This is a genomic window from Vibrio agarilyticus, from assembly GCF_012641465.1.
GTDB classification, from domain to species: domain Bacteria; phylum Pseudomonadota; class Gammaproteobacteria; order Enterobacterales; family Vibrionaceae; genus Vibrio; species Vibrio agarilyticus.
In genome coordinates this window covers 1-57,671 of the sequence record NZ_JABAIK010000010.1, presented here as the reverse complement: position 1 = coordinate 57,671, position 57,671 = coordinate 1, and the positions used below count along the sequence as shown (strand labels likewise).

50 protein-coding genes, 1 rRNA gene and 1 pseudogene (1 of these 52 running past the window's edge) are annotated in these 57,671 nt (G+C 48.8%); 34 read left to right on the top strand and 18 right to left on the bottom strand.

Annotation, left to right across the window (positions count from 1 at the left end):
* Positions 1–690, bottom strand: partial view of a class II fructose-bisphosphatase gene (glpX, locus tag HGP28_RS11455; protein ID WP_168836605.1) — the 5' portion only. The gene continues 318 nt to the left of window position 1, outside the view; 690 of the gene's 1,008 nt are visible here — the first part of the coding sequence; its start codon is at positions 688–690; the stop codon falls past the left edge of the window.
* Between the two features lie 333 nt (positions 691–1,023).
* On the opposite strand from glpX, the gene zapB reads away from it, so the two are divergent.
* Positions 1,024–1,266, top strand: a complete 243-nt coding sequence (gene zapB / locus HGP28_RS11450; protein ID WP_168836604.1) for a cell division protein ZapB — start codon at positions 1,024–1,026, stop codon at positions 1,264–1,266.
* 103 nt (positions 1,267–1,369) lie between these two features.
* Here the strand turns inward: zapB and rraA are convergent, their stop codons facing one another.
* The 7 genes from rraA to priA all read right to left on the bottom strand — a co-directional run bounded on the left by rraA (position 1,370) and on the right by priA (position 9,752).
* Positions 1,370–1,918 carry a ribonuclease E activity regulator RraA gene (rraA, locus tag HGP28_RS11445; protein WP_168836603.1) on the bottom strand — a complete coding sequence of 183 codons (549 nt, stop codon included), beginning with the start codon at positions 1,916–1,918 and terminating at the stop codon, positions 1,370–1,372.
* Between the two features lie 198 nt (positions 1,919–2,116).
* The gene (gene menA, locus HGP28_RS11440) at positions 2,117–3,109 is read right to left on the bottom strand and encodes a 1,4-dihydroxy-2-naphthoate octaprenyltransferase (RefSeq protein WP_168836602.1); all 993 of its coding nucleotides are present in this window, start codon (positions 3,107–3,109) and stop codon (positions 2,117–2,119) included.
* Between the two features lie 241 nt (positions 3,110–3,350).
* Positions 3,351–4,682: an ATP-dependent protease ATPase subunit HslU gene (gene hslU / locus HGP28_RS11435; protein WP_168836601.1), complete on the bottom strand. Its 1,332-nt coding sequence runs from the start codon at positions 4,680–4,682 to the stop codon at positions 3,351–3,353.
* 25 nt (positions 4,683–4,707) lie between these two features.
* On the bottom strand, positions 4,708–5,268 hold the full coding sequence (gene hslV, locus HGP28_RS11430; RefSeq protein WP_168836600.1) for an ATP-dependent protease subunit HslV: 561 nt from the start codon (positions 5,266–5,268) through the stop codon (positions 4,708–4,710).
* Between the two features lie 262 nt (positions 5,269–5,530).
* Positions 5,531–6,106 carry an SPOR domain-containing protein gene (locus tag HGP28_RS11425; protein WP_168836599.1) on the bottom strand — a complete coding sequence of 192 codons (576 nt, stop codon included), beginning with the start codon at positions 6,104–6,106 and terminating at the stop codon, positions 5,531–5,533.
* 152 nt (positions 6,107–6,258) lie between these two features.
* On the bottom strand, positions 6,259–7,323 hold the full coding sequence (gene cytR / locus HGP28_RS11420; protein WP_343033871.1) for a DNA-binding transcriptional regulator CytR: 1,065 nt from the start codon (positions 7,321–7,323) through the stop codon (positions 6,259–6,261).
* A gap of 215 nt (positions 7,324–7,538) precedes the next feature.
* The gene (gene priA / locus HGP28_RS11415) at positions 7,539–9,752 is read right to left on the bottom strand and encodes a primosomal protein N' (RefSeq protein WP_168836714.1); all 2,214 of its coding nucleotides are present in this window, start codon (positions 9,750–9,752) and stop codon (positions 7,539–7,541) included.
* Positions 9,753–10,010: 258 nt separating this feature from the next.
* On the opposite strand from priA, the gene rpmE reads away from it, so the two are divergent.
* Entirely contained in the window at positions 10,011–10,229 is a 219-nt protein-coding gene (gene rpmE / locus HGP28_RS11410) for a 50S ribosomal protein L31 (protein ID WP_168836597.1), read from the top strand.
* 83 nt (positions 10,230–10,312) lie between these two features.
* Here the strand turns inward: rpmE and metJ are convergent, their stop codons facing one another.
* A complete protein-coding gene (metJ, locus tag HGP28_RS11405) occupies positions 10,313–10,630 on the bottom strand; it encodes a met regulon transcriptional regulator MetJ (protein ID WP_168836596.1) in 318 nt (105 codons plus the stop codon).
* Between the two features lie 196 nt (positions 10,631–10,826).
* On the opposite strand from metJ, the gene HGP28_RS11400 reads away from it, so the two are divergent.
* From HGP28_RS11400 to metF, 3 genes are all read left to right on the top strand, one after another.
* The gene (locus tag HGP28_RS11400; protein WP_168836595.1) at positions 10,827–11,993 is read left to right on the top strand and encodes an O-succinylhomoserine (thiol)-lyase; all 1,167 of its coding nucleotides are present in this window, start codon (positions 10,827–10,829) and stop codon (positions 11,991–11,993) included.
* Positions 11,993–14,413, top strand: a complete 2,421-nt coding sequence (locus HGP28_RS11395; protein ID WP_168836594.1) for a bifunctional aspartate kinase/homoserine dehydrogenase II — start codon at positions 11,993–11,995, stop codon at positions 14,411–14,413. Before HGP28_RS11400 ends, HGP28_RS11395 begins: the two co-directional genes overlap by 1 nt.
* Positions 14,414–14,647: 234 nt before the next feature.
* Positions 14,648–15,550 (top strand): methylenetetrahydrofolate reductase, encoded by a 903-nt coding sequence (metF, locus tag HGP28_RS11390; protein WP_168836593.1) that lies wholly within the window; start codon positions 14,648–14,650, stop codon positions 15,548–15,550.
* A 92-nt stretch (positions 15,551–15,642) separates the two neighbouring features.
* On the opposite strand, the gene HGP28_RS11385 is transcribed toward metF, so the two are convergent.
* The 3 genes from HGP28_RS11385 to argE form a co-directional block, all read right to left on the bottom strand.
* Positions 15,643–16,182, bottom strand: coding sequence for a PadR family transcriptional regulator (locus HGP28_RS11385; protein WP_168836592.1), 540 nt, complete (start codon positions 16,180–16,182; stop codon positions 15,643–15,645).
* 654 nt (positions 16,183–16,836) lie between these two features.
* Complete coding sequence (ppc, locus tag HGP28_RS11380; RefSeq protein WP_168836591.1) at positions 16,837–19,470, bottom strand: phosphoenolpyruvate carboxylase; 2,634 nt, start codon at positions 19,468–19,470, stop codon at positions 16,837–16,839.
* A gap of 264 nt (positions 19,471–19,734) precedes the next feature.
* Positions 19,735–20,871: an acetylornithine deacetylase gene (argE, locus tag HGP28_RS11375; protein ID WP_168836590.1), complete on the bottom strand. Its 1,137-nt coding sequence runs from the start codon at positions 20,869–20,871 to the stop codon at positions 19,735–19,737.
* A gap of 146 nt (positions 20,872–21,017) precedes the next feature.
* Between argE and argC the strand changes: the two genes are divergently transcribed.
* The 4 genes and pseudogenes from argC to argH all read left to right on the top strand — a co-directional run.
* Complete coding sequence (gene argC / locus HGP28_RS11370) at positions 21,018–22,022, top strand: N-acetyl-gamma-glutamyl-phosphate reductase (protein ID WP_168836589.1); 1,005 nt, start codon at positions 21,018–21,020, stop codon at positions 22,020–22,022.
* Between the two features lie 36 nt (positions 22,023–22,058).
* The gene (gene argB, locus HGP28_RS11365) at positions 22,059–22,850 is read left to right on the top strand and encodes an acetylglutamate kinase (protein WP_168836588.1); all 792 of its coding nucleotides are present in this window, start codon (positions 22,059–22,061) and stop codon (positions 22,848–22,850) included.
* 227 nt (positions 22,851–23,077) lie between these two features.
* On the top strand, positions 23,078–24,289 hold the full coding sequence (locus HGP28_RS11360) for an argininosuccinate synthase (protein ID WP_168836587.1): 1,212 nt from the start codon (positions 23,078–23,080) through the stop codon (positions 24,287–24,289).
* A 271-nt stretch (positions 24,290–24,560) separates the two neighbouring features.
* Positions 24,561–25,964 (top strand): annotated as a pseudogene (gene argH / locus HGP28_RS11355) (argininosuccinate lyase); the annotation flags it as partial.
* 305 nt (positions 25,965–26,269) lie between these two features.
* Here the strand turns inward: argH and HGP28_RS11350 are convergent.
* Complete coding sequence (locus HGP28_RS11350; protein ID WP_168836586.1) at positions 26,270–26,533, bottom strand: DUF3624 domain-containing protein; 264 nt, start codon at positions 26,531–26,533, stop codon at positions 26,270–26,272.
* Between the two features lie 8 nt (positions 26,534–26,541).
* Positions 26,542–27,270, bottom strand: a complete 729-nt coding sequence (locus tag HGP28_RS11345; RefSeq protein ID WP_168836585.1) for a glutathione peroxidase — start codon at positions 27,268–27,270, stop codon at positions 26,542–26,544.
* Positions 27,271–27,561: 291 nt separating this feature from the next.
* Here HGP28_RS11345 and oxyR point away from each other — a divergent pair, with 291 nt between their 5' ends.
* The gene (gene oxyR / locus HGP28_RS11340) at positions 27,562–28,464 is read left to right on the top strand and encodes a DNA-binding transcriptional regulator OxyR (protein ID WP_168836584.1); all 903 of its coding nucleotides are present in this window, start codon (positions 27,562–27,564) and stop codon (positions 28,462–28,464) included.
* 128 nt (positions 28,465–28,592) lie between these two features.
* Here the strand turns inward: oxyR and HGP28_RS11335 are convergent, their stop codons facing one another.
* The gene (locus HGP28_RS11335) at positions 28,593–31,088 is read right to left on the bottom strand and encodes a PBP1A family penicillin-binding protein (protein ID WP_168836583.1); all 2,496 of its coding nucleotides are present in this window, start codon (positions 31,086–31,088) and stop codon (positions 28,593–28,595) included.
* Between the two features lie 137 nt (positions 31,089–31,225).
* On the opposite strand from HGP28_RS11335, the gene pilM reads away from it, so the two are divergent.
* The 14 genes from pilM (at position 31,226) to rplI (ending at position 42,668) form a co-directional block, all read left to right on the top strand.
* Positions 31,226–32,206 carry a pilus assembly protein PilM gene (gene pilM, locus HGP28_RS11330; RefSeq protein ID WP_168836582.1) on the top strand — a complete coding sequence of 327 codons (981 nt, stop codon included), beginning with the start codon at positions 31,226–31,228 and terminating at the stop codon, positions 32,204–32,206.
* Positions 32,196–32,885, top strand: coding sequence for a PilN domain-containing protein (locus HGP28_RS11325; protein WP_168836581.1), 690 nt, complete (start codon positions 32,196–32,198; stop codon positions 32,883–32,885). Before pilM ends, HGP28_RS11325 begins: the two co-directional genes overlap by 11 nt.
* On the top strand, positions 32,878–33,531 hold the full coding sequence (locus HGP28_RS11320; RefSeq protein ID WP_168836580.1) for a type IV pilus inner membrane component PilO: 654 nt from the start codon (positions 32,878–32,880) through the stop codon (positions 33,529–33,531). Before HGP28_RS11325 ends, HGP28_RS11320 begins: the two co-directional genes overlap by 8 nt.
* Positions 33,528–34,088: a pilus assembly protein PilP gene (locus tag HGP28_RS11315; RefSeq protein WP_168836579.1), complete on the top strand. Its 561-nt coding sequence runs from the start codon at positions 33,528–33,530 to the stop codon at positions 34,086–34,088. Before HGP28_RS11320 ends, HGP28_RS11315 begins: the two co-directional genes overlap by 4 nt.
* A 70-nt stretch (positions 34,089–34,158) precedes the next feature.
* Positions 34,159–35,865: a type IV pilus secretin PilQ gene (locus HGP28_RS11310; protein ID WP_439333854.1), complete on the top strand. Its 1,707-nt coding sequence runs from the start codon at positions 34,159–34,161 to the stop codon at positions 35,863–35,865.
* Between the two features lie 207 nt (positions 35,866–36,072).
* Entirely contained in the window at positions 36,073–36,591 is a 519-nt protein-coding gene (aroK, locus tag HGP28_RS11305) for a shikimate kinase AroK (RefSeq protein WP_168836577.1), read from the top strand.
* Positions 36,592–36,617: 26 nt separating this feature from the next.
* A complete protein-coding gene (aroB, locus tag HGP28_RS11300) occupies positions 36,618–37,709 on the top strand; it encodes a 3-dehydroquinate synthase (protein WP_168836576.1) in 1,092 nt (363 codons plus the stop codon).
* Between the two features lie 40 nt (positions 37,710–37,749).
* Positions 37,750–39,297, top strand: coding sequence for an AAA family ATPase (locus tag HGP28_RS11295; RefSeq protein ID WP_168836575.1), 1,548 nt, complete (start codon positions 37,750–37,752; stop codon positions 39,295–39,297).
* Positions 39,298–39,366: 69 nt separating this feature from the next.
* Positions 39,367–40,200, top strand: a complete 834-nt coding sequence (locus HGP28_RS11290) for a Dam family site-specific DNA-(adenine-N6)-methyltransferase (protein ID WP_168836574.1) — start codon at positions 39,367–39,369, stop codon at positions 40,198–40,200.
* A gap of 153 nt (positions 40,201–40,353) precedes the next feature.
* The gene (gene rpe, locus HGP28_RS11285) at positions 40,354–41,022 is read left to right on the top strand and encodes a ribulose-phosphate 3-epimerase (protein WP_168836573.1); all 669 of its coding nucleotides are present in this window, start codon (positions 40,354–40,356) and stop codon (positions 41,020–41,022) included.
* Between the two features lie 242 nt (positions 41,023–41,264).
* Positions 41,265–41,630, top strand: a complete 366-nt coding sequence (gene rpsF, locus HGP28_RS11280; protein ID WP_168836572.1) for a 30S ribosomal protein S6 — start codon at positions 41,265–41,267, stop codon at positions 41,628–41,630.
* Between the two features lie 8 nt (positions 41,631–41,638).
* Positions 41,639–41,941, top strand: a complete 303-nt coding sequence (gene priB, locus HGP28_RS11275) for a primosomal replication protein N (RefSeq protein ID WP_168836571.1) — start codon at positions 41,639–41,641, stop codon at positions 41,939–41,941.
* 16 nt (positions 41,942–41,957) lie between these two features.
* On the top strand, positions 41,958–42,185 hold the full coding sequence (rpsR, locus tag HGP28_RS11270) for a 30S ribosomal protein S18 (protein WP_168836570.1): 228 nt from the start codon (positions 41,958–41,960) through the stop codon (positions 42,183–42,185).
* A gap of 33 nt (positions 42,186–42,218) precedes the next feature.
* Positions 42,219–42,668 carry a 50S ribosomal protein L9 gene (gene rplI / locus HGP28_RS11265; protein ID WP_168836569.1) on the top strand — a complete coding sequence of 150 codons (450 nt, stop codon included), beginning with the start codon at positions 42,219–42,221 and terminating at the stop codon, positions 42,666–42,668.
* Between the two features lie 86 nt (positions 42,669–42,754).
* On the opposite strand, the gene HGP28_RS11260 is transcribed toward rplI, so the two are convergent.
* Complete coding sequence (locus tag HGP28_RS11260; RefSeq protein WP_168836713.1) at positions 42,755–43,426, bottom strand: DUF481 domain-containing protein; 672 nt, start codon at positions 43,424–43,426, stop codon at positions 42,755–42,757.
* 311 nt (positions 43,427–43,737) lie between these two features.
* Here HGP28_RS11260 and HGP28_RS11255 point away from each other — a divergent pair, with 311 nt between their 5' ends.
* From HGP28_RS11255 to pgi, 3 genes are all read left to right on the top strand, one after another.
* Positions 43,738–45,135, top strand: a complete 1,398-nt coding sequence (locus HGP28_RS11255; RefSeq protein ID WP_168836568.1) for a replicative DNA helicase — start codon at positions 43,738–43,740, stop codon at positions 45,133–45,135.
* Positions 45,136–45,140: 5 nt separating this feature from the next.
* The gene (gene alr, locus HGP28_RS11250; RefSeq protein ID WP_168836567.1) at positions 45,141–46,238 is read left to right on the top strand and encodes an alanine racemase; all 1,098 of its coding nucleotides are present in this window, start codon (positions 45,141–45,143) and stop codon (positions 46,236–46,238) included.
* A gap of 411 nt (positions 46,239–46,649) precedes the next feature.
* Positions 46,650–48,302 (top strand): glucose-6-phosphate isomerase, encoded by a 1,653-nt coding sequence (gene pgi, locus HGP28_RS11245; RefSeq protein ID WP_168836566.1) that lies wholly within the window; start codon positions 46,650–46,652, stop codon positions 48,300–48,302.
* Positions 48,303–48,369: 67 nt separating this feature from the next.
* Here the strand turns inward: pgi and HGP28_RS11240 are convergent, their stop codons facing one another.
* Positions 48,370–48,831 carry a chemotaxis protein CheX gene (locus HGP28_RS11240; protein WP_168836565.1) on the bottom strand — a complete coding sequence of 154 codons (462 nt, stop codon included), beginning with the start codon at positions 48,829–48,831 and terminating at the stop codon, positions 48,370–48,372.
* 22 nt (positions 48,832–48,853) lie between these two features.
* Positions 48,854–49,324 carry a zinc uptake transcriptional repressor Zur gene (zur, locus tag HGP28_RS11235; RefSeq protein WP_168836712.1) on the bottom strand — a complete coding sequence of 157 codons (471 nt, stop codon included), beginning with the start codon at positions 49,322–49,324 and terminating at the stop codon, positions 48,854–48,856.
* Positions 49,325–49,803: 479 nt separating this feature from the next.
* Here zur and dusA point away from each other — a divergent pair, with 479 nt between their 5' ends.
* From dusA to HGP28_RS11200, 7 genes are all read left to right on the top strand, one after another.
* Entirely contained in the window at positions 49,804–50,841 is a 1,038-nt protein-coding gene (gene dusA, locus HGP28_RS11230; protein WP_168836564.1) for a tRNA dihydrouridine(20/20a) synthase DusA, read from the top strand.
* 283 nt (positions 50,842–51,124) lie between these two features.
* Positions 51,125–51,817, top strand: coding sequence for a TIGR04219 family outer membrane beta-barrel protein (locus tag HGP28_RS11225; RefSeq protein WP_168836563.1), 693 nt, complete (start codon positions 51,125–51,127; stop codon positions 51,815–51,817).
* Positions 51,818–52,075: 258 nt separating this feature from the next.
* Complete coding sequence (locus HGP28_RS11220) at positions 52,076–52,315, top strand: hypothetical protein (RefSeq protein WP_168836562.1); 240 nt, start codon at positions 52,076–52,078, stop codon at positions 52,313–52,315.
* A 107-nt stretch (positions 52,316–52,422) separates the two neighbouring features.
* The gene (locus tag HGP28_RS11215; protein WP_168836561.1) at positions 52,423–54,327 is read left to right on the top strand and encodes an assimilatory sulfite reductase (NADPH) flavoprotein subunit; all 1,905 of its coding nucleotides are present in this window, start codon (positions 52,423–52,425) and stop codon (positions 54,325–54,327) included.
* Positions 54,327–56,063 carry an assimilatory sulfite reductase (NADPH) hemoprotein subunit gene (gene cysI, locus HGP28_RS11210; RefSeq protein WP_168836560.1) on the top strand — a complete coding sequence of 579 codons (1,737 nt, stop codon included), beginning with the start codon at positions 54,327–54,329 and terminating at the stop codon, positions 56,061–56,063. Before HGP28_RS11215 ends, cysI begins: the two co-directional genes overlap by 1 nt.
* Positions 56,056–56,844 carry a phosphoadenylyl-sulfate reductase gene (locus HGP28_RS11205; protein WP_168836559.1) on the top strand — a complete coding sequence of 263 codons (789 nt, stop codon included), beginning with the start codon at positions 56,056–56,058 and terminating at the stop codon, positions 56,842–56,844. Before cysI ends, HGP28_RS11205 begins: the two co-directional genes overlap by 8 nt.
* Before the next feature lie 765 nt (positions 56,845–57,609).
* Positions 57,610–57,671, top strand: a 16S ribosomal RNA gene (locus HGP28_RS11200); the annotation flags it as partial.

Genomic DNA, 57,671 nt, shown 5'->3' with positions numbered 1-57,671 from the left:
GCGGCCTTGCATGTCGCCGTCAAGCGCGCGGATCACCGCAGCAGAGACAACCCCTTCAGGCGCGCCACCAATGCAGTACATCACATCCACTTCGCTGTCTGGCATACAGGTTAAAATCGACGCTGCAACATCGCCATCGGGCACGGCGTAGACGCGCACGCCCATTTGCTGCATTTCAGCGATGATGGCATCGTGGCGCGGTTTGGCGAGTGTTATTACAACCAGAGTATCGAGAGATTTTTCTAGCGCATTTGCGATGTTAACCAAGTTCTCTTTGAGAGGCTTATTGAGGTCAATCACGCCTTTCGCTTGTGGCCCTACAACCAATTTCTCCATGTACATATCAGGGGCTTTTAAAAAGCTGCCTTTTTCACCCGCAGCCAACACCGCCAGTGCATTGGATTGTCCCATTGCGGTCATTCGCGTGCCTTCGATTGGGTCGACAGCAATATCAACACTATCGCCGCCACAGCCAACTTGCTCGCCGATGTAGAGCATTGGCGCATCATCAATTTCGCCTTCACCAATGACAATCTCGCCACTGATTTCCGTTTTATTTAGCAAGGTGCGCATCACTTCAACCGCTGCGCCATCGGCGGCATTTTTATCGCCACGGCCAAGCCATTTGTAACCGGCGAGCGCCGCGCCTTCGGTAACTCGTGAAAAAGCCATTGCTAGATCGCGTTTCATGGGATCTCCCGTTTGGATCTGTATATTAGAGTGGTGTTGAGCGATGATGCTCTTAATTTGCGCGGATTCTATCACAGCTCAGACAAACGTTTGCTAATTTGCATCAAAGAGCGTGAGGATAATTTGGTCGTGCTATTTTTAACGCTATGAGTCGTTTTGCATCATGATGCAGCGCAACGATTGTTATTTTTTGGTTAGATATGGTTGCTTTTTCATCAATTAATGACTGAGATTGAATATAGTGGGTGTTTCTCTTGGCATGGCTAAGTAGAATGGAATCAAAATAGAGAGCGCGATGGTTGCTCTGTCGAGTCGAATAGAAGGTAGGCCGAGATGTCTTTTGAAGTACTAGAAAAATTAGAAGCCAAGATCCAAACAGCAGTAGACACAATTGCACTATTGCAAATGGAAGTGGAAGAGTTAAAAGAAGATAAAGCGCGTTTGCAAACCGAAGCAAACGAAATGCGTCAAGCGCGTGAAGAGCTTGAGCAAAAAGCGCAAGTGGCGCAGCAAGAGCATGTGCAGTGGCAAGAGCGTATTCGCGCCTTGATTGGTAAGATGGACGAAGTGGAATAACGCTACGTTATCCTCTTATTCACTGGCTTCGATATTGATTGATGCAATTGAAAACACCCGCCTTGGCGGGTGTTTTTGTTGTAGAGCGAGTTAACACGCAGAATTAGTGACGAACTTCTTCTTCCAATTCGTCTTCCAGCAATTCTTCGAGCTCTTCTTCGGCTTCTAAGTCCAGCTCGAGTGGCTCTTGGGATAAAATTACGCCGGTGGTGTCAGCGTAAAGGTAATCTTCGGGTAAAAACGTCACGCCACCAAAGTTGACGGCAACATCAACTTCACCAATGCTCTGAGCTGCCGCGCCGACAGGAATGGATGCCAATGCTTGAATGCCGAGATTCATATCTTCTAAATCGTCCACCTCGCGCACGCAGCCATAAACGACGATACCTTCCCATTCGTTCTCTTCAGCGAGTGAGGCAATTTCAGAATCGACCAAGGCTTTGCGTAACGAGCCACCACCGTCAATCAGCAATACGCGACCGACGCCATCTTGCTCTAACGTTTCACGGATAAGGCCGTTATCTTCAAAACACTTAATGGTGGTGATTTGACCGGCAAAAGAGGCGCGTCCACCGAAGTTGCTGAACATCGGCTCGACCACATCCACTTGTTCTAGGTAGATATCACATAGGGCTGAAGTGTTGTATTCCATAACATACCTTTTGCTTTAAATGATGTGCTTTAAATAGTGGCGTTACCCGTCACACTGAACTTGCAGATCCACTGTCTGCAATCCCAATCATATTGGGTACAAAAACAATGCGTTGAAATAAGGGCAGACCTTATTTTATACCGCATCGCAATCATTTGAGTATATCGACGCATTAAGTCATTGCAATGAGATTCTTATTTAACCTAGCAGAGTTTGAGCTATCACAACTGTCGCAAAGATAAGGTTATTGATAAGGGCCACTTTAACCACTTGTGGCATCAAAGGTGCAATGGCGTTGGGCGTTTGGCTCTGCCAGACCGCGCGCGCGTGTTTGATGAGCGCAACGAGGCCGAGCAGCATTAAACTTGCCAGCCCAAACGCGGCGTGGTTTAAGCCAAGATACGCAACAAAGGCCAGCCAGCCAGTCAATAAAACCGCTAAGTGATACTGTTTCGCGCGAGCAAAGCCTAAGCGCACCGCAAGGGTGCGTTTACCACAGGCCGCGTCATTTTCGATGTCACGCATATTGTTGACATTAAGTACCGCGACGGCCAGTAGACCACAGCCAATAGCGGGCAAAAGCAGTAAAGGTAGCGCGTTAAAATGAACACCTTGATGACCTGTCTGATGACTCAAAGCAGCATCAAGCGCTGGGTTTAATATCGATGTGTGGCTTTCAGTGTGCAAAAAGTAGGTGCCGCATACGCCCAAAAGACCAAAGAAAATGAACACTGAGATATCGCCAAGGCCAAAGTAGCCATAGGGTTTATTGCCTACGGTATAAGCAATCGCGGCGATTATCGCCAGCGCGCCAAAGCCGATAAACAGTGCAATGGTCTGCCAAGAGTGAATGGCGTGCAGCACCAGCCAAAGGCCACATACTATGGTCAGCAATATATTGAGTGCAATTGCGGTGCGCATGGCTTGGGCTGTGATAGCGCCCGATTGCAGCGCGCGAGTGGGGCCAAGGCGCGCTTGGTTATCCGTCCCCTTAACCGCATCGCCATAATCGTTAGCAAGGTTAGATAAAATTTGCAGCAAAGTGGCCGTCGCAATGGCTAAGAGCGCGGTAGACCAAGAAAAGGTGCCGTGAGCAAACGCCAGAGCACTGCCAGTCATGATAGAAACGAGTGCCAGTGGCAAGGTTTTTGGCCGCGCAGCGTCAATCCAAACTTGTAACGAGGAGTTCATAGAAGGTGTTGTTTAATTAAGGGATCTTTAGGTCAACAGACCCTAGTATATACTCTTTCCCTGTGAAGTTGCAGCGTTGTTGGTAGGCAAAAGAATTAAGGCTTGCAAACAAAAAAGAGCAACCGGTGGCGGAACCATGGCTGCTCTTTTACATCAATGTGTTCTTTAATGGCTTGGCACACCGTCCTTTTATGTGCCGCCTTTATACCCAAACAACGTTAAGTAGGACGGGTATAGCGTATTAAAGAATGAAGCGGCTTAGATCTTCATCGGCGACGAAGCTGCCAAGGCGCGCTTTCACGTACTCAGCATCAATCACAAAGGTTTCACCGGCTTTTTCCGTCGCATCAAATGAGATCTCATCCATCAATCGTTCCATAACGGTATGAAGACGGCGAGCACCAATGTTTTCCGTGGTTTCATTCACTGTCCATGCCGCTTCCGCAATTTGATGAATGCCATCTTCGCTAAATGTGACGGTGACATTTTCCGTTTGCATTAGCGCGCTGTACTGTTCGGTCAAAGACGCTTTTGGCTCGGTCAAAATGCGTTTGAAATCATGGCTGGAAAGCGCTTCAAGCTCAACGCGAATTGGCAAGCGACCTTGTAATTCTGGGATCAAATCAGACGGTTTGGCCACTTGGAAAGCGCCAGAGGCAATAAACAGAATGTGGTCAGTTTTGACCATGCCATGTTTGGTTGACACTGTGCTGCCTTCAATCAGTGGCAGCAAATCGCGTTGTACCCCTTCTCGAGACACATCTGGGCCTGAACTTTCACCGCGCTTACAAATCTTATCAATCTCATCAATGAAGACGATGCCGTGGTTTTCCACGTTGTAAATGGCTTGCTCTTTAAGCTCTTCTTGATTAACCAGCTTGGCAGCTTCTTCTTCCACCACCGCTTTGAGCGCTTCTTTGATTTTCATCTTGCGCTTTTTCGAGGTATTACCTGCCAGACTTTGGAACATGCCTTGAAGCTGATTGGTCATCTCTTCCATGCCAGGAGGCGCCATGATCTCTACGCCCATTTGCGGCGCAGCAACATCGATTTCAATCTCTTTGTCGTCCAATTGACCTTCACGTAATTTTTTACGGAAGATTTGGCGCGTGTTGGACTGTTCGTTGTTGGCTTCGTTTTGACCCCATGCGTCGCGAGCCGGAGGCAAAAGGGCATCCAAAATACGTTCTTCTGCTTGCTCTTGAGCGCGAAAGCGCACTTTGTCCATCGCTTGCTGGTGGGTCAATTTCACGGCAACGTCGGTCAAATCGCGAATGATGGTTTCGACCTCTTTGCCGACATAACCCACTTCGGTAAATTTGGTGGCTTCAACTTTAATGAAAGGCGCGTTAGCCAATTTGGCCAAACGACGCGCAATCTCAGTTTTGCCGACCCCAGTTGGGCCGATCATTAAAATGTTTTTCGGCGTGACTTCGGCGCGTAAGCTTTCATCAAGCTGCATGCGACGCCAGCGATTGCGCAGGGCAATCGCCACAGAGCGTTTGGCGTTGTCTTGGCCGATGATATGGCGATTTAATTCATGAACAATTTCACGAGGTGTCATTTCAGACATACAATTTCCTTTCCAGTCGGCACAATTAAGCGTCGCTTAATGCGAGTGCATCAGCGCCATTTTCGCTATCAAGCTCTTCAATGGTGTGATGATGGTTGGTGAATACGCAGATGTCACCTGCAATGTTTAGGGCTTTTTCGGCAATTGTGCGCGCGTCTAACTCGGTATTTTCAAGTAACGCAGTTGCTGCAGCTTGCGCGTAGGTGCCACCAGAGCCGATGGCGATTAAGTCATGCTCTGGCTGAATCACATCACCGTTACCAGTAATGATCAGTGAGGCGGTTTCATCTGCCACTGCCAATAAAGCTTCTAGCTTACGCAGCGCGCGGTCACTGCGCCAATCTTTCGCCAGTTCAACGGCGGCGCGTGTTAAATGGCCTTGGTGCATCTGCAATTTACTTTCAAAACGCTCAAACAGCGTGAATGCATCAGCCGTGCCGCCAGCAAACCCGGCCAGTACTTTATTATTGTAGAGGCGACGAACTTTGCGGGCGTTGCCTTTCATTACGGTGTTGCCCAGTGATACTTGCCCATCACCGGCGATCACCACTTTATTATTACGACGAACAGAAACAATGGTAGTCACAAGTCAGCCCCTTGGTTGGTTGTTCTTTTTGATTATCGTACCACTTGCAGTTATCGCCTTATGGCAGTATCAAGTTTCTTGAGTCTGGTGGGTACGTCATTATTGGTATATATCGGGGCGCTCAGACGCTTTTCAAGGGGCAATAAGAGCGAAGTCGGAAGAGGAAGGGGATGGAGTATGACGCTCATGGTTGGTCTTTACTATGAGCGTCATGATACTTAATGCATCTTGAGGTGACTTGGGTATCGTTGTGCTCTGAGTGCTACAGCGCTTCCTTCCAAATCGCACACGGCTGAATGTCAACGCGTTGCAATTTACGCTGGTCGCTTTCTGCCGCGCGTTTGGTGGCGTATGGGCCAAGCACCACGCGATACCAACCGGATCCTTCGCTGGGGAGGATTATCTGACTGGCCAAGCCTTGAAACGCAATATCTAACTTACGCGCTTCGGCATCGCCAGGCCGTTTAAACGCGCCACATTGCAAAATGTATGGAATTTTGGAGACTTCAAGCTCTTTGGCTTCCACCACAATTTCACGCTCGGGCAGTGTCTTGGGGTATTCCCATTTTTCTTCCGGCGGTGGAGGCAACGTCTCTGTTTTGGCAGGTTTGCTTGGTGCGGTCGGCTGAGTCACAACTTCTGGCGTTTGTGGGGCAGGGCTGCTATTGAGCCAATAAAGAAAAGAACCAAAACCGCCGACGAGCACGATAGCCGCCACTAAGCTGCGCCAATGCTTACGACGAGGAGTATTTTTTGTGCTGGTTTTGCTTTTCGCAGAGCGAGCTGAAGAGGGTTTTGCTGCGCCTTTTCCGCGTCTTACATAATCTCGGTTTGCCACTGGGTCATGCTTGGATTAACAAAGGTAGTAGCATGTTAAAACAAAGCGGTGAGGGAAAATAGTACCCTCACCGCATTTCGTTTTCGTTAGGCCGCAACTTTCCAAATATCGAACGGCAATTCGCTTTAAAGGAACATTCGTTTTAAAGGAACTTAGCGCAGTGGCGGTGGCGCGGTGCTGCCGCGCACCATCAGTTTGGTGTCCAGCAGTCGCGAGCCAGAATGAATATCATGGCCTTTGAGCAGCTCAAGCATCATTAGCATCGCTTGGCGACCAATTTCATAGCGTGGCTGAGCGATGGTGGTCAATGGTGGATCGCAATATTGGGCAAATTGAATATTATCAAAGCCAATGACGGAGAGATCCCCAGGCACGCGAAACCCAAGTTTCTTGGCTTCTTGAATCGCGCCAATGGCCATCGCATCATTATGACAAAAGATGGCGGTGGGCGGCTCAGGCTGTGTCAGTAGGGTTCGCACGGCATTGGCGCCACCATCAAAACTGAAATCGGCTTCAATCGCGTAGCTTGGCGTCATAGTAATGCCCGCGCGGCGCAGCGCTTGCTGATAGCCTTGCTGACGAAATTGGCATAAAGGCGCATGCGATGGTCCCGAGATTTGACCAATGCGTTTATGCCCTAGTTGAGTCAGATAGTTTACCGCTTCAAACGCCGATGTCAGGTTATCAATGTGGACCGTTGGCAATTCAAGCTCGGGTGCAAACTCACACGCCATCACCATAGGCGGCAGGTTTTTCTGCTCAGATTTACTGATATCAAAAGGAATATCGGTGCCAAGCAGTAATAAGCCATCTGCTTGCTTAGTGAAGACTAAATTAATAAACGAGTTTTCACGTTGGCTTTGCTGAGCGCCGTCGCCAAGTAGCACCAAATAGCCATTTTCCATTGCAGCGTCTTCGATGCCGCGAATGATCTCGCTAAAATACGGATCGCAGATGTCTGGGACCATAGTGACAATGGTTTTTGACTCGTTGCGGCGCAAGTTACGAGCGAGCGAATTGGGTGAATAGCCCGCCTCTAAAACTGCGTCCTCAACGCGTTTGCGTGTCGATGCTGAAACTTTCTCAGGATTCATCAGCGCCCGTGATACGGTTGCCGTCGAAACCCCTGCCAGTTGGGCAACATCTTTCATTGTCGCCATACTCTTCCCCTTCTTGAGTTGCCGATGTGAACGTGGTGAAACCCAAACTGTTACCACCTTGGCGATCAGTAAGGAGAATCAATTTAGCGATCAATCATCCATCTAAATGATTGTTGGTTACTTTTTGACTGCTTTTAATAGTCTATTGATTTCGTATACAAATGTTACGGGTTATTTAACAAAATTCACATATTTATCGTGATCTACTGCACATTGCGAAGCCATGCTGTGAAAATGATTATCTTAATCTTGGCGCGCTCTGATCACACGCTTTAACTTAAATCTTGTGGCTCAATATCCAATCCCCAGCGGACTTTGTTGGCTTGAGGCAGCAGTTCAATGGCCGGTTTTGCACTGGCGAGCAGCTTTTGCAGCGTACTGCGACTTTGGCTTTGAAGTAGCAATTGCCAGCGAAACTTGCCCGCCCGTTTGGCTAACGGCGCAGGTGTCGGCCCAAGCACTAAACAGCTGTTATCAAACAGTGGGTTAGCTTCTAAGGTAGCACGGACCTGGCGCAAAAACTGCTCCGCGCTGTCACTGTGATTGGCTTCAGCGCGAATGAGGGTCAAAAAGCTAAACGGCGGCAGTTGGGCGATTTTTCGCTCCATCAGCGCACCACGAGCAAAGTCATCGTAACCTTTGGTTAACAAGGCTTGTAGCAGCGTGTGCTCAGGATGGTGAGTCTGCAAAATGACCTCGCCCGGCTTACTGGCGCGCCCTGCGCGACCAGCAACTTGAATGAATAACTGAGCAAGGCGCTCTTGAGCGCGAAAGTCACTGCTGTAGAGCGAGCCATCGACATCGAGCAGCGCCACCAGTGTGACATCGGGAAAATGGTGGCCCTTGGCCAGCATCTGAGTGCCGATTAATATTTTATACTGCCCTTGGCGAATCGCTCCGAGCGCTTGCTCTAGGCTGCCTTTGCGGCGAGTGCTATCACGGTCAATGCGAATCGAGGGGTACTCAGGAAATAGCGAGGCAAGTTGCAACTCTAGCTGTTCCGTGCCAACGCCGACGGTGACCAATTGTGTTGAGCCACACCCTTGGCACTGATGAATAATCGGGTATTGCGAGCCACAGTGGTGACAGCGCATTTCACTGCTGTGCTGGTGGAAAGTGTAATAGGCATCGCAGCGCTTGCATTCGGCAATCCAACCACATTCGTGGCACATCAAGGCGGGGGAAAATCCACGACGGTTTAAAAACAGCATCACTTGATTGCCCGCCGTTAAGTGGCGGCGCATTTCCGCAATCAGCGGCGCGGAAAGTCCACCTTCAAGATAAAGGCCTTTGATATCCAGTACGCGGTTGGTCGTTGGACGCGCATTGCCCGCACGGGCGGTTAAATGCAGATGATGATATTTACCCGTCTGTGCGTTGTGCAGCGTTTCCAGCGCAGGGGTGGCAGAGCCCAGCACAATCGGAATGTTCTCTTTGTTGGCGCGCATCACCGCCACATCGCGTGCGTGATAACGTAGACTGTCTTGCTGCTTGTAGGAGCTGTCGTGCTCTTCATCCACAATAATGATGCCAAGGTTGGCAAATGGCGTTAGGAGCGCCGAGCGCGTTCCAATCACAATCCCTGCCGCATTATCGCGCGCACTGAGCCACGCATTCAGTCGCTCGGTATCGTTTAGCCCAGAGTGAATTACCGTTACCGGCACATTAAAGCGGCGCGTAAATCGGTTGATGGTTTGCGGCGTTAAGCCAATTTCAGGCACTAAGATCAGCGCTTGGCGCCCTTTGGCTAAAATCGGTGTTAATAGGTTGAGATAGACTTCGGTTTTTCCCGAGCCGGTAACCCCTTCCAGCAAATAGCAGCCAAATTCAGGCTTGGCATTGACAGTGGCAATCGCCACCGCTTGCTCGGCGTTAATTTTGAGTTTGTCATCGCCGTTTTCTAAGTCCTCAGGCGTTGCTGCCCAATCGCAAGGCGCGGCCTTTTTGTCTTGTGCTTCAATCCAGCCTTTGTCACTTAGCGCATTTAATACCGAACTGCTGATGTCATGCTCGAGCAGCATTTGATGGGGCAGAGCACCATTAGCCAGCAGGTGCATCACTTTGGCCTGTTTTACCGCGCGCTTATCAAAGCCCGCCATAAGTTGATTGCGTCCCGCTTCCGTCAATTGCCATTCGCGCAGGGTGGAAAAGTCTGCTGGCTTGCCTTTGCGTAGCGCACTTGGTAGCGCGCCATGCAGAGTTTCACCAAGGGGATAATGGTAAAAACGCGCGCACCACTGCAGCAGTTCATACAGGGGCGTTGGCCAGAGCGGAGAATCATCAAGTACCGCTTTTAACGGTTTGAGCTGATGTGATTGCAGCTCACTTTTGGCACTTAGCGCGGTGATGATCCCCACCAAGGTTTGGCGACCAAAAGGAACCGAAACACGCGCGCCAATCACTGGAAAGCAGCCGTTTGGGATCAGGTAATCAAACTGTTTATCCAGCGGCACGGGCAGTGCCACGCGAGCAATCGTCGGGCGCATAATAAAAGTAAGGTCAATGAAACGAATCACAGTCTAACCGCAACCACAGGCACAAGGCTAGCGTGTCGCAGCAGTGGCGAAAAAAGTATCAGTTTTTTGCGCAAATGGCTTGCGTCAAGCTAAGGGATTCTTTATTATTCGCCGCCTTGAGATAGGGTTTAGCTGAAAAGTTAAACGGTATCACAATCTTATTATTCATTACGTGTGGTGTGCGGCATCGATTCGTATAGCGACACGGCCTACTATTGAGGTAATCCCATGAAAACTGGTATCCATCCAGAATACAAAGCAGTAACTGCAACTTGTTCTTGCGGTAACACATTCGAATTCCGTTCTACTCTAGGTAAAGAGTCAATCCACCTAGACGTATGTGACAAGTGCCACCCATTCTACACTGGTAAGCAACGTATCGTTGATACTGGCGGCCGTGTTGATCGCTTCAACAAGCGCTTCGGTGCACTTTCAAGCAAGAAATAATTTTTGCTTAAAGTTAAAAAGGATGCTTCGGCATCCTTTTTTGCGTTTGGGCTATTTCATTGTTAGCCAAAGGCGTTGATTAGTCACTCATCGAACGCTTCAAACTCAATGCCCATCGCCGTCATCAAGGCTTTTGCTTCGGTTGGTATATCGTCGGGACGGTCTTTACGCAGATCTTCGTCGGTAGGCAGCGGTTGCCCCGTATAAGCATGCAAAAATGCTTCGCACAGTAGCTCGCTGTTAGTTGCATGGCGTAGGTTATTTATTTGACGACGGGTACGTTCATCGGTCAACACTTTTAGCACCTTGAGTGGAATTGATACGGTGATCTTTTTTACTTGCTCGCTTTTTTTTCCATGCTCTGCGTACGGACTAATGTAGTCGCCATTCCAGTCAGCCATTGCGCACCTTTAAAATACGGATTAAGAATTGAAATTGAATTGGGCTAATTTTAGCTGGATTTACCGCCATAAGCAAAGACATGTAGACGTCTAGATTTCTTGACGGCCTGTTTTTCAATCGGTAAAGTGGGTGGCAACGCACTGCGCATCAGGATGATGTTGTCAGACAGTGACACCGAATGAGAAGGATACGCTTATGAGCACTCGCAAGCCAGTAACGATTGCCGTTAGAACCGGCATTGAATCTGACACTCAATATCAAGCCGTTGTTCCCCCTATTTACCTTTCGACCAATTATGGCTTTGCCAAGTTTGGCGAAGTGCCGCAATTTGATTACACCCGCTCGGGCAATCCTAATCGTTCTTTATTGGAGTCAGCGTTGGCTGAGCTGGAAGGCGGCGCAGGCGCGGTAGTCACCAATTGTGGTACCTCGGCAATCAACTTATGGGCAAGTGCGTTTTTATCGCCGAATGATTGGCTGGTTGCCCCACACGATTGCTATGGCGGTACATATCGCCTGTTCAATAGCCGAGCGCAAAAAGGGGATTTTAAGGTTCGTTTTGTCGATCAAAGTGATGAAGCCGCGTGGCAAGATGCGCTGGCGTTAAAACCGAAATTGGTGCTACTTGAAACGCCATCAAACCCGCTAGTGCGCGTGGTGGATATTGAAAAAGCGTGCCGTCAGGCTCATGAAGCGGGCGCCTTGGTGGCGGTTGATAACACTTTCTTGACCCCTATCTACCAGCAGCCACTGGCGTTAGGCGCTGATTTTGTCATTCATTCCACCACCAAATATCTCAATGGTCACTCTGATGTGATAGGCGGCGTGGTGATATGCCAAGATCCGCAACATCATGAGAGCCTAGCGTGGTGGGGCAACTGTCTTGGCGCGACGGGCACTCCTTTTGATAGCTATTTAACCTTGCGCGGCCTACGCACTCTTGGCGCGAGAATGCGCGCCCATGAAGAGAGCGCGAATGTGATATTGCACTATCTTGAGCAGCAGCCTCGCGTTGGCACGATTTATCACCCGAGCTTACCAAGCCACCCAGGTCATGAGATTGCTCTGCGCCAGCAGCAAGGGTTTGGCGCCATGCTCAGTTTTGAATTTAATGGCAGCTTTGAGGCGCTAAAAGCATTCGTGAATCACTTGACGCTCTTTTCTTTGGCAGAATCACTCGGCGGCGTCGAAAGTCTGATTTGTCATCCTGCCTCAATGACTCACCGCGCTATGGGTGAAGAGGCCTTAGCGAAGGCTGGGGTGAGTAATCAATTGGTAAGGCTGTCGATTGGTCTTGAAGACAGCGCCGATCTGCTGGCTGATTTAACGCATGCGTTTCATCAAGTTGAGGGGATTGCCTAATGCCTCGGCCAAAACAGTTACACAAATTTGGTGGCTCTTTGCTGGCAACGCCGGAATGTTACCGTCATGCGGTGCAAATTTTGGCTCAATATTCAAAACCAGGCGATCTAGTGGTGGTGTCAGCTGCGGGAAAAACCACCAATCAGCTCATCACGTTTTTGCACGGTTTAACCAAAGATGGCCGTTTAGCGCATGAAGCGCTGATGACGTTACGCCAATTTCAACTCGAACTGTTGGAATCGCTGCTCGATGGTGAACGATTGACTCGGCTGCGAGGCTTGCTCACCGATGAATTTAGCACGCTTGCCAGCCTTACCGCGCCACTGAGCGACGCAGAAAAAGCGGCGGTGATGGGGCATGGTGAACTTTGGTCGGCACGTTTGCTTGCCGAGCTGTTATCGCAGCGTGACATGGCGGCGGTTGCGCAGGACGCGCGTCAGTTTTTACGCGCGCAGGCTGGAACGCTGCCACAAGTCAATCAAGCGCTCTCTTACCCATTGCTGCACAGTGTGTTGCAGCATCATCAAAACAAACGGTTGGTGATCACCGGCTTTATGGCGCAAGGTGATAACGGTGAAACCGTGCTGCTTGGCCGCAATGGCTCGGATTATTCTGCAACCGTGATTGGCGCGCTCGCTGGGGTTGAACGCGTCACCATTTGGGGCGATGTTGCTGGCGTGTACAGTGCCGATCCTCATTGGGTTGAAGAGGCGTGCTTGTTACCACTACTGCGTCTTGATGAAGCGAGCGAGTTAGCCCGTTTAGCCGCGCCTGTTTTGCATAACCGAACCTTACAACCAGTGGCGCAAAGCGCGATTGAGTTAAGACTGCGCAGCGTGGCTCAGCCAGAATCTGGCTCGACACGGATTGAGCGGATTTTAGCCTCGGGGCGCGGCGCCAAAATTGTCACCTCACTTGATGAGGTGCAACTGATCCAATTGACGTTTGGCTCTGAGCAGAATTATGCACGCCAAGAGCATGAGGTGCTGACACTGCTTGAGCGTGCTCAGCTCTCACCATTGGCGTTTGACCCTCATCCTGATCAGTCGCGTTTGCGACTGGCCTACACCAGTGAATTAGCCGCCGGCGTGTTCCGTTACTTGCAAGAGCTAGGCTTGACGGCAGAGCTGCGTTTGCAGCAGGGCTACAGTTTGGTGGCAGCGGTTGGCTCTGGCGTGACGGACAATGCGCACCACTGCCATGCGTTTTATCAGCAGTTGAAATCGTCGCCGGTGGAATTTATTGCCCCTAGTGGCTCAGGTCTTAGTGTGGTGGCGATTTTGCGTCAAACGCCACTGCCAGCGCTGATGGAACGGCTGCATACTCAGCTGTTTCGCGCGCAAAAACGCATTGCGATAGCGCTATGTGGTAAGGGCAATATTGGTTCGGCGTGGCTAACGCTGTTTGATGAGCAAAAAGCCGAGCTGGAAAAGCGCCACGGTTTGGCGTTTGAGCTGGTGATGGTGGTTGATAGCGAAAAGCGCTGGTTTGATCCTTCGGGTATCGACCCTAAAGTGGTCGCGAGTCAATTTGAGCGGCAAAGCCAAAATAAAGAGGGTTACCGCTGGCTTGATACATTGGCCAGTTTGGACGAGTTTGATGAAACCGTGGTGCTTGATCTTACCGCAAGCAAAACGCTCACCGATCACTATGTCACGATTGCCGACTTAGGCATGCACTTAATTTCGGCCAATAAAATCGCAGGTTCAGCCAGCTCACAGCAATATGAGCGAGTGCAGTCTGCCTTTGCCAAAGTCGGTGGGGAGTGGCTCTATAATGCGACGGTGGGCGCAGGATTGCCAATCAACCATACGTTGCGCGATTTGCGTCAAAGTGGCGATGAGGTGGTGGCCATTTCAGGCATTTTCTCCGGCACGTTATCCTGGCTGTTTCAGCAGTTTGATGGTCAAGTACCGTTTCATGAATTGATTGATTTGGCGTGGCAGCAAGGACTGACCGAGCCGGATCCGCGTAATGATCTTGATGGCTCCGATGTGATGCGTAAGCTGGTGATTTTGGCCCGCGAAGCGGGGCTAAAGCTTGAACCTCATCAGGTCAAAATCGAGTCCTTGGTGCCTGAGGCATTGAGCGCCTTGTCGCTCGATGATTTCTTCGATAATGCCTCGCAGCTCAGTCAGGCGCTGCAAGAACGGCTCGAACATGCCAAAAAACGCGGTTTGGTGCTGCGTTATGTCGCGCGTCTCGACAAATCCGGCAGTGCGACAGTGGGAATTGAGGCGCTCTCACCTCATCATGCGCTCGCCAACTTACTGCCGTGCGATAACATTTTTGCAGTTGAAAGCCGCTGGTATAAAGAAAATCCGTTGGTGATCCGCGGGCCGGGGGCGGGTCGTGTGGTGACCGCAGGCGCGATTTTATCTGATCTAAATCGAATTGGTGCGCGATTAAGTCGCAGTTAAAACCTTTTAATACAACGATATGGCGTTATCTGGCTTCGCGCGAGATGACGCCATTGCCCTCAGCAAAAAGAAAGCAACATATTAGGGTTTGTTGAATCTCTTTCATTATCAACTTGAAAATAATTCATCTTCACTTGGTTGACATTTAAGCTTATTCACGACATTCTTTGGACATATAGACGTCCAAACGCCGAATCAAACGACGCTTTCGGTAAGAATTCAAGGAGCGAAATCATGGGCTATAGTCACGCCAGTCATATCGACGCACTCAATCAAAGTATCGCCGAGCTTTCCAACGATATTAATGTCTCATTTGAGTTCTTTCCGCCAAGCAACGAAAAAATGGAACAAACGCTGTGGAATTCGGTGCACCGACTCAAAACACTCAAGCCTAAATTTGTCTCTGTGACTTATGGCGCCAATTCCGGTGAGCGTGATCGCACTCATTCGATCATCAAAGAGATCAAATCGGCGACAGGTTTGGTTGCCGCGCCACATTTAACTTGTATTGACGCCTCTCGCGCTGAACTTATCGCGATTGCAGAAGATTATTGGCAAAACGGGATCAAGAATATTGTGGCGCTGCGTGGCGACATTCCTCCTCACGGTGGCGCGCCTGAGATGTACGCCTCGGATTTGGTTGAGCTGTTAAAATCGCGTCACGACTTTGACATTTCGGTGGCGGCGTTTCCCGAAGTGCACCCTGAGGCCAAAAGCGCGCAAGCGGACTTGTTGAATTTAAAACGCAAAGTGGAAGCCGGAGCAAACCGCGCGATCACCCAGTTCTTTTTTGATGTTGAGTCCTACCTACGTTTTCGCGATCGCTGTGTGGCCGCGGGCATTGAGGTTGAGATTGTCCCGGGCATTTTACCGGTGTCGAACTTCAAACAGGCTTCGCGTTTTGCGGCGCAAAACCAAGTTAAAGTGCCCGGCTGGATGAGCAAGCAGTTTGCGGGTTTGGATGAAGATCCAGTAACACGTCAGTTAGTCGGCGCCAGCCATGCGATTGATATGGTTCGCGTACTAAGTCGAGAAGGGGTGAAAGATTTCCACTTTTATACCCTAAACCGCGCTGAAATGACTTACGCGCTGTGCCACACCCTCGGTGTGCGGCCAGAAGTGGGCGTGTTGAGCTGAGATTGAAAACAAAAAGGTCTGGTAATAAAACCAGACCTTTTTTGATCAAGGTTGCGCAGTTTCAAGCGCGTGATTTTCGCACGCGCTGGGCGCTAGCGCATTTGATTAAGTTCGCTCACAACCTCTTCGGCCCACTCAACCCATGCCTGACGCATAGCGAGGTTACGGCGCAGAGTGAGTCTCTCCAGGCGCGCTTGTTTGTTCAGGCTGCTTGGATTGGGGTAATACTCTGCTTCAATCTCTTTATAGTGTGCGACGAGCTTACGCGATTCCACAATCAAGTCGGCCAGTTGGTCATGAAACGGCGTACTCGGGAGTACTGCGCACGCCATCAACTTCGCAGAGAATTCGTCACGCACCGTTGGGTGGGCTGTTGGCTGTTCAAACCATTCACCCAATGCGCTACGGCCAGCGTCAGTGATGGAATAAACCTTACGATCCGGTTTGCCCTCTTGTGGCTCTAACACACAAGTTACCAGTGCATTTTCCGCCATTTTATTGAGCTCGCGGTAAACTTGCTGATGGCTCGCTTTCCAAAAATAGCCAATACTGGCAGAGAACTCTTTGGTTATGTCGTAGCCGGTCGCATCGCGAGTGCTAAGTACCGTTAAAATTACGTGTGGTAGTGACATGTCTTTAATCCAAAATTTGGTCAATAACTTAATTGGCAGCGAACATAAAACAGGTGCTCTTTTTGGCACTTTTTTATTGGTAAAGTTCAAAGCTGGGCTTATCACTTTGCTCGTCATTCTCCGAACTTGACTGCCAGAACGGTAAACCGACGAGTGCTTAAAACGGCAATGGCGCATTCTCCTTGCAAGGCGCAAATGGTTTGTCACATCACTTTGCGGTTGCTCGTTTTAAGCGAGTTTGACCGACTGACGCAAAAATAGCGCTCCAGTGCTGGTCGTTGTGTTTTCACTGCCACCCCATTAGGGGCTGTCACCTTATAAAGCCGTGTATCACCTATCGATGAGGGGGACCCCTCGAGCTATAAGTTTGATAATTGTTGGAGTGCAACTTATAGCAGATTTTTCACTTTAAAAGAATAAGCACAGCATCGAATAGTAGTGTGCGAATACTTGATAAAACTCATAAAAAACTCAGCAATGAGATTACTCTATGTTCAATTTTCAAGAAAGTGAAAAAAATGTCTTATCTTAGAGTAAAACGATGATTAATCCATAGATTAAATGTGCGGTTGATGTGACTTTTGATTGATTTTGAAAATAAAAGGCACTGAATCCTCAGTGCCTTAAGTGTGGTTATGTCGATTTTAAATCGAGTTAGCCTGTATTACGCATTCCCGCAGCAATCCCTGCGATAGTTACCATCAGTGCTTCTTCAAGCTCTTCAGCACTTTCGTCGTTTTGACGAGTACGATAAAGCAATTCCGCTTGCAGCATGTTGAGTGGCTCAACATAGATGTTACGCATGCTAATTGACTCAAAGCCCCAAGGGTCGCTTTGCATCAAGTTTTCGTTATTTTCCACGGTCAGCACGACTTTGATGTCTTTGAGTAGTTGCTCGCGCAGTTCATCACCAAGGTGAATCAGCGATGGCTCAACCAGACGTTCATCGTAGTAACGAGAGATCTCGATATTGCACTTGAGGTAAACCATCTCCAGCATCCCCAAACGTGTCGAGAAGAAAGGCCATTCACGGCACATCTCTTCCAAAAGCGCCTGGTTGCCTTGGTCAAGTGAGCGCTGAATCGCTTCGCCTGCGCCTAGCCAAGCGGGGAGGACAAGACGGTTCTGACTCCACGAAAAAATCCATGGAATAGCGCGAAGGCTTTCAACGCCGCCGTTCGGGTTACGTTTGGCAGGGCGAGAACCCAAAGGCAATTTACCCAATTCCATTTCTGGTGTGGCTTGGCGGAAATAAGGCACGAAATCCGGCTCGCCACGCACCACTTTGCGATAAGCCTCGCAGCTGATAGCCGAAAGCTGTTCCATTTGCGCGCGCCATTCCTGTTTGGGCTCTGGCGGTGGCAGAAGGTTTGCTTCCAAAATGGCGCTGGCGTACATATTGAAGCTGCTGACCGCCACTTCAGGTAAGCCCAGTTTAAAGCGGATCATCTCACCTTGTTCAGTGACGCGTAGGCCACCTTTCAAGCTTTGTGGTGGCTGAGATAATAAGGCGGCGTGAGCTGGCGCGCCGCCGCGACCGATGGTGCCCCCGCGGCCATGGAATAGGGTCAGTTCCACCCCTTCTTCTTCAGCAATGCGAACCAAAGATTCCATCGCGTGGTATTGCGCCCAACCAGCGGCCATAACGCCAGCGTCTTTGGCTGAATCCGAATAGCCAATCATCACCATTTGACGGTTCTGAATGAAGCCGCGATACAGGTCGATGCTCATCAGCTGCTGAATCACCGATTCCGCGTTGTTCAAATCTTCTAAGGTTTCAAACAGTGGGCAGACGTCCATACGGAATGGACAGCCTGCTTCTTGCAGCAAGAGGTGCACAGCGAGCACGTCGGAGGCAGTGCGCGCCATTGAAATCACATACGCACCAAACGCCGCACGGGGTTGAACTGCGATGATGCGACAAGTATCAAGCACTTCTTGCACTGGCGCTGACGGTTGCCAATCGCGAGGCAGTAGCGGGCGTTTTGACGCCAGTTCGTTGGTCAAAAACGAAATTTTGTCTTGTTCGCTCCACTGTTCGTAATCACCAATGCCCAAGTGGCGCGTCAATTCAGAGAGCGCTTCAGCGTGGCGCGTACTCTCTTGGCGAATATCAAGGCGCACGAGGTGAATACCAAATGCTTTGACGCGGCGCAGAGTATCGAGCAATGAACCTTCGGCAATAATGCCCATACCACATTCACGCAGTGAGCGGTAACAGGCGTAAAGCGGCTCCCAAAGTTGTTCCACGGTTTGCAACGGCGCTTTGACCGCTAACTTTTGGCCGTGAACCTTGGCATCTAAGATCTCTTTGGTCTCAGTCAGTAGTGCGCGCAGTGGTTTTAAGATCGCGCGATACGGTTCGTGTTCATCATCGCCAGCAAGCGCACGAACTTCATCGTTACACTGAGTCATGGACAGTTCACTGACCAGCTCATTGATGTCGTTGAGATAAAGTTCGGCCGCCTTACTGCGTGAGAGCAGCAACACTTCACGGGTCACAGAGTGCGTCACAAACGGGTTACCGTCGCGGTCGCCACCCATCCAAGAAGAGAAGTGCACCGGGCGAGCGTCAATGGGTAAGCCTTCGCCGAGATACCCTTTTAGGCGGCCATCAAGCTCACGTAAAAATTCTGGCACCGCTTCCCACAGCGAGTTTTCGACGACCGCGTAACCCCATTTTGCCTCATCAAGTGGCGTAGGGCGCTGCTTACGAATCACGTCCGAGTGCCAGCTTTGTGCGATTAACTGCTCGAGACGACGCTCGGTTTTGGCGCGTTCGCGCGCAGAAAGATCGGTCAGGTCAAGTTTTGACAAGCATTCGTTGATTTTGACCAGTTTGTTGATCATGGTGCGGCGCGTAATTTCGGTTGGGTGCGCGGTGAGCACCAATTCGATGTTGAGATCGCGAATCGCTTGCGCCGTATCAAGTTTGCTGATTTGGTTGTCACTTAACTTAGCAAACAGGCTGTTGATGGCATCGGGCTCACACACATGATCATCACAATGGCGTGAGATGGTGTGGTATTGCTCTGCGATGTTCGTCAGATTAAGAAATTGGTTAAACGCACGCGCTACGGGCGTGAGTTGCTCATCAGGAAGGTTCTGGATCTCCTCGATAAGTTTACTGCGATCGCTTGAGTCGCCCGAACGCGCTGATTTTGACAGCTTACGAATCGTTTCGACCTTCGCCAGAATCTCGTCCCCATGCGCTTCTTGGATCGTGTTACCTAATAGGTGACCCAGCATGTTGACATTGCTTCGTAACGGAGCGTATTTCTCATTCATTGTCATCCTGCCTTGTAAGTTTGTTACATCCGTTGTTCCAGGTAGGCAGACAATCTAGCGAATATCACAGCTCCTCGTCAAATGGCACGTAAAGACTTTGGCAAAATTTGAACTATATCCTGATTTAGAGCAAGGCTTTATAAAAGTGTTGCGCAAGGTGAAAGTTTGTTACAGATAGTGGGGCTCCATGAAAAAGAACGCGCAAATCTGACTATTGCACGTTCTCTATCATGGTGTTGGGATATATATTCGAAATTGTATCAATTAGAAACAGTACCGATGAATCGCTTTTTTCAGCACATCCACCGTCGGGTCGATAAATTCAAACGCGAGAAACTCATCGGGCTGATGCGCTTGGTCAATCGAGCCTGGGCCCAAGACTAATGTAGGACACAATTGCTGCAGAAACGGCGCTTCGGTGCAGTAGTTGACGGTTTGTGACTCCATAGCGCATAACGATTCAATGTCTTGAATGAACGGATGCGACTGGGGCGTTTCGTAACCAGGGATCGGCTCATGCAAAGGCACAATCTCAATTCGCCCTGGCCATTTGGCTTGTACCTCTTTGAGCGCGCCACGCAATAGGTTTTCGAGCGCATCGAGACTTACGCCAGGCAGCGGGCGCACGTCGTAATGCAGTTCACAACAGCCACAAATACGATTGGCGCTGTCGCCGCCGTGAATGTGGCCTAGGTTCAATGTCGGACTCGGCACGGCAAAACCGGGGTTGTGGTAGCGTTTAATCAGCTCATCCCGCAGTTTCATCAGCGCAAACAGCACTTCATGCATGATCTCAATGGCGTTAACCCCAAGCGCAGGATCGGATGAATGGCCAGATTTGCCCGTCACGCGCACTGCGTTAGCAACGTGACCCTTGTGGCCGCGGATCGGCACTAAGCTGGTGGGCTCACCAATAATGCAATAATCCGGTTTAAAAGGCGCTTCGGCCGTAAAGGCGCGCGCCCCCGCCATCGTGGTCTCTTCATCACAGGTGGCAAGTACATAGAGTGGCTTGGTTTGATTTTGCCACTGCATCTGCTTGGCCGCTTCGTAGATAAAGGCAAAAAAGCCTTTCATATCGGCGGTACCAAGACCATAAAAACGGTTGTCTTTTTCGGTTAGCGCATGTGGGTCAAAATTCCAGCGCCCTTCATCAAAAGGGACGGTGTCGCTGTGACCTGCGAGCAGCAAGCCGCCTTCACCTTGGCCCATTTTCGCCACCATGTTGAACTTACCCGGCGCGACAGAATGAATGTCGACCGCAAAACCGAGCGCTTCAAACCAGCTTGAGAGCTTTTCAATCACGGTTTGATTGCTTTGGTCCCACGACAAATCGGTTGAGCTGATAGATGGGGTGGCGATGAGACCCCGATAAACCTCGAGAAAACTGGGTAATGACATAGTTTATTCACTTCCAATGTTGACAGTAAGACTAGAAAACGCTAAAAACATACTAAATCATATTTAATGAATAAAAAATCACTTATTGGTGTTTTTTATAAATATGAATCGTCACTTTATTCAATTTCAGTAATGGATGTATTGAAATGCTAAACACTGCCATTATCGGCGCATCAGGCTACACCGGAGCGGAGTTAGCACTGATGGTCCAAAAACACCCAAACCTCACGCTAGCAGGTTTGTATGTCTCCGCCAATAGCTTGGATGCTGGTAAGGCCATTGCCAGTTTACATGGTCAGCTTGCGGGCATCATTGATGAGCCGGTGCAGCCGTTAACCGATCCTGAGGCGGTTGCGCGCAGTGTTGATGTGGTGTTTCTTGCGACAGCGCATGAAGTGAGCCACGATCTTGCGCCGATATTTCTTAATAATGACTGCCAGGTGTTTGATTTGTCAGGTGCTTATCGAGTCAAAAGCGCTGAGTTCTATACCAATTATTACGGGTTTGAGCATCAGCACCAAACGCAACTTGAACAAGCGGTTTACGGATTGGCTGAATGGAATGCTGACGCTATTGCGCAAAGTCCGCTGATTGCGGTTGCGGGCTGCTATCCCACCGCCGCGCAACTGGCGATTCGTCCATTACTTGACGCCAACTTGATTGATACTCAGCAGTGGCCTGTGATCAACGCCACCTCTGGTGTCTCGGGCGCTGGCCGTAAAGCGACGATGAAAAACAGCTTTTGTGAGGTGAGTTTACAACCTTACGGCGTATTCACCCACCGCCATCAACCCGAAATTGCCACTCACTTGGGCTGTGATGTCATTTTCACACCACATTTGGGCAATTTCAAACGTGGCATTTTGGCGACCACAACGATGAAACTCAATGCGAATGTGAGCGCAGAACAAGTCGATGCCGCCTTTACTAAAGCTTATGCAAATGCGCCATTGGTGCGCCTCAAAACCGACGCCTTGCCTTGCCTTGATGATGTGGTGCACACACCATTTTGTGATGTTGGCTGGCAGGTGAAAGGGGAGCACGTCATTGTGGTTTCATGCATTGATAACTTGCTCAAAGGCGCTTCAAGCCAAGCGATGCAGTGCCTCAATTTACGTTATGGTTTTGCGCCGCTAACCGCGCTGCTTTAGCCGCTGTCATTCGTATTAGCATGAAAAGGATTCATCATGACAATGCCTTCTCTTCCTTTAGTGATCAAACTTGGTGGCGCCGCACTTTCGTGTGAACAGACGCTCAATAAACTGTTCGGCGCGGTAATGGCATATCAAAGTGCCGCGGCCAGACCGATTGTGATAGTGCACGGTGGTGGTTATTTAGTCGATGAGTTGCTCGCGAAATTGCAACTTAAATCCGAAAAAAAAGCCGGCCTACGTGTGACGCCACTTGAGCACATTCCTTACATTGCCGGCGCATTAGCAGGCACCGCCAATAAATTGTTGCAAGGGCAAGCAATGAACGCGGGCCTCAATGCCGTCGGCTTGAGCTTGGCCGATGGCGGCTTATGCGTTGTTGAAGAGCTTGACCCCGAGCTTGGCGCGGTTGGTAAAGCCACGCCCGGTAATGGCGCGGTACTGCAAGCGATTATGGCGGCAGGTGCAGTCCCGATCATCAGTTCGATTGGTATTACGGCAGATGGGCAGCTGATGAACGTGAATGCCGACCAAGCTGCCGTGGCGGTGGCTGGTGCGCTGGATGCTGAATTGGTGCTGCTATCGGATGTAAGTGGTGTATTGGATGGTAAAGGCCATTTGTTACCAAGTCTGACGCAATCGCAAGCCGATGCTCTGATTGCGGGCAAAGTCATCACCGATGGCATGATTGTCAAAGTGCAAGCGGCGCTACAAGCGGCGCACGATCTTGGGCGTCCGATTGAAGTGGCGAGCTGGCGTTATCCTGAAAAATTAGCGGCGCTGTTTGCTGGTAGCAGCATCGGAACGCGTTTTGTGCCGCAAGCGTAATGAGTTAGCACCATCGTTAAGTGAACCCTGTTTTATGACCCAGTGGTCAAATCAATCAACCTAATATACCCAAACAAGTTGGTGTTGCAGGTAGGCGGCAAACGAGCAAATCTTCTGAGCATAGATAAGCTATGTGATGAAGTTTGTAAGAGCCAGCCAACAAAGCTGCGGCGCCAAGTGGGAAGAGTATAAGTCGTGCGCTGCGTGGGCAGTGTCTGGAGAAAATGATGAGTAAAGTACAAGTAAATAAAGTCGTGGTTGCGTATTCTGGTGGTCTCGATACCTCCGTGATCATTCCATGGTTGAAAGAGAATTACGACTGTGAAGTTGTGGCGTTTGTGGCCGATGTAGGTCAAGGCGCTGAAGAGCTCGAGGGCGTTGAGGCCAAAGCGAAAGCGTCGGGTGCGTCCGAGTGTTACGTTGTTGATTTGAAAGAAGAGATGGTGTCTGAATACATCTATCCAACACTGAAAACCGGAGCGTACTACGAAGGTAAATACCTTCTTGGCACGTCAATGGCTCGCCCCATTATTGCTAAGGCGCAAGTGGAAATCGCGCGCAAGGTGGGAGCCGATGCACTTTGCCATGGCTGTACAGGCAAAGGGAATGACCAAGTCCGTTTTGAAGGGGCGTTTGCCGCACTAGCGCCTGATCTGCACGTGATTGCGCCATGGCGTGAATGGGATCTGGTCAGTCGTGAAGAGTGTTTGGATTATCTTGCTGAACGCAACATTCCTTGCAGCGCCTCACTGACGAAAATTTACTCGCGTGACGCCAACGCATGGCACATCTCAACCGAAGGTGGTGTGCTTGAGAACACATGGAATGCACCAAACGAAGATTGCTGGGTATGGACGGTTGATCCCGAGCAAGCACCTAACGAAGCGGAATATGTCACCTTACAGGTAGAAAAAGGCGCTGTGGTTGGTGTCGATGGTGAAGCAATGACGCCATATAACGCACTGGTATACCTTAACGAGAAGGGCGCAAAGCACGGTGTCGGCCGTATTGATATCGTTGAAAACCGTTTGGTTGGCATGAAGTCTCGTGGCTGTTATGAAACGCCAGGGGGCACCATCATGATGGAAGCGCTTCGTGCAGTAGAGCAACTGGTATTGGACAAAACATCATTTGAATTTCGTGAAGAGCTCGGCCTAAAAGCGTCGCATTTGGTTTACGATGGTCGTTGGTTTACGCCACTGTGTAAGTCGATTCTTGCCGCAGCGGACACATTGGCGCAAGACGTTAACGGTGAAGTGGTCGTCAAGCTGTACAAAGGCCAAGCGACCGTGACGCAAAAACGTTCCGCTAATAGCCTGTACTCTGAAGAGTTTGCCACATTTGGCGCAGATGAAGTGTATGACCAAAGCCACGCTGGCGGCTTTATTCGTTTGTATTCACTGTCTAGCCGCATTCGCGCGCTCAATAGCAACAAATAAAACGACAATAAATTTGCCGCAATACCCAAACGTTGCGGGTAGGCGGCAAACGAATAAAGCAAAGGTGCATTTGGCCTTTGCTTTTTAAGATCTATACCCTTTCCACTTGAAGTTGCAGCGTTGTTGGCTGGCTCTCACAAACCTCATCACATAGTCTATCTATGCTCAGAGGCTTTGTTCGTTTGCCGCCTACCTGCAACTCCAAGTTGTTTGGGTATAAGACCCGATTGGGAAAAATAGCCAAGGCAAATGAACGTTTAGGAGAAACACGATGGCACTATGGGGCGGTAGATTTACTCAGGCAGCAGACACACGATTTAAACACTTTAATGACTCACTGCGCTTTGATTACCGACTGGCCGAGCAAGATATTGTGGGCTCAATTGCCTGGTCAAAAGCCTTGGTCTCGGTCAATGTGTTGAGCGCGAATGAGCAGCAGCAACTTGAACAAGCATTGATCGAATTGAAGCAGTCTGTGCTTGAGGATCCAGAGCAAATTTTACGCTCGGATGCGGAAGATATTCACTCTTGGGTTGAGCAACAGCTTATCGCTAAAGTCGGCGATTTAGGCAAGAAATTGCACACCGGGCGCTCGCGCAACGATCAAGTCGCGACCGATTTGAAACTCTGGTGTCGCCAGCAATCCGAACTTCTACTGCAAGGGCTTGAGCAGCTTCAAGCGCAATTAGTCACGGTCGCAAAAGCGCACCAAAACACGGTGTTGCCGGGCTATACCCATTTGCAACGAGCGCAGCCAGTGACTTTTGCTCATTGGTGTTTGGCCTATGTAGAGATGTTTGAGCGTGATCACTCGCGCTTAAGTGACGCGATGCATCGCTTTGAAACGTGCCCTTTGGGTTCCGGCGCGCTTGCCGGTACCGCTTACGCTATTGATCGTGAGCAGCTGGCGCAAGATCTCGGTTTTCGCCGTGCGACGCGTAACTCGCTAGATTCCGTTTCCGATCGCGATCATGTGATGGAGTTGATGTCAGTGGCGTCAATGTCGATGGTGCATCTATCGCGTTTGGCCGAAGACATGATTTTCTATAATTCAGGTGAGTCGAATTTTATTGAGCTGGCGGATACGGTTACGTCAGGTTCTTCCTTGATGCCACAAAAGAAAAACCCAGACGCACTGGAGCTGATCCGCGGAAAAACAGGTCGAGTCTATGGCGCGCTTTCTGGCATGATGATGACAGTGAAGGCCCTACCACTGGCCTACAACAAAGATATGCAAGAGGACAAAGAAGGGCTGTTTGATGCGCTCGACACTTGGCTGGAATGCATGGAAATGGCGGCGCTGTGTTTTGATGGCATCAAAGTGAATCAAGCACGCACGTTAGAAGCGGCAAAACAAGGGTATGCGAATGCCACTGAACTGGCTGATTATTTGGTTGCTAAAGGGATCCCGTTCCGTGAAGCGCACCACATTGTTGGCGTTGCTGTGGTAGGAGCGATTGCCCAAGGCTGCGCACTGGAAGAGCTGTCACTGGAGGCGTTAAAAACGTTCTCACCGGTGATTGAAGAAGATGTTTACGCGATTTTGACGATTGAGTCGTGCCTTGAGAAGCGCTGCGCACTTGGTGGCGTTGCGCCACAGCAAGTTGCACATGCCGTTGAGCAGGCTCAGCACCGCTTGCAGTTAAAGCTGCGATCAGGCGCACACCTAGAGTCAAAAAATAACAAATAATGGAACCAATCGACGGAACTCTCGTCAGAAAAAGTATCAATTCGGCTAAATGGTAATAGCACTGTTTTGACAGGTTGACTGCGTATCCTAAGCGCCTTTGACTTGTTAACTGATGAACTTGTTAAGTGATGGATTTGCCAACGGGTGGGTTTATTACTTGGCGGCGTGCATCAAACTTGGGTGGTGTTACTCAGTACTTTGCCTGATTGGTGTTAGAACAACTGCTTTTTCTTAGGTTTCTCTAAGACGCCCTCATGCTCATCGCTTGAGGGCTTTTTGTTTTACTGCCATCACGGTTGGTGACGCGCTTTTCTTGAGGACTGCTTCAATGGCCAAATCACCCACAGAAACAGTAGGTGTAGCGTCAGCAAGCCACTAAAGCTTACCCAAGCAAACAATAACGCAATGGTTTCAATCGCTCGAGGCGCTTCACTGGCAAAGTGCCACCAAAGTAGGCCGCTAAGAGGCGATAACACACTGAGCTGCCACATGCAGCGACGGCAGCGCCCCAGTTTGTGCCAAAACGGCGTGTGTTGACAGTCGGTGCAAGCCATCGCGAAGATCAGCCAAGATAGGCTTCGAGCTCTTCACTGCCACCGATGTGCTTACCGCCAATGAAAACTTGCGGCACGGTCGAACGACCGGTGATCGCACGAAGGCTGACGGTGGTAGCATCTTTGCCAAGTACCAACTCTTCGTAGTTCAACCCTTTATCAATTAAATTCTGCTTTGCTTTCATGCAGAACGGGCAGCCAGGCTTGGTAAACACGGTGATTGAGGCTTGCTCTTTGTGATCGGGTGCAACGTACGCCAACATAGTGTCGGCATCTGACACTTTGAACGGGTCGCCTGGGACATCGTCTTCGATAAACATTTTTTCAATGATGCCGTTTTTCACTAGCATGCTGTAACGCCATGAGCGTTTGCCAAAACCAAGGTCATTCTTTTCCACCAGCATGCCCATGCCAGCACTGAAATCACCATTACCATCGGGAATAAAGGTGATATTTTCCGCTTCTTGATCGGCTTTCCACGCATTCATAACAAATGTGTCATTGACAGAGACACACAAAATGTCATCAACGCCATGCTCTTTAAACACCGAATAGAGCTCATTGTAGCGAGGTAAGTGGCTTGACGAGCAAGTTGGGGTGAACGCACCTGGCAGACTGAATACGATGACGGTTTTGTCTTTAAACAGAGCGTCAGTGGTGAGATTGACCCATGCGTCTCCTTGGCGCGTGGCAAAGGTGACTTGTGGAACAGCTTGACCTTCTTTGGATGTAAACATGATTGGATTCCTTTTAAATGTTTTTTGCGATTTCGTTATATACCCAGATGGGAATTATGCAAATGAGTTTGTGCTTCCTATTATCAAAAAAAACTTTTGATAGATAGAATCGGTTGATGTTATTTTTTTAATTGGTGAAACCTATCGGCAAGCAGTTATTAGGGTCTGTTGACCTTTCGTGCTGATTTTTGCGCGAACAAAATTTAACCTCGAAAAGTCAACAGACCCTAGCAACGCGATACCGTTTGAGCGCGCCGCTGCATCCATTTTTACTCACTCCGCAGGCATGACATGAACATACGAGATTTTGAATACTTAGTGGCATTGGCAGAACACAACCATTTTCGTAAGGCCGCAGAGGCGTGCTTTGTTAGTCAGCCGACTTTAAGTGGCCAAATTCGTAAATTAGAAGAAGAGTTGGGAACCGCCTTATTGGAACGCAGCAGTCGCCGCGTGCTGTTTACTGATTCTGGGCGCAAGCTGGTGGCGCAAGCCAAAACCATATTGGCGGATATTCAGCTGTTTCGTGAGCTGGCAGCTGAGCAAAGTGACGCGATGACAGGGCCAATTCACATTGGTTTTATTCCGACTGTTGGGCCTTATTTACTGCCTAAAATTGTGCCGTCATTAAAAACGCAGTTTCCTGATTTATCGCTTTTTTTGCATGAAGCGCAAACGCGGGATTTAGTGCGCCAGCTTGAAGAGGGGAAATTGGACTGTTTGATTTTAGCCTCGGTGCCGGAAACCGCGCCGTTTCGCGAAATTGAGCTGTTTAATGAGCCACTCAGTGTCGCTGTGCCATCGGGGCATGAATGGGCAACGTTGAACGAAGTGGATATGGCGCTACTGGATGGGCGCACCGTGCTGTCGCTCGGCGACGGCCACTGTCTACGCGATCAGGCGTTGGGTTTTTGTTTTGCTGCCGGCGCCAGTGACGATGAACAGTTTAAAGCCACTAGTTTAGAAACGCTGCGAAATATGGTCGCAGCGGGCGCGGGGATCACTTTGCTGCCCCAGTTATCGCTACCGAAAGAGCGAGAAAAAGACGGTGTCTGTTATTTGCCTGCGGTCAATCCGGTGCCTTCACGCAGTGTGGTGTTGGCCTATCGCCCAGGCTCTCCACTGCGCGTTCGTTTTGAAACATTGGCGCAAAGCATCAGTGACACACTAGGAGCTGTTGGCCTTTCGAGCTGATTGCTGCCGCAGCTTGTGGGAAATGCCCATAAGGTAGAGAGTTTGATGAGTATGAAAAAGGCGCTCTGCAATGCAGGCGCCTTTTTATTATTCATATTTGGTGAGATAACATCGCGATTGGCTGTGGTTTAAAACAGTTCATCGTTTGACGCGTTACTACCAGAGTAAATATCTTCATCAAGCGCGTTGACGGTGTATTGCGTTGGCGCGCTCTGCTCTTCAAAGTATTCAAACAAGGTGCTCGAGTCCGATTTGTCTGTCAGCAGTCCGGTTTTTCGATCAATGCGCACCCGGGTGATCCCTTCGGGAATGACTTTGTTTTGACTTGGCACATCGGCCAGAGCCACGCGCATAAACTCAATCCAAGCTGGCTCTGCGGTTTTGGCGCCAGATTCTGCTCCGGTGATCTGCTTATTATCCAGATTAGCGTTTCCAGACGTGCGACCTAAGGTGCGGCTATTGTCATCAAAACCGACCCACGAGACCGCGACCGTATTGGGGCCATATCCGGCATACCAAGCGTCTTTTGAGTCATTGGTGGTACCAGTTTTACCACCGATATCGCGACGCTTGAGGGTTTGCGCTCGCCAACCCGTGCCATTCCAACCGGTGCCGTCGCGCCAGTTGCCACCCCCCCAAATGTTGCTGTACAACATCTCGCGGACTAAAAACGCATTTTGTTCACTGATCACTTGCGGTGCGTATTGCGCGTCGTAATCGCGTTCATTGAAAAACAGCTCGGCGGCGCTGCGCTCAGCTTCGCAAGCTGCATCGCAAATAAAGCTCGCTTCGGTTTTGTAAATCAATTTACCAAACGGATCTTCGACGTACGCAATGTAGTGAGGCTTAACGTAGTATCCGCCGTTTGCAAATACTGAGTAGCCTTGCGCCAGTTGCATTGGGGTCAGGCTTCCTGCGCCAAGCGCGATGGTTTCAGAGCGCGGCACATTGTTGATATCAAAGCCAAAGCGGGCCAAAAACTGACGCGTTTCATCCAGACCAACTTCACGCAGCGTACGCACCGCCATCACGTTCTTTGACGTTGCCAGACCAATGCGTAAACGGGTTGGGCCGATGTAAGTCGGTGGCGAGTTTTTCGGACGCCATGCCGTACCTTGACTGCTGTCCCAGCGATTGATCGGAGCATCATTGATCAGCGTAGCAAGGGTCAAGCCACTGTCGAGCGCCGCTGAATAAATAAAAGGTTTGATGCTTGAGCCCACTTGACGGACTGACATCGTGGCGCGGTTAAATTTGTTATGCACGAAGTTAAAACCACCCACAAGCGCTTGAACCGAGCCATCGCTTGGCTCCATTGCGACAAAGGCGGTATTGGCATTTGGCACTTGGCTCAGTACCCATTGATTCGCCTCTGACGTGCCATTGTCACGAACCCAGATTTGCTCGCCAATGGCCAAAATATCACTGGCGGAAGTAGGCGCAGGGCCTTGACGCTCGTCGGTGACAAAACGACGCGCCCATTTAAGCCCATTCCAAGCAAGAGTCTGCGCGCCACGGTTTTTAACCCACACTTGCGCCGTTTGGTCTTGCACATGGGTAACAATGGCGGGAACCAATTCACCATAGGTGGGTTGAGTGCGCAGATGAGAGTCCATTTGCGCTTCGGTCCAAGGCGTCTCTGATGCCGGCCACAGCACGCTTTCTGCGCCGCGATAGCCATGACGCTCGTCATAGGCGAGTAAATTTTCCAGCGCCGCTTGGTTTGCTGCATTTTGCATCGTTGAGTTAACCGTCATTACGATGCGCATCCCCGAGGTGTAAGCTTTTTCCTCACCGTAATGCTCGACCGCCCAAGCGCGAGCCAACTCAGCAACATACGGCGCGTTAAGTTCAATTTCTGCGCTGTGGTATTTGGCGACGATGGGTTCTGCGCGCGTGTGATCAAATTCTGCTTGAGTAATGTAACCCTCATCAAGCATACGCAGCAGCACGACATTACGTCTTGCCGTTGCACGTTCCACAGAATAGAGCGGGTTCATAGTCGAAGGGGCTTTTGGCATCCCCGCCAATGTCGCAATTTCGCTCAGGGTTAATTGGTTAAGATCTTTACCAAAATAGACGCGCGCAGCGGCGCCAAAGCCGTAAGAGCGATGACCAAGAAAAATTTTGTTAACGTAGAGCTCGAGAATTTCTTCTTTCGTTAGTAATTGTTCTATGTGCAGAGCGATGAAAATCTCTTTGATTTTACGCATGATTTTCTTTTCGTTTGAGAGAAAGAAATTCCGCGCTAACTGCTGAGTAATGGTACTCGCCCCTTGTTTGGCACTGCCTGACATTGCCACTACGACTGCTGCACGAGTAATGCCAATAGGGTCAATGCCGTAATGGTCATAATAGCGGCTGTCTTCCGTTGCGATGAGCGCATTAATTAACGCTTGTGGGATCTGTTCGTATGTCACTGGAATGCGACGTTTTTCGCCAAACTGAGCGATCAGTTTGCCATCGGCACTGAACACTTGCATTGGCGTTTGCAACTCGACCTCTTTGAGCGTTGCGACGTCAGGCAATTCGGGCTTTAGATATTGATAAAAACCAAATATCGTCATCACTCCAAAAATTATGCAAATCAATGTTAATGCTAATAAACGCTTTATGAACTTCACCGGAGAATCCTGATTAGTTGAGGTTGTCGAGTCGCAAACACTAGTACCCTAGACCAAAAAATGAGCTCATGTGCTATTAACCGCTATTTACGGTTCAATAACAACCTTTTGGGCGACGAAACTTGGAGCATAGGGTCATGGTTGCGCCGCTAGTCACCGGGATCGACATCAGTTCGCACAGCCTCCGTGCTGTGACGCTACGACATCACCGTGCAGGTTTTACCCTGTTAGGCTGTCATGAAATTGAGCCAGAGACGGCTATTGTCACCGAAAACCACCTCGTAAATCATCAAGAAATTGTCAACTTGTTTAACCGATTGAAAAATAAGCTGCCAATTTTTCGACGCAAAGTGGCTTTAGCGATACCTGAAGCGACAGTGATAAGGAAGATACTGCATATTGAGCGACATCTTGAGGGGCGCGAACGCGAATTTGCCCTTGAAGAGGCGTTTGCGTTGCAATCGCCACTGCCGATTGAATCGCTCAGTATTGATTACGTGGCACTCAATTCAGCGTTGGATGATGCAACGGTGCGTTATCAGGTTGTGGCGACTCGTCGTGATGTGGTCGAGTCGCGCTGGCAAGCGCTGAAAGCCGCTAAATTAACCCCCGTACGATTTGATGTGCATACACACGCGCTGATGCAGTTGTGGCGTCGAGCCAGCTATTGCTATCCGGCGCAAACCCATTTCGGATTGCTCCATATTGAAGCGGCTGTCGCGCACCTTCTCATTGAACATAATCCTGTGTCATCCGACTCATTAGCGCTGGCAGAGCGCGCCCCCTTTCATAAGGCAATTGCCGGTTCTTGGGACAATCAGCAGCAAGGCGCCAATTTGGTCGAGAAGGTGCAATTACAATGGCAGCTTTATCGTTCGATGCATTCACAAACGCTGCTTCGCGGGCTTTGGATTACCGGGATCGGCGCGGACGATGTTGAACTGCGCAATGCGCTCAGTCGAGCGCTCGATATTGAGTGTGTCATGCTGAACCCACTTGCGTTAGTGGATGGCGAAGCGGCGGTAAAACGCAGTGTGGTTCACCCAGAGCGCTGCGGTGTTGCACTGGGATTGGCCATTGGCGGGCTTGAGTGGTTGGAGGGGCACCATGCACCTTGATATCAATTTATTGCCATGGCGCACACTAGCACGCAAAGCTCAAGCTCAGCGGTTTGCGATTCAGTTAGCGGGAGTGTGCGCACTGGCGTTGGTTAGCCAATGGCTCGTCGGTATGTACCTTACCGGGCAACAGCAGCAACAAAAGGAGCGCAATGACTATTTGCAAGCTCACATTGCGCAATTAGAAAGACGCATCGGGACGATGAAAGTGGCGCAAGCGGAACACAGCGCGGTCTATTCGCGATTGCAAGCGGTGGCACCTTTACAACAAGCGCGGAGTAACGTGACCCAACTGATGAGCCTATTACAGCAAATGGTGCCAACCGGGGTTTATCTTGATGAGATTAAATTGCGCGAGCAAAAGGTCACGCTTCGAGGCATTGGTGAGAGTTACGCGCAAATTACGGCGCTGCTCGACAATCTTGAGCGTGCCGAGAGGGTCAAACAGGTTGAAATGCATTCGATTGTCAGAAAGAGCACTCGCTTTGGCGAAGATTATCAAACCTTTGTCGTCTCATTTGTCTTTTCTTGGCAGGTAGACGAAGTTGACCAAGTAGATCAAGTAGACCAAGGAGATAAAGGCAGCAAGGCAACGCCGTCCCATGAGCCACAGCCCTTGCAAGCTCCGGGCTTAGTGCAACGCACAAGCCGCGCCGGCATGGAGCGTAAACATGGCTGAGCAGCAATCGTTTGACTGGCAAGAATTAGAACTCGATGAGATGGCGTATTGGCCTCGGCAAGCGCAAGTGGCGGTTTTTCTGGTTCTGTTTGGCCTAGCTCAATTGCTGGGCTTCTGGTTTTATCTTGATCCTAAATTGGTATTGCTTGAACAACAAAAGCATCAAGAGCGAGCGTTGAAAATGATACTCGCCGAGAAGGCGAATCAGGCCGCAGCCTTGCCCAAAGTGCAATCGCAACTGGATGAGCTTAACCGCCGCTATAGCGCGTTATTAAGGCAGTTGCCCGAGCAAAAAGAGCTGGCAACGCTGCTTGCTGCAGTGAATGAGCAAGGCATGCGACACAATTTAACCTTTACTCGAATTGATTGGGGGGAGGTTGAACCGCTCGAAACCCTTAATCGGTTGCCGCTCAACATTGAACTTACCGGGCGTTACCATGACATTGGTCGATTTAGCGAGGCCATTGCTCGCTTACCGCGAATTATTACTCTGAATGATGTGACGTGGCAGCGCGTATCAAACGAGAGTCAAATGCTCCATTTTCGCGTTGATGCCCATACTTACCAGTTTCGTGCTGAGCCCAGTCGTGACTCTCTGTCCAAGAAGACCAAACAACAAGCGTTGCCGTATGGAGGTGAGCCATGAGTGACCCAAACGAAAGACGTACTATGAAGCTGGTTATCTTAAGCGTCGTGGCTGGAGCGCTGATGGGGTGCCGCGCCGAGCAAGCGCCGCTCGATCAATTTGTGCGCGAAACGGAAACGCAGGCTCGTCAGTATATTGCAGCGCTCGCCCCTGAGTCTTCATCCAACATTTCGACCTATGTCGCACTAAGCGACCACGATCCGTTTGCTTTGCCCCTAGCGGCACATAAAGTGTCACCAGCGACCTCAACAGAACAAGCGTGCTGGCAACCTCCGACACGTCAAACCAAAGTGAAGTTTGAGCGATTTCCATTAGAGCAGTTGATGTTCAAAGGGGTGATGAGCAATGGCAAATCCTCGCTGGGGGTAATTAGCGCACCAGACGGCGCTGTCGCAGCGGTGCGTGCTGGCGATATCTTAGGGATGAATTTTGGCCAGATCACTAAGATTGACGCCAATACCATCACAGTCACGGAAATGTTGGCCGATGGTTTAGGCTGCTGGCAATCACGGCAACAGACGTTGGCGCTGTATTCGGGAGAGCAGAATGCAAAATAACCCTTATCCAAACTCGAATCAGCCACAGCATTATGTTGTTCTGTGGTTCATGATATTCATCGCGCTTTTTATGTCTCAGTTTTGTTGGGCTGAAATGGGCTTATCAAACGGTCTTTACGTTAACGCCAGTAACAATACGATGAGTTTTGAGTCGCAGCTTGAAGCGGTTGATTTTCGAACCAACTCAGCGCGCGAAGCGCGAGTGATCATTTCATTAAATCGCGCCGTGCCAGTGATGGATGTTCAGCGTACACCACAAGGCTTAACCATTGAGCTGTTTAATACGTATGTGGCGGATGAGCATCTCTATCTGATGGATGTTGAGGATTTCGCCACCCAAGTAAAACAAATCGAGGTGGTTCGGCATGGGCCACATACACGCCTTTTGCTGTCTATTGAAGGCGAGTATGAATACCGCTATCAATGGATTGAGCAGCAACTGGTGGTGACCGTGTCGTCGATGACCAAGGGGCAAGCGGGCAAGTCGCTGTTAGAACAGCAGGGGCAACCAATCTCAATCAATTTTCAAGATATTGCGGTTCGCAGTGTGCTGCAGTTAATCGCTGATTATAATGATTTTAATTTGGTGGTGTCCGATTCCGTCAGCGGTAATCTTACCTTGCGTTTGGATGGTGTGCCTTGGCAGCAAGTGCTCGATATTATTTTACAAGTAAAAGGGCTGGATAAGCGGCTTGAGGGCAATGTACTTTTGGTGGCCCCAAAGGTTGAGTTAGATCAGCGCGAACAGCATGCGCTGGAATTGCAGCAGGTGGAGCAAGAGCTGCGCACGTTAGAGTCAAAGATCATTACAGTTCAATTTGCCAACGCCGTGGATTTAGCGCAATTGATCCGTGGTGAAGGAGAAGGGGCGGTTTCGATGCTTTCGGCGCGAGGAAGCATCGCGGTGGATGAGCGAACCAATGCGCTTTTAATTCGTGAGCTGCCACAAAATTTAACCACCATTATTGAGCTTGTCACGGCGTTAGATATTCCGGTCAAACAAGTACAAATTGAAGCGCGGATAGTCACAATTAGTGAGGGTGACTTGGAAGAAATTGGTGTACGCTGGGGCGTGACATCCGTTAATGGCGATAGTCGAATCAGTGGCTCAATAGAAAACAACCTTGAGGCCATTGGACTGTATGAGTCAAATGGGGGTGACGATGGTGACTCAAACGATAACATCAATGACTTTCTTAATGTTAATTTAGGGGCAACCGATGACAACGCGGCGCGTATCGCCTTTCAAGTTGGCAGTATCGGCTCCACGCTGCTCGATTTGGAGTTATCTGCGTTGCAGCGGGAGTCAAAGGCTGAAGTGATTTCCAGTCCAAGATTGTTGACCACCAATAAAAAACCAGCCTATATTGAACAAGGTACTGAAATCCCCTACCTTGAGTCAACCTCCAGTGGCGCGACGTCAGTTGCGTTTCGTAAAGCGGTATTGAGCCTTATTGTTACGCCGCAAATTACCCCAGATAACCGTTTAGTGCTTGATTTAAATGTGACTCAAGACAGGCCGGGTAGCGTAGTCAAAACCGGCACCGGAGAGGCGGTGTCGATTAAAACCCAGCGTATAGGAACTCAAGTATTGGTCGATAATGGTGAAACCATTGTGCTGGGTGGGATTTTTGAGCACAGCGTGATTAATACGGTGGACAAGGTACCCGTTTTAGGGGATTTGCCCATTTTAGGGCGACTGTTCAAACGCACATACGAAGATGTGGGGAAAAGCGAGCTATTGATCTTCGTGACCCCCAAAGTGGTGATGCAATAAAAGGCCACATGCGTAAGCGCGAGTTTGCTTTTCTAAAGCGAGTGCAAAAATTAAGTTGCATTAGCGGCATCATACCTTGATAATTTCGGGTCTTATCACGAATTATCTGTGAGGAATCGGCGCCACGAGCTTTTTATGTCGCGCAGCATCGCGACGCCAGTTGTGGCGATCTTATTGAATTAACGTTGTAAATTACTGCTAATTAATATGGCTGAGAAACGTAATATTTTTCTTGTTGGCCCAATGGGTGCCGGCAAAAGTACAATCGGTAGACACCTAGCACAACAACTTCATATGGAGTTTTTGGACTCAGACACTGTGATTGAAGAGCGCACTGGCGCTGATATCGCATGGGTGTTTGATGTTGAAGGTGAAGCGGGTTTCCGTAAACGCGAAGAAGCGGTGATTAACGATCTTACCGAAGAGCAGGGCATTGTGCTCGCGACAGGTGGTGGTTCGATTCTAAGTAAAGAGAATCGCAATCGTCTTTCTGCGCGTGGCATCGTGGTCTATTTGGAAACCACCATTGATAAACAAATGGCGCGCACAAATCGCGATAAAAAGCGTCCATTACTGCAAACGGACAGCCCGCGTGACGTGCTTGAAGCGTTGGCAGACGAGCGTAACCCTCTTTATGAAGAGATTGCGGATTACACTGTTCGCACCGACGATCAAAGCGCCAAAGTGGTCGCAAATCAAATCGTAAAAATGCTAGAAGAGCGATAACCCAATCGCTGGAACGGAGTTAAGCCATGGAACGGATCACGGTCAATCTAGCGGAACGTAGTTATCCCATCACGATTGGCGCCGGGTTATTTCAAGACTCGGCGCAACTTTCTTTATTAAAGTCTGGGCAAAAAGTGGTGGTGATCACCAATGACACCGTTGCACCGCTTTATGCACAGACCTTGTTGGCATTGCTTGAGCAGGCCGGCGCTCAGGCTCAATTGCAAATACTGCCCGACGGTGAGCAGTACAAGTCTCTCGACACGTTCAATCAAATCATGGATTACATGCTAGAGCACAACCACAGTCGCGATGTGGTGATGGTCGCGCTCGGTGGCGGTGTGATAGGTGATTTGGTTGGGTTTGCTGCGGCCTGCTATCAACGCGGTGTCGATTTTATTCAAGTGCCGACGACATTGCTGTCACAAGTTGACTCCTCTGTTGGCGGTAAAACCGCAGTGAATCACCCTCTCGGCAAGAACATGATCGGAGCGTTTTATCAGCCTAAAGCGGTGATTATCGACACCGATTGCTTGCGCACTCTACCTCGTCGCGAATTGGCGGCGGGCATGGCAGAGGTGATCAAATACGGCATCATCTACGATGGTGAATTTTTTGCTTGGCTCGAAAGCCACGTCGAATCCCTTTTTGCACTCGAACCTCAAGCGCTTTCTTATGCCATTGCCCGTTGCTGTGCGATTAAGGCAGAGGTGGTGGCGCAAGATGAAAAAGAGTCAGGATTGCGCGCGCTGCTTAACCTTGGCCACACATTTGGCCATGCCATTGAAGCCGAGCTCGGCTACGGTCATTGGCTTCATGGCGAAGCCGTTGCTAGCGGTATGGTGATGGCCGCAAAAACGGCGCAATTGCAAGGGGCGTTGAGCGAAGCCGACGTGGCGCGCATTGTGACGTTATTGCGCCGCTGTGATTTGCCGGTTCATACGCCTGCATCGATGCAATATGATGATTTTATGCGGCATATGATGCGAGACAAAAAGGTGCTTTCTGGGCAATTACGTCTGGTATTGCCAACCGCAATTGGTCAAGCTCACGTGACAGCCGACACGCCGCTCGATGTGATCAAACAAGCGATTGAATACGGGCGTGAGTTGGCGTAGTTTGTTATTTTAACCTTGGCGAGAAGTGAAGATGGCCTCCATGCAGTCTCCATATGTCATCGAACTTGAGTCTCAGACCGAGTTACTTGAACGCATTGCGTTGTTGTCTCACTTTCGCTCAAATCTTATTGCGGTTTCCGGCGAGTCAGGCAGTGGTAAATCATGGCTGGCGCAGCGTTATCTTGAGTTAAAGGCGCAAACGCAAAATCAGTGCTTACTGTGCGTTCGTCCTCATCAAAGCGATCGTGAACTGCGCGCCCAACTCCTTGAGCAACTGCTTCCTGCTCCACTGTTTAATCCTGATGCCTCCTTGTTTGAAAGTTTTGCTCAACTGTTTGAAGGCAGTCGCTGTGATGCTGTTGTGGTCATCGATGACGCGCATCGTTTAAGCGATGGGTTTGTCACTGAGCTTTGGAGCTGGGTCACACAACTGAGTCAGGTATCACGCTGGCGTGTTACCGTGGTGCTGTTTTCATTACCGGGTCATTTGGACGGGTTATTGACTCGACTGGCTTATGGTCAAGAGATCAAACCGATAGAATTGGATATAGACCCACTCAGCGAGTCTGAGGCGATGCTGTTGTTTGAAAAGCAAGTCGCTCGTTATATCGATGAGTCACAAGAAAAGCGGGTGCGCAACGCATTTCGTTTTGTTCGCCCCAATCCCGGCGACATCATTGCGTTAGGAGAAAAGAAAGTGGAAAAACGGATCATTATTCGCTCTATCGTTGCCTCTCCATTGAATATTGTTTTGCTGGTGGCGCTGCTTGTGGTGTTACTCATCGCCGGTTATTGGTGGCTTTTGCCGCAATCGGCGCCGAAAACGACAGAATCGCTGGTGGTCACTGAACAGACGGTCATTCCCACACTGAGTGAGAATCGCACAAGTCCGGTACTTGAAGTAGCAGAAGGTGAGTTAGAGTCGCCACTGGCAGACAGTGAACCATCGAAGCAATCGGCACTGATAGCCGATGACTCTAGTGCGTTACCACCATCGGTCTTGACAGAAACAGTCAGTGTTGGCGTAGCTGATGAGCCCCATCAACGGGTGGTTATTGAGTCCAATGTGGTGGATGCCTTGTTGGAAGGAAAGCCCGCCAGCGTTAATACCCAATCACTTGCCGACGTGGCGGTGCAAGTGGCCCCCAATAGTGTCAATGATACGCCTAACGACGCGCCTGTCGCGCAAGCGGCTGTGCCACCATCGACGGTCGGAAAAATTGTTGTACTACGCAGCGATGATAATTTTGAAGCCACGCCAGCAGAGACTGTTGACACCGACCCTCTTGCAGCCGCGCGTAGTGAGCTTAACGCATTGCCGCCGCGCAGTTATACATTGCAACTTGCCGCGCTCACTTCACCTGAAGAGGTCACGCAATTTATTGCCACGCATCAACTGCTCAATCAGGTTCGAATCTACTCGACGGTGCGCCAAGGTGCCCTTTGGTACATCGTTACTTATCAAGATTTTGCCACCATTCAGCAAGCCCGTGATGCGATTGCACTGTTACCAACATCATTACAAGCGGTTGGACCTTGGGCGAAGTCACTAGCGCAAGTACAGCGTGAACTGCTCCAATCGAAATAATCCTGAGCGAATGTCGAAAATATGGTACATTTCGCAGCTTCAAATTTAGGTGGATAAATAGAGCAAGCAATGAAAAAACAGCGAGCCTTTCTGAAGTGGGCGGGAGGAAAATATGGCTTGGTGGAAGACATTCAGCGCCATTTGCCGCCTGCGCGCAAATTGGTGGAGCCGTTTGTGGGGGCGGGGTCGATTTTTCTCAATACCGACTACGAACAGTACTTGCTGGCGGACATCAACCCCGATTTGATCAACCTGTATAATTTGTTAAAAGCAGAGCCTGAACGTTATATCGCTGAAGCCAAACGTTGGTTTACGCCAGAATATAATCGCAAAGAGGTTTATCTCGATATTCGCGCCCAGTTTAATAAAACCGGTTGCGATAGCGAAGACGCGATATTCTATCGCTCGCTGGCGTTTTTATACATGAACCGTTTTGGCTTTAATGGTCTATGTCGTTATAACAAAAAGGGCGGATTTAATGTGCCTTTTGGTTCGTACAAAAAACCCTACTTTCCTGAAGCAGAGTTGGAGTTTTTCGCCGAGAAAGCGAAGCGAGCTACTTTTATTTGCGAAAGTTACCCAGACACTTTTCGTCGCGCCCGTAAAGGCAGCGTGATTTATTGCGATCCACCATACGCACCCTTATCGACAACCGCTAATTTTACCTCTTATTCTGGGGCTGGATTTACGCTCGATGATCAGGCTGCACTGGCCGATATCGCCGAGAAAACCGCGTATGAGCGCGGTATTCCCGTCTTAATTTCAAATCACGACACAACGCTGACACGCAGGCTTTACCATGGCGCTCAGCTTAATGTGGTGAAAGTGAAGCGAACAATCAGTCGTAATGGCGCAGGTCGTAATAAAGTGGATGAGTTATTGGCGCTTTTTGCGGCTCAATAAGGTGTTTCGACGGCGTTGTTGACTTGCCGCTTACCTGCATTTTGAATACCCAAATCACGCTTTGGCCGTCAGTGGTATTTTTAGAGTAAACTTGGGTTATCCCCGCTATGACAACCTGCGCCGCTGGCGCATCAAGGATCGTTGAGGTCGAATATGAAAGAGTTTTTAATTGCCCCCTCCATTTTATCTGCCGATTTTGCGCGTCTTGGTGAAGATGTTGAAAGAGTGCTCGCGGCAGGCGCGGATGTGGTGCACTTTGATGTAATGGATAACCATTATGTGCCCAACTTGACCTTTGGCGCGCCAATTTGTAAAGCGCTGCGTGATTATGGCATCACCGCACCGATTGATGTGCATTTAATGGTAAAGCCGGTCGATCGCATCATTCCTGATTTTGCTAAAGCGGGCGCAACCATGATCACATTTCATATTGAAGCGTCTGAGCATGTGGATCGTACGCTGCAGCTTATTAAAGAACATGGCTGCCAAGCAGGAGTAGTATTAAACCCAGCGACCCCTTTGTCTCATCTTGAATACATCATGGATAAAGTGGATATGATTTTGTTGATGTCAGTCAACCCAGGGTTTGGTGGTCAATCATTTATTCCCAATACGCTAGATAAACTGCGAGCAGTACGTAAGATGATTGATGCATCGGGTCGCGATATTCGCCTTGAAATTGATGGTGGTGTCAAAGTGGATAACATTCGTGAAATAGCCCAAGCAGGCGCGGATATGTTCGTTGCGGGCTCGGCAATTTTCGGCGAGCCAGATTACAAAGCGGTCATCGATCAAATGCGCGCCGAGTTGGCAAAAGCGTAAACACCTTTCACCGAATCAGCACAATAAGGGCGGTCTCTCAAACCGCTCTTATCTTGAAGTTACTTGGGTATCTTGCGGGTTCATCTTCCTACGTTATTCTCGCGATAAATACCGCTTGCTTAATTTACGACCTTTAAGTACTATTCTCCGTCCAAAATCTCGGTCCACTAACCCTTAGTTCCTTGCTTCCTCTGGTTGACCGAGCCATCTGTGGAAGCTGAATAATCCGTAAGGAGCAACACATGCGTCATTACGAAATCGTATTCATGGTGCACCCAGATCAAAGCGAGCAAGTTGCTGGCATGATCGAGCGTTACACTGGTTCTATCACTGAAACTGGCGGTACTATCCACCGTCTAGAAGATTGGGGTCGTCGTCAATTGGCTTACCCAATCAACAAGCTTCACAAAGCTCACTACGTTCTTATGAACGTTGAAGCTGATCAAGCTGTTATCGATGAACTAGAAACTGCTTTCCGTTACAACGATGCAGTTCTACGTAACATGATCATGCGTACTAAAGCGGCTATCACTGAGCCATCAATCATGCTAAAGCAGAAAGAAGAACGTTCTGCAAAGCGTGAAGAGCGCGTAGAAGCTGCTGAGTAATTGCTGCTATGACCAACCGAATGGAGCTCAGTGGCGTTGTTGCTAAGCCTCCTATTCGAAGTCAAAGCCCAAGTGGTATACATCACTGTCGATTCTGGCTTGAGCACCGCTCAACCGTAATTGAAGCTGACCTCCCAAGACAAGTGTATTGTCTTATGCCTGTGGTGGTGAGTGGGCAAAGGTCACAAACAGATACTCAGAATTTAGTACAAGGTAGTAGCATTAAGGTAAGAGGCTTTGTCGCTTATCAAACCAGCCGAAATGGCGTGGGAAAATTGGTGCTGCATGCCGAACACATTACTCAAATTTAAGATCAGGAGATAGCCCATGGCTCGTTTCTTCCGTCGTCGTAAATTCTGCCGTTTCACTGCAGAAGGCGTACAAGAGATTGATTACAAAGACGTAGCAACTCTTAAAAACTACATCACTGAAGCTGGTAAAATCGTACCTAGCCGTATCACTGGTACTTGTGCTAAGTATCAGCGTCAGCTAGCGCGCGCTATCAAGCGTTCTCGCTACCTAGCTCTACTACCGTACACTGACAAGCATCAGTAATCGGTTCGTTTTATTAAGAAAGAGGATTAAACAATGCAAGTTATTCTACTTGATAAAATCGGTAACCTAGGTGGTCTTGGCGATACTGTTAACGTTAAATCTGGCTATGCTCGTAACTTCCTTATCCCTCAAGGTAAAGCAGTTATGGCAACTAAAAATAACGTTGAAATGTTCGAAGTTCGTCGCGCTGAACTAGAAGCTAAAGTTGCTGAGCAACTGGCTGCTGCAGAAGCTCGTGCTGAGAAAGTTGCTGAGCTAGAAGCGGTTGTTATCACTTCTAAAGCGGGTGACGAAGGTAAACTATTCGGTTCTATCGGTACTCGTGACATCGCTGATGCAGTTTCTGCTGCTGGCGTTGCAGTTGCTAAGAGCGAAGTTCGTCTTCCAGAAGGTGCTCTACGCACAACTGGTGAGTTCGAAGTTTCTCTACAACTTCACTCAGACGTATTTGCAACAGTTAAAGTTAACGTTGTAGCTGAGTAATTTACTCATTTAAGTAATTTAAAAAGCACCTCGAAAGAGGTGCTTTTTTTATGTCTGCTTCTGGCCACCACATTCGCCATCGGGGATTAGAAATCAAAGAGTACGTTAACCGAAAACAGTGAGTCGGAATTGTAAAGCCCTTCGGGTACACGGTCGTGATAGGCTTGCGAATGGGCAATTTTTAACGCGATACGTTCAGTAATCTCATTATTGATGCTTATCGAGCTATCAATCCGCATGTTGCTGCGCCCTGAGACTGCGGTAACATCGGCGGCAAGTCTTAAATTATCGACCACTTGCCACGCAGATGTGATGTGCGTGCGTACAATACCTTCTTTAACATCCTCTGGAAAAACCAGGTCATCGTCGTCAATTTCTTCCGTATTGGGTTTTTGATAACGAAACCCCGGGCCGACTTCAAATTCCAGTAAGAAAGTCTCAGTGTTGGTGATTTGATAACCAAGGCCACTTGAAACGGTATAGTCTTTAAAGTACGCACTGTACTTGCTGTCAACGCCTTGAAAGTTACCGTAGAGGTAGGCTTTAGGGCCTAGCTTAAAGTCAGTTTGAGCGGCGTAAGTAAAGGTCCGAGAGTCTTCTTCACCATCTTTATATAGGTGAAAATAACGCCATTCTGCAGAAGAACGGTGACGTCCTATGGTGTACTCCCCTGCCAAGCGAGTGTTCAGCGCTTTTGATTCTGTATTTCCTGAATGGGCAATGTAACCAAATTCAGCTTCACCATGCACCGGCGGCATCCACTCAAAAGAGAGGGCGCGCTCAGCAGCTTGCTCTAATGCAAATGCACTGTTGGCTAATAGGACGACGGGTAACGCAAGCAGGCGTCGGTAATGACAGCGAAAGGGCGACACAAAACCTCACAAAGGCAATGATTTAGACGAGTTCATCCGTGGAGCGATATTATACTCAACTCCTTCAAAGATGCGAGGTTCTGCCGTTGGTGAACGCAAAAGCTTGCCAGAAACTGACACGGAAAGTTCGAATTCTTCATTACAAACTCTGACGCTCGGTTATAATGGTCGATCAGTGTGAGTTGTAGAGTGACATCATGGCGGAAAATAAACATCGTAAACCGATCGACAGTCAGGTCGAAGCCATTAAGGCGCCCCCGCATTCGTTAGAGGCGGAGCAGTCCGTTATTGGCGGCTTGCTGCTGGATAATGAGCGTTGGGATACCGTGGCAGAGCGTGTTGTCGCAAAAGATTTCTACAGTCGCCCACACAGACTGATTTTTGAAGCCAGCAAATCGATTCTTGAGCAGAATAAACCACTGGATCTTATTACGCTATCTGAGTTTTTAGAGCGCCGAGAGCAGCTCGATGATGTTGGCGGTTTTGCCTATTTGGCTGATTTGGCGAAAAATACTCCCAGCGCAGCGAACATCAATGCCTATGCCGACATTGTGGCAGAACGCGCCATGGTGCGTAGCCTAATAAGCGTTGCCAATGATATCGCCGATGCAGGCTACGATCCGCAAGGCCGTACGTCGGAAGAGCTCCTTGATCTGGCCGAAAGCAAAGTGTTTGCCATTGCTGAAGAGCGCACTCGTGATAACGAAGGGCCGCAAAATGTCGATTCAATCTTAGAAAAAACACTTGAGCGAATTGAACTTTTGTATCAATCGCCGCAAGACGGCGTGACAGGGGTCAGTACCGGTTTTACCGATCTTAATAAAATGACAGCGGGTTTACAGGGCTCGGATCTGGTGATTGTGGCCGCGCGCCCTTCGATGGGTAAAACCACGTTTGCGATGAACTTGTGTGAAAACGCCGCAATGGAGCAAGATAAGCCAGTGCTGATTTTCTCGCTCGAAATGCCATCAGAGCAGTTGATGATGCGTACATTGGCCTCACTTTCTCGTGTCGATCAAACCAAAATTCGTACCGGTCAGCTGGATGATGATGACTGGGCACGCATCTCCTCAACCATGGGGATTTTGATGCAAAAGAAAAACATGTATATCGACGACAGCTCCGGTTTGACACCAACAGAATTGCGCTCTCGAGCGCGTCGGGTCGCTCGCGAACATGGCGGTCTTTCGATGATCATGGTCGATTATTTGCAATTGATGCGAGTGCCGTCGTTATCGGAGAACCGAACATTGGAAATCGCAGAAATTTCTCGCTCACTCAAAGCATTAGCAAAAGAACTTAATGTGCCTGTGGTCGCGCTCTCTCAGCTTAACCGTTCGTTGGAACAACGCGCGGATAAACGCCCGGTGAACTCAGACTTGCGTGAATCTGGCTCGATTGAGCAAGACGCCGACTTAATTATGTTCATTTATCGTGATGAAGTTTACCATCCTGATAGCCCCTATAAGGGTACCTCCGAAATTATTATTGGTAAGCAACGTAACGGTCCGATTGGCCGCGTGCGCTTGACCTTCCAAGGTCAGCATTCGCGTTTTGACAACTACGCAGGCCCTGCCTTTGACGACGATGAGTGATCCCCATGAGTTATATGAAAGCGGCCACCGCAAGCATAGATTTAGCTGCGCTTGAGCACAATTTGGCGCGACTGTCTGAGTTGGCACCCCACAGTAAAATGATCGCCGTTGTCAAAGCCAATGCTTATGGGCACGGTTTGCGGTATGTCGCCGATACTGCAAAGCGCGCGGATGCATTTGGTGTGGCGCGTATTGAAGAGGCGTTACAATTGCGAGCTAATGGGATTGTGCAGCCGATTTTATTGCTGGAAGGCTTTTATTCAGCCAGTGATTTACGTGTGCTCGTGACAAATAACATTCAAACGGTAGTGCATTGCGAAGAGCAGTTGCGCGATCTTGAAGCGGCGCAATTGGAGACGCCAGTTGTCGTATGGCTAAAAATTGATAGTGGTATGCACAGGCTCGGTGTACGCCCTGAGCAGTTTGATGATTTTGTTGCGCGATTGCATCAGTGCAACAATGTCGCCAAGCCGCTGCGTTATATGAGCCACTTTGGTTGCGCCGATGAATTACAAAGCGCGGTCACCACTGAGCAATTGAGCCAGTTTTTGGCGTTAACGGAAGGTTGCCAGGGTGACCGCACGCTGGCGGCATCGGCCGGAATTCTTGCTTGGCCAAAGAGCCACTTAGAGTGGGTTCGCCCTGGTATCATTATGTATGGTGTTTCCCCCTTTGCTGAGCAAAGCGCTGAGCAACTGGGCTTTAAACCGGTAATGACATTAAAATCTCACTTGATTGCCGTGCGTGATGTCAAGGCTGGTGAGAGTGTCGGTTACGGTGGGATCTGGCGTAGTGAGCGCGATACCAAAGTGGGTGTTGTGGCGATAGGGTATGGCGATGGTTACCCACGCACAGCGCCTAATGGTACGCCAGTATGGATTAATGGTCGCAAAGTGCCGCTGGCAGGACGCGTTTCCATGGACATGCTCACTGTCGATTTAGGGCCTGAAGCCGCTGATCGTGTTGGCGATGAAGCCATACTTTGGGGAAGTGCGCTGCCATCGGAAGAAGTGGCGCAGCATATCGGCACCATAGCGTATGAGCTGGTCACCAAATTAACCGCTCGTGTGGCAATGGAATACACATACGAAACGACTGAGTAGATTGTTCGATGGCACAATTTATCTAACTTTGCGTGATGCAGCGCAATACTTGTGCCATTTTTGAACGGGATAATGCGGTTGACCTGCATGTTGGACCTCGCTTCTTGAGGTAACTTGGTTATACTTTTTAGTGAGCTAACTTGGCGTTTTTAAAAAAGAATTTAGCTCGTGGCACTTTTGCCTTTTTCTCATATACCCAAACAACTTCAAGTGGAAAGGGAATATCCCCTTTCTACTTGAAGTTGCAGCGTTGTTGGCTGGCACTCACAAACCTCATCTCATAGTGTATCTATGCTCAGAGGCTTTGTTCGTTTGCCGCCTACCTGCATCTCCAAGTTGTTTGGGTATAGCGCGGCACGGCGCTGAGATGCTGTACGGAATTAAAAACAATATAACTTCTGGATTTTTACCATGTTGAAAAATATCAACCCAACCCAAACTCAAGCTTGGACTGCGCTGACTGCGCATTTTGAAAACGCGCAAGATATGGATATGACGGCGCTATTTGCTCAAGACGCGGCGCGTTTTGATAAATTCTCTGCGCGTTTTGGTCAAGATATCTTAGTCGATTACTCTAAAAACCTGATTAGCGAAGAGACGCTTTCACATCTGTTTGCTTTGGCAAAAGAGACCGAACTGAGCGCGGCTATCGGCGCGATGTTCAGTGGCGAAGCGATCAACCAAACCGAAGGTCGCGCTGTTTTGCATACGGCTTTGCGTAATCGCAGTAACACACCAGTTATGGTCGATGGTGAAGATGTCATGCCAGCGGTTAATGCGGTATTGGCAAAAATCAAGCAGTTTACTGAGCGCGTGATTGGCGGTGAATGGAAAGGTTATACAGGCAAAGCGATCACCGATATTGTTAACATCGGTATTGGTGGCTCAGATCTTGGCCCTTACATGGTGACAGAGGCGCTTGCACCTTACAAAAATCATTTGAATCTGCATTTTGTGTCTAACGTGGATGGCACTCATGTGGTGGAAACGCTGAAGAAAGTGGATCCAGAAACCACCTTATTCTTGATTGCGTCAAAAACCTTTACCACTCAAGAAACGATGACGAACGCACACACTGCGCGTGATTGGTTCCTAGGTTCAGCGGGCGATGAGGCGCATGTTGCGAAACACTTTGCTGCGCTATCAACCAATGGCACTGCGGTTGCTGAGTTTGGTATTGATACCGACAACATGTTTGAGTTCTGGGACTGGGTGGGTGGTCGTTACTCACTTTGGTCTGCGATCGGTCTGTCGATTGCACTGTCTGTCGGTTACGACAATTTCATTGAGCTGCTTGATGGCGCTCATGAGATGGACAAGCATTTTGCGACTACGGAACTGGAAAGCAACATTCCTGTTATTTTGGCACTGATTGGCATTTGGTATAACAACTTCCACGGCGCTGAATCAGAAGCGATTTTGCCATACGATCAATACATGCACCGCTTTGCTGCCTATTTCCAACAAGGAAACATGGAGTCGAATGGTAAATACGTTGATCGTAACGGTCATGCGGTAACGTATCAAACCGGCCCAATCATTTGGGGTGAACCGGGTACTAACGGTCAACACGCGTTCTATCAATTGATCCATCAAGGCACAAAACTTATCCCTTGTGACTTTATCGCACCTGCGATTAGCCATAATCCTGCAGGCGATCATCATCAAAAATTGATGTCGAACTTCTTTGCACAAACAGAAGCATTGGCGTTTGGTAAAACAGCAGAAGCGGTTTTAGCTGAGTTTATCAAAGCGGGCAAAACCGAAGCGGAAGTGGCAGAGCTTGTACCATTCAAGGTTTTTGAAGGTAACCGTCCAACCAACTCAATTTTGGTTAAGCAAATTACGCCACGCACATTGGGTAACTTAATCGCTATGTATGAACATAAGATTTTCGTTCAAGGTGTGATTTGGAATATCTTCAGCTTTGACCAATGGGGTGTTGAACTGGGTAAACAGTTGGCAAACCAAATTCTGCCAGAGCTGGCTGATGAAGCAAAAATCAGCTCACACGATAGCTCAACGAACGGTTTGATTAATGCATTTAAAGCGTTCAAAGCGTAAGCGATAGTCGCAAAAGAAAAGGTCAGCAAATGCTGACCTTTTTTAATTATGGTATCCAGTAAAAACGCTATTCAAAGCAGATTTCAATGAAAGCATTACCCCAAGGCGATGAGAACGGCATAATAATGATCGAACCTTCGCATTTATGGCGAATGGTGTGACCTTTTCCTGATACCACGACAGGGGTTGCCATCTCAAAGTCAAAGCCGCTTTCAGCCAGAATACGCTTGGCGCCACCTGTGACCATGTTGGTGATTTCACCCACCATGTCAGTCACTTCTTCATTCAAGCCGTTTGGCCTTTCACCAAGCATATTTTGCATGATTTCGAGAGCTAAGGATTCGTCGAAGGTGATCGACATCGACCCACGTGTTTGTTGGCCCACCATGCCAATCAAACCTGAGATATCGCCTCGAGCGATTTCATCTTTTTTGAGTCGAGGTTTTTGTGGCTTCAACTCCAATGAAGCCATCGTTTTTAAGACGTTCATCAATGAAGCCAAAAACGGGTTTACAAATTCAGCGCGCATAACGTTCTTCTATAACTTTTGTTTATTGTTTGTCTGAGGCACAGGCTTGACACACTCCATGCGTTTCAATGACCTGATTCGTTAATTGAAAGCCGTGATTTTCTGCATTTTTCTTGAGCAAGGATATCAATGATTCATCCTGAAGTTCAACGACATCGCCACACTTATCACAAATAAGCAATTGAAAAAAATGTGATTTATTAAGGCATGAGCCACAAGGAATGTAACTGTTCGTCGACTCCACTCTGTGGATGAAGCCCTGCTCTAATAAAAAATCCAGCGCGCGATAAACCGTTGGTGGCTTTGCGTTTGGCTCACTCACCTTCAGTTGATCCAGAAGCTCATAAGCGCTGGAAGCTTTACGATTTGAGCAGATAAGCTCAAAAACCCGCTTTCGTTGCGGAGTTAGTCTGACGCCTCGGGCGTGGCATATTCCCTGAACATGCTCTATCAAAGTTGGGTCCAAGTTTGTACCACCATTGTAATTGGACAGCCGTAATGATACCTCATTTCTACCCCAAGATCGCCGATAAACCAAGCGAATTGCCCGCTTATAACGCGTTTTCTTGGACAAGATCGTTTTATCCTTCTGTTACGGAATGCGAAATCATCCCATTTATATACCCAAGTAACTTCAAGATGCCGGGCTCAGCGAGAATGCCTTGATTGTTTAGTGATGCGAGGGTTTGAATATTGAGCGGTTTTCAATTGAAAATCGTTAACAGATGGCTGCGGTAAACAACTTAAAAATAGGCTCGCTATTTCACGGCGCTGTTTGCCTAGAAACAGAGGCGCACTCGCTCCAAATGATTTGGGTAATCCAGACTTGGGTAAAGAATAAACTTGAGGTAAAATCCGCGCTCTTTTCGACCATGTCATGCGTTCCTTTCAGCAGTCTGTAATAAACAGAGTGTTTGAGTGAGAGCGGCCGTCATGGTTTCGAGTATCATCTCGCCTTTGTGGAGTTAGACAATGCACAATAGTGACGCGTCTGTAGTCAATCATACCGATGAATCATCATACGATGGCGCTTTCCCTAGCTGCCGTCTTTCTGTTGCTCCAATGCTCGATTGGACGGATCGTCATTGCCGTTATTTTCACCGTTTGATGAGCGAGCATACTCAGCTTTACTCTGAGATGGTCACAACGGGCGCAATCATCCATGGTAAGGGTGATTTTTTAGCTTATAACGAGCAAGAGCACCCATTGGTATTGCAGCTGGGCGGTTCCAATCCGGCGGATCTTGCAACATGTGCCAAGCTTGCCCAAGCACGTGGTTATGATGAAATTAACCTTAATGTAGGCTGTCCATCTGATCGTGTGCAAAATGGACGTTTTGGCGCATGCTTGATGGCGGAACCCGAGTTGGTTGCCCAATGTATTGCCGCCATGCGTGAAGTGGTCGATATTCCCGTCACAGTAAAGACACGCATCGGTATTGATGATCAAGACTCGTATGCATTTTTGACCGATTTTGTCGGTATTGTTTCTGAAAAGGGTGGTTGCGAACAGTTTACTATCCATGCGCGTAAGGCCTGGTTAAGTGGCTTGAGTCCCAAAGAGAATCGTGAAATTCCACCATTGGATTACCCGCGTGCTTATCAACTAAAACAAGATTTTGCCCACTTAACCATCGCAGTGAATGGTGGGGTGAAATCACTTGAGGAAGCAAAGTCGCACTTAGCACATCTTGATGGTGTCATGATTGGCCGTGAAGCTTATCAGAACCCTTACATCCTAGCGTCTGTTGACCAAACGCTGTTTGGGGCAACGCGGCCTGTGATCAAACGTCGCCAAGTTGTTGAGGCGATGTACCCTTACATTGAAACACAATTGAGCAATGGCTCATATCTTGGGCACATTTCTCGTCATATGATTGGTCTGTTTCAAAATATGCCTGGCGCGCGTCAATGGCGTCGCCATATCAGCGAAAACGCGCATAAACCCGGGGCGGGAATCGAAGTGCTTGAGCAAGCATTGGCCAAAATTCCAAGTGAGCTGGACGTATAATTAGCATTGTTGACCATTTGGTGAGCAAGAGTGCGTTCGAACAATCGATGTAACCAGCCCTTTTAAACGATACCACTTAAAGATGCCGGTAGGCGGCAAACGAGCAAAGCCTCTGAGCACTTCGTGAACATAGAGAGACTATGTGATGAGGTTTGTGAGAGCCTGCCCCATTATTTTTTTAAGCAAAGCGCTGCAACTTCAAGCGGAAAGGGTATAAAAGGGCGGCGATAAATAAGACACAATAAAGGCAGCGCAATTTCAAGCGAGTGCCGTGGAGCAAAGAATGAAGAAGTATTGGTTTGCGGTGAGCGGCGTATTGGCGGCTTTGAGCTTTTCATCTCAGGCAATTGCGCAAAGTAGTGCTGAAAATGGCAAGTCATCGCCAGATATCCACATTGCTGGCATGGTTGGGTTTGACGTATGGCAAGCAAGTGCCAAAAACGATGAAGTGCGTGGCAATGATGATACTGCTGCCGGTATGCAAGTGGCGCTGGAAACATCACTTCCTTATGTGCCTCACCTGAAATTACGTTATTTACCCGTCAATACTGGCGATGTTCAATTCGATAAGTCGGATGTAACTTTTTATTATCCATTAATCGCTCACAAGTTGATGGACTTCAATGGCGGCTTAACTCTGTCGAATTATGCCGATGCACAGTGGTCTCAACCTAGTAATGGGGCACGTCATTCTTTTGATGAGATGGTGTTTGGTTGGTATGCAGACGCAACAATTCGAGTGCCTAATAGTGGTTTTGCCATCATTGGTGAGTTTGACTTCGGAAATACGGCTGGCATCAAACACGCCGATGTCACTGCGGGTGCGCAGTACACTGTTTCTAAATTTGGCGGTGAGTGGCAACTTCGAGCGGGTTATCGCGTGATTGACCTGATGTTGACGGATGTTGGCACCGCTACGGGTGAGCACAAAGTGTTTGTTGATGGCTGGTTTGCTGGGGTTCACTATCGTTTTTGATAACCTATCACATCTCTTTTGGCAACGTCGCTGTGATTTTTTAGAACGTCACCTTATTAGGTGGCGTTTTTTTATGCTTCTTCGCAATACTGATGCGAGTTTATTTAGCATTCGATCAAGAATGGACCATGCTTTAAGCGTTCGTCTTATGAGGCGAGGCTTTGCAGGCTTATTATCTTTGACGTTAGAAGATGGGCCGAGGCGATCATTAAGACCAGCAAAGCAATGGACGAGGATTTCTAAGGCAGGGGCTTCTCTATGACTTTAAATGAACTTCGCAATCTGTTTCGAGAGAACTTGTTAGTTGAAGCAGTGATTGAACCCTCGACTCAAGGTGGGGCGTGGATTGTTGAATTTCGCCACACGCGGGGTGGGTTTGTCTTACTAACTGACTGCCACGGTGAAGAGTGCCATTATGATGATCTGGATATGGCCTCTAAATCGGCCATGGCGGTGGGGTTTCAGCAAGTTCGCATTGAGACTCGCAATGAACTTTAACTCATTGTCACGGTGTTTGATTCGCGCGTCTTAATTCAATTGGTTATAAAACATTCTCATCTATTCTTTATTGTTATTTAGCTGAGTGGTTAATCTAACGTCACGCAATGAATAGGGATGTCGTGACCATGTCGTTAAATAAGCCAGTTTCTTCCTCGTCGCAGGTACCGCCAAATGGCGAACCTCGATCCAGTCAGAATCCGCCAGCGGGATTGAGTAGCCCGTTAAATGATCAGCAGTTTTCTCTTTTACAGCAATCGGTTTCTCATCTCTCTTCCCAGCAGCTGGCATGGGTCAGTGGGTATTTTTGGGGATTAGCCAGCGGCGGTGAACAGTCGGTAACTGCCGATGCTCCGGCCAGCGCGGTTGCGGCTGTACCCGCGTTACCGAAAGGCAAGCTCACCATTATTTTTGCTTCACAAACCGGAAATGCGAAAGGGGTCGCTGAAGGGTTGGCAGAGCAGGCCAAGCACAAAGGGATTGAGGTCGCTTTGTTTGATGCCAGTGATTACAAAGGAAAGAATCTCGCTAAAGAGACCCATGTGATCATCGTCGCTTCAACCAACGGTGAGGGTGAAGCGCCGGATAATGCCATCGCACTTCATGAGTTTTTACAGTCTAAGAAAGCACCCGATTTGTCACAGCTGCAATTTGGCGTGATTGGCCTTGGAGACTCAAGCTATGAGTTTTTCTGTCAAACAGGCAAAGATTTCGATGACTTCTTGTCGAAACTCGGCGCAACGCGATTTATCGAACGCGTGGATTGCGACGTGGATTATGATGCGCCTGCGGCGCAATGGTGTGAACAAGCGTTAACCAAAGTTGCTGAGTTATTAACCGGGCCCAGTGATAACCAAGTTGTGCAGCTACCGCTAACGCAAGCCACAGAAACGTCAGTCGCGTTTACTAAACACAATCCGTTTTCTGCCACGTTACTTTCCAGCCAAAAAATCACAGGTCGTGATTCCACAAAAACGGTGCAACATATTGAGATCGATCTGGAAGGTTCGGGGATTCAGTATCAACCAGGCGATGCTTTAGGGGTCTGGTATGAAAATGATCCAGAGTTAGTGAAAGCGCTGCTGGTAAAAGTCGGACTGTCTGGCGTTGAAAGCATTGATGTTGATGGCAACAGCTTGTCATTACAACATGCGCTACAAAATCACTTTGAAATTACCACAGCGAATCCGCAATTAGTCAGTAAGTTTGCTGAGTTGTCACAAAGTAAAAAGCTGCTAAAGCTGGGGGAAGATAAAAGCAAATTGCGCGAGTACGCTGCCGCAACCCAAGTTATCGATGTGTTTGCAGAAAAGAAAACCAAGTTGAGCGCAGAACAACTGGTCGGTCTGCTACGCCGCCTGACGCCTCGACTCTACTCCATTGCCTCAAGTCAGGCTGAAGTCGATGAAGAGGTTCATTTGACGGTCGGTTTGGTTGAGTATTCAAAAGGTGATGAGGTTCGATTAGGCGGTGCATCGGGCTTTTTGATTCAGCGCTTACAAGAAGAGGCGCCGGTAAAGGTGTTTGTCGAGCATAACAATAACTTTAAATTGCCCGATGATGATGCGTTGCCGCTGATCATGATTGGTCCAGGTACGGGGATCGCGCCATTTCGCAGTTTTCTTCAAGAGCGTGATAACCGCGGTGCATCGGGGAAAAACTGGCTTATTTTTGGCGATCGGACTTTTACTCAAGACTTTCTTTATCAAGTTGAGTGGCAGCAGTATTTAAAAACAGGGTTATTGACGCGCATGGATGTTGCGTTTAGTCGCGACAGTGCACAAAAGGTCTATGTACAGCAGCGATTATTGGAGCAAGGGGCGCAACTTTGGCAGTGGCTCGAACAGGGAGCGCACCTTTATGTGTGTGGTGATGCGACCCATATGGCTAAAGATGTACATGAAACCTTAATTGAAGTGGCGCAAAGCCATGGCAAATTGTCTCGAACTGAGGCAGAGCACTACATCAATGAATTACGCAAAGCCAAACGTTATCAAAGGGATGTTTATTAATGAGCGCAAATCAACCAACAGCAAATCAACAAGTCTTGGGCGAAGAGCTTGGGCCACTGTCTGACAACGAGCGATTGAAGCGTGAAAGTCATCTATTGCGTGGCACGATTGACCAGGATCTCAATGACGCGATGACCGGAGGGTTTACGGCCGATAACTTTCAGTTGATCCGCTTTCACGGTATGTATCAGCAAGATGATCGCGACATTCGTAACGAGCGCGCCAAGCAAAAGCTTGAGCCATTGCATAACGTAATGCTTCGCGCTCGCATGCCAGGCGGGATCATTACGCCAACGCAGTGGTTGGCAATTGATAAGTTTGCTTCAGAGCATTCGCTATATGGCAGTATTCGATTAACGACGCGGCAAACCTTTCAGTTTCATGGGGTTCTTAAGCCAAACATTAAATTGATGCATCAAACGTTAAATAGCATTGGCATTGACTCGATTGCGACGGCGGGAGATGTGAATCGTAATGTGTTATGTACGACCAATCCGGTTGAGTCTGAGCTACATCAAGAGGCGTACGAGTGGGCAAAGAAAATTAGTGAGCACTTGCTGCCCAAAACAAAGGCGTATGCTGAAATTTGGCTCGATGGCGAAAAAGTGGAATCAACCGAGGAAGACGAGCCTATTTTAGGAAAAACGTATCTGCCACGTAAATTTAAAACTACCGTGGTGATCCCGCCTCAAAACGACGTTGACGTTCATGCGAACGATCTTAACTTTGTCGCGATTGCAAAAGACGGAAAGTTGGTGGGCTTCAATGTGCTGGTGGGCGGTGGTCTCGCCATGACGCACGGTGATACATCAACCTACCCACGTCGTGCGGACGATTTCGGCTTCATTCCACTGAACAAAACACTCGATGTGGCCGCTGCTGTGGTAACGACTCAGCGTGATTGGGGTAACCGTTCAAACCGCAAAAACGCCAAAACCAAATACACGTTGGATCGTGTCGGCAGTGATGTGTTTAAAGCGGAAGTGGAAAAACGTGCTGGAATTCAGTTTGAAGCAAGTCGCCCTTATGAATTTACGGAACGTGGTGACCGTATTGGTTGGGTTGAAGGTATCGAAGGAAACCATCACCTAGCGCTTTTCATTGAAAATGGGCGTTTGCTTGATTTCCCGGGCAAGCCGCTGAAAACTGGTGTGGCAGAAATTGCCAAGATCCATAAAGGCGACTTCCGCATGACTGCAAACCAAAACCTGATTGTGGCGGGAGTACCAAAGAGTCAAAAAGCGACGATTGAGAAGATCGCTCGTGAGCATGGCTTAATGGATGACGGCATCAGCGAGCAGCGTAAGAATTCGATGGCGTGTGTTGCCTTTCCGACCTGTCCATTGGCGATGGCGGAAGCTGAGCGTTTCCTGCCTCAGTTTGTGACAGATGTTGAAGGGATATTGGAAAAGCACGGTTTACCCGAACAAGACAATATTATCTTACGTGTCACCGGTTGCCCCAATGGCTGTGGCCGCGCGATGTTGGCTGAAATTGGATTGGTAGGTAAAGCTCCAGGGCGCTACAACCTCCATCTAGGTGGAAATCGTGCCGGAACGCGGGTTCCGAAAATGTATAAAGAGAACATTACGGAAAATCAAATTCTAGAAGAGATTGATGCTCTTGTTGCACTGTGGGCAAAAGAGCGTCAAGTTGATGAAGGGTTTGGTGATTTTACCATTCGCGCCGGGATCATTAATGAAGTGAAAGTATCAAAGAGGGATTTTTATGCTTGATTTGCCAACAGTAAGCCCTTCTTTACCGAAGCTAGAAGTGTTGTTAAGCCTCACGAAAACGGAACAAGCATTACATCTTGCAGAGATTAATCTATGGCTAGAAGCGCAGACGGCGGCGCAACGCGTGCAATGGGCTCTGGACCATTTAGCCGAAGATGGCACGGCAATAGTCTCTTCAAGTTTTGGTATTCAAGCTGCGGTGATGCTTCATCTTGTCACTCAAGAGAAAGCGCATATTCCAGTGGTGCTCACCGATACTGGCTATTTGTTCTCTGAAACCTACCAATTTATTGATGATCTTACTGAGAGGTTATCACTGAATGTAAATGTTTACCGCGCGCGCGAAAGTTCCGCTTGGCAGGAAGCTCGTTATGGCAGACTATGGGAGCAGGGCATAGAAGGGCTCGAGCGTTATAATCGCATCAATAAAGTTGAGCCCATGCGCCGAGCGCTGCGAGAACTAAATGTTGGAACATGGTTTTCGGGTTTGCGCCGCGAGCAATCGCAAACACGCGCCGGGTTACCTATTTTGTCGATACAAAATGGCGTGTTTAAATTTTTACCCGTAGTCGATTGGACGAATAAGGACGTACACGACTATCTTGAGCTAAATGACTTGCCTTACCACCCTCTTCGAGAGCAGGGCTACCTTTCAGTCGGTGATACGCACACGACGCGAAAGTGGGAGCCGGGCATGAAAGAAGAGGAAACCCGCTTTTTTGGCTTGAAGCGAGAGTGTGGGCTTCATGAAGATGATGAACAAGATGGTTCTGGAATTTAGTTTGCTTTCTATATTTATCACCTACTCGATATTTTCGTCGTTTTAAGGCCATAACCCCAGCTTAGGGAAAGAAGGCTTTGCTATAAAACAACCCTAAGCTGGTGTCTAACAATGAACACGTCATTGAAATCACCATGTTGAGAGCTGAGGTGGCGATATTCAAAAACGGGTTTATAACGGTGCTATAGACGGTAGGGATGAATAAATCTGTGGATAACATCTGTGTATATCTGTACAAAAGTGTAGAAAATGAAGCTTTGAGCAAAATAACGGCACCTAAGACATTTTTTTAAGGTTTTTTATAGAAAGCACTTGCTAACCTAGCGAGCTTGTCTATAATGCGCCCCATCGACAAGGCAGACGCCGAAAGGCTTCAATAGTCGATAAGTTCTTCGAGATGCTTCGAAAGAAGTTTTAAAAAAGTGGTTGACACTGAAAATTATCTCGATAGAATGGCCGCCTCTTCCGAAGTGACCCAGGTCACAAAGAAGTGGCTAAAAAGCCAAGCTCTTTAACAATATAAACCTATCAATCTGTGTGGGCACTCGTTGATGATAATCCAATTAGAAATTCCCTCTAATAAAAAGGGGTTTCAAATTGATTTCAATGAACTGAGTGACCAATTCAAGTTGGAAATCAGCCTTGAGCTGTTTTATTTCACTTTTTTAAAAGTGAAAGCCAATAAGAGCACAGTCAATTCAACATTACTTAGCTATTTATAGCGAAAGAAAATGTAATCAGTATTCATTGAGTCACAAAAACTTTAAATTGAAGAGTTTGATCATGGCTCAGATTGAACGCTGGCGGCAGGCCTAACACATGCAAGT

Bases quoted from the DNA above. Each gene is read 5' to 3' on its own strand.
- zapB (WP_168836604.1), top strand. From the start codon at position 1,024: ATGTCTTTTGAAGTACTAGAAAAATTAGAAGCCAAGATCCAAACAGCA.
- rraA (WP_168836603.1), bottom strand. From the start codon at position 1,918: ATGGAATACAACACTTCAGCCCTATGTGATATCTACCTAGAACAAGTG.
- menA (WP_168836602.1), bottom strand. From the start codon at position 3,109: ATGAACTCCTCGTTACAAGTTTGGATTGACGCTGCGCGGCCAAAAACC.
- hslU (WP_168836601.1), bottom strand. From the start codon at position 4,682: ATGTCTGAAATGACACCTCGTGAAATTGTTCATGAATTAAATCGCCAT.
- priA (WP_168836714.1), bottom strand. From the start codon at position 9,752: ATGCGCCCGACGATTGCTCGCGTGGCACTGCCCGTGCCGCTGGATAAA.
- rpmE (WP_168836597.1), top strand. From the start codon at position 10,011: ATGAAAACTGGTATCCATCCAGAATACAAAGCAGTAACTGCAACTTGT.
- metJ (WP_168836596.1), bottom strand. From the start codon at position 10,630: ATGGCTGACTGGAATGGCGACTACATTAGTCCGTACGCAGAGCATGGA.
- HGP28_RS11400 (WP_168836595.1), top strand. From the start codon at position 10,827: ATGAGCACTCGCAAGCCAGTAACGATTGCCGTTAGAACCGGCATTGAA.
- HGP28_RS11395 (WP_168836594.1), top strand. From the start codon at position 11,993: ATGCCTCGGCCAAAACAGTTACACAAATTTGGTGGCTCTTTGCTGGCA.
- metF (WP_168836593.1), top strand. From the start codon at position 14,648: ATGGGCTATAGTCACGCCAGTCATATCGACGCACTCAATCAAAGTATC.
- HGP28_RS11385 (WP_168836592.1), bottom strand. From the start codon at position 16,182: ATGTCACTACCACACGTAATTTTAACGGTACTTAGCACTCGCGATGCG.
- ppc (WP_168836591.1), bottom strand. From the start codon at position 19,470: ATGAATGAGAAATACGCTCCGTTACGAAGCAATGTCAACATGCTGGGT.
- argE (WP_168836590.1), bottom strand. From the start codon at position 20,871: ATGTCATTACCCAGTTTTCTCGAGGTTTATCGGGGTCTCATCGCCACC.
- argC (WP_168836589.1), top strand. From the start codon at position 21,018: ATGCTAAACACTGCCATTATCGGCGCATCAGGCTACACCGGAGCGGAG.
- argB (WP_168836588.1), top strand. From the start codon at position 22,059: ATGACAATGCCTTCTCTTCCTTTAGTGATCAAACTTGGTGGCGCCGCA.
- HGP28_RS11360 (WP_168836587.1), top strand. From the start codon at position 23,078: ATGAGTAAAGTACAAGTAAATAAAGTCGTGGTTGCGTATTCTGGTGGT.
- HGP28_RS11350 (WP_168836586.1), bottom strand. From the start codon at position 26,533: ATGGCTTGCACCGACTGTCAACACACGCCGTTTTGGCACAAACTGGGG.
- HGP28_RS11345 (WP_168836585.1), bottom strand. From the start codon at position 27,270: ATGTTTACATCCAAAGAAGGTCAAGCTGTTCCACAAGTCACCTTTGCC.
- oxyR (WP_168836584.1), top strand. From the start codon at position 27,562: ATGAACATACGAGATTTTGAATACTTAGTGGCATTGGCAGAACACAAC.
- pilM (WP_168836582.1), top strand. From the start codon at position 31,226: ATGGTTGCGCCGCTAGTCACCGGGATCGACATCAGTTCGCACAGCCTC.
- HGP28_RS11325 (WP_168836581.1), top strand. From the start codon at position 32,196: ATGCACCTTGATATCAATTTATTGCCATGGCGCACACTAGCACGCAAA.
- HGP28_RS11320 (WP_168836580.1), top strand. From the start codon at position 32,878: ATGGCTGAGCAGCAATCGTTTGACTGGCAAGAATTAGAACTCGATGAG.
- HGP28_RS11315 (WP_168836579.1), top strand. From the start codon at position 33,528: ATGAGTGACCCAAACGAAAGACGTACTATGAAGCTGGTTATCTTAAGC.
- HGP28_RS11310 (WP_439333854.1), top strand. From the start codon at position 34,159: ATGTCTCAGTTTTGTTGGGCTGAAATGGGCTTATCAAACGGTCTTTAC.
- aroK (WP_168836577.1), top strand. From the start codon at position 36,073: ATGGCTGAGAAACGTAATATTTTTCTTGTTGGCCCAATGGGTGCCGGC.
- aroB (WP_168836576.1), top strand. From the start codon at position 36,618: ATGGAACGGATCACGGTCAATCTAGCGGAACGTAGTTATCCCATCACG.
- HGP28_RS11295 (WP_168836575.1), top strand. From the start codon at position 37,750: ATGCAGTCTCCATATGTCATCGAACTTGAGTCTCAGACCGAGTTACTT.
- HGP28_RS11290 (WP_168836574.1), top strand. From the start codon at position 39,367: ATGAAAAAACAGCGAGCCTTTCTGAAGTGGGCGGGAGGAAAATATGGC.
- rpe (WP_168836573.1), top strand. From the start codon at position 40,354: ATGAAAGAGTTTTTAATTGCCCCCTCCATTTTATCTGCCGATTTTGCG.
- rpsF (WP_168836572.1), top strand. From the start codon at position 41,265: ATGCGTCATTACGAAATCGTATTCATGGTGCACCCAGATCAAAGCGAG.
- priB (WP_168836571.1), top strand. From the start codon at position 41,639: ATGACCAACCGAATGGAGCTCAGTGGCGTTGTTGCTAAGCCTCCTATT.
- rpsR (WP_168836570.1), top strand. From the start codon at position 41,958: ATGGCTCGTTTCTTCCGTCGTCGTAAATTCTGCCGTTTCACTGCAGAA.
- rplI (WP_168836569.1), top strand. From the start codon at position 42,219: ATGCAAGTTATTCTACTTGATAAAATCGGTAACCTAGGTGGTCTTGGC.
- HGP28_RS11260 (WP_168836713.1), bottom strand. From the start codon at position 43,426: ATGCCGCCGGTGCATGGTGAAGCTGAATTTGGTTACATTGCCCATTCA.
- HGP28_RS11255 (WP_168836568.1), top strand. From the start codon at position 43,738: ATGGCGGAAAATAAACATCGTAAACCGATCGACAGTCAGGTCGAAGCC.
- alr (WP_168836567.1), top strand. From the start codon at position 45,141: ATGAGTTATATGAAAGCGGCCACCGCAAGCATAGATTTAGCTGCGCTT.
- pgi (WP_168836566.1), top strand. From the start codon at position 46,650: ATGTTGAAAAATATCAACCCAACCCAAACTCAAGCTTGGACTGCGCTG.
- HGP28_RS11240 (WP_168836565.1), bottom strand. From the start codon at position 48,831: ATGCGCGCTGAATTTGTAAACCCGTTTTTGGCTTCATTGATGAACGTC.
- dusA (WP_168836564.1), top strand. From the start codon at position 49,804: ATGCACAATAGTGACGCGTCTGTAGTCAATCATACCGATGAATCATCA.
- HGP28_RS11225 (WP_168836563.1), top strand. From the start codon at position 51,125: ATGAAGAAGTATTGGTTTGCGGTGAGCGGCGTATTGGCGGCTTTGAGC.
- HGP28_RS11220 (WP_168836562.1), top strand. From the start codon at position 52,076: ATGACTTTAAATGAACTTCGCAATCTGTTTCGAGAGAACTTGTTAGTT.
- HGP28_RS11215 (WP_168836561.1), top strand. From the start codon at position 52,423: ATGAATAGGGATGTCGTGACCATGTCGTTAAATAAGCCAGTTTCTTCC.
- cysI (WP_168836560.1), top strand. From the start codon at position 54,327: ATGAGCGCAAATCAACCAACAGCAAATCAACAAGTCTTGGGCGAAGAG.
- HGP28_RS11205 (WP_168836559.1), top strand. From the start codon at position 56,056: ATGCTTGATTTGCCAACAGTAAGCCCTTCTTTACCGAAGCTAGAAGTG.